This is a genomic window from Bradyrhizobium sp. 1 (assembly GCF_023073315.1).
Lineage (GTDB): Bacteria > Pseudomonadota > Alphaproteobacteria > Rhizobiales > Xanthobacteraceae > Bradyrhizobium.
Genome location: NZ_JADPJH010000002.1, coordinates 1 through 57671, shown reverse-complemented (window position 1 = coordinate 57671; position 57671 = coordinate 1). Strand labels below are relative to the sequence as shown.

56 protein-coding genes (1 of these 56 running past the window's edge) are annotated in these 57671 nt (G+C 63.4%); 46 read left to right on the top strand and 10 right to left on the bottom strand.

What is annotated here, in order from left to right:
• From IVB29_RS00285 to IVB29_RS00260, 6 genes are all read right to left on the bottom strand, one after another.
• A protein-coding gene (locus tag IVB29_RS00285; protein WP_247501382.1) for an ABC transporter permease crosses the window boundary here: on the bottom strand, positions 1–59 show its 5' end (the start). It extends 2158 nt beyond the left edge of the window; 59 of the gene's 2217 nt are visible here — the first part of the coding sequence; the start codon lies at positions 57–59; the stop codon falls past the left edge of the window.
• Positions 52–834, bottom strand: coding sequence for an ABC transporter ATP-binding protein (locus tag IVB29_RS00280; RefSeq protein ID WP_247501381.1), 783 nt, complete (start codon positions 832–834; stop codon positions 52–54). The genes IVB29_RS00285 and IVB29_RS00280 overlap by 8 nt, the downstream gene beginning before the upstream one ends.
• Entirely contained in the window at positions 827–1915 is a 1089-nt protein-coding gene (locus tag IVB29_RS00275; RefSeq protein ID WP_247501380.1) for a branched-chain amino acid ABC transporter permease, read from the bottom strand. Before IVB29_RS00275 ends, IVB29_RS00280 begins: the two co-directional genes overlap by 8 nt.
• Before the next feature lies 1 nt (position 1916).
• Complete coding sequence (locus IVB29_RS00270) at positions 1917–2927, bottom strand: branched-chain amino acid ABC transporter permease (protein ID WP_247501379.1); 1011 nt, start codon at positions 2925–2927, stop codon at positions 1917–1919.
• 199 nt (positions 2928–3126) lie between these two features.
• Positions 3127–3954, bottom strand: a complete 828-nt coding sequence (locus tag IVB29_RS00265; protein ID WP_247501378.1) for an AraC family transcriptional regulator — start codon at positions 3952–3954, stop codon at positions 3127–3129.
• Between the two features lie 130 nt (positions 3955–4084).
• Positions 4085–5335 carry an ABC transporter substrate-binding protein gene (locus tag IVB29_RS00260; protein WP_247501377.1) on the bottom strand — a complete coding sequence of 417 codons (1251 nt, stop codon included), beginning with the start codon at positions 5333–5335 and terminating at the stop codon, positions 4085–4087.
• 655 nt (positions 5336–5990) lie between these two features.
• Here IVB29_RS00260 and IVB29_RS00255 point away from each other — a divergent pair.
• The 12 genes from IVB29_RS00255 (at position 5991) to dhaK (ending at position 16036) form a co-directional block, all read left to right on the top strand.
• Positions 5991–7337, top strand: coding sequence for an extracellular solute-binding protein (locus IVB29_RS00255; protein ID WP_247501376.1), 1347 nt, complete (start codon positions 5991–5993; stop codon positions 7335–7337).
• Positions 7338–7441: 104 nt separating this feature from the next.
• Positions 7442–8401, top strand: a complete 960-nt coding sequence (locus IVB29_RS00250; RefSeq protein ID WP_247501375.1) for a sugar ABC transporter permease — start codon at positions 7442–7444, stop codon at positions 8399–8401.
• On the top strand, positions 8398–9351 hold the full coding sequence (locus IVB29_RS00245) for a carbohydrate ABC transporter permease (protein ID WP_247501374.1): 954 nt from the start codon (positions 8398–8400) through the stop codon (positions 9349–9351). The genes IVB29_RS00250 and IVB29_RS00245 overlap by 4 nt, the downstream gene beginning before the upstream one ends.
• A complete protein-coding gene (locus tag IVB29_RS00240) occupies positions 9348–9560 on the top strand; it encodes a hypothetical protein (RefSeq protein WP_247501373.1) in 213 nt (70 codons plus the stop codon). The genes IVB29_RS00245 and IVB29_RS00240 overlap by 4 nt, the downstream gene beginning before the upstream one ends.
• A gap of 6 nt (positions 9561–9566) precedes the next feature.
• Complete coding sequence (locus tag IVB29_RS00235; protein ID WP_247501372.1) at positions 9567–10664, top strand: ABC transporter ATP-binding protein; 1098 nt, start codon at positions 9567–9569, stop codon at positions 10662–10664.
• Positions 10657–11664, top strand: a complete 1008-nt coding sequence (locus tag IVB29_RS00230; RefSeq protein ID WP_247501371.1) for an ABC transporter ATP-binding protein — start codon at positions 10657–10659, stop codon at positions 11662–11664. The genes IVB29_RS00235 and IVB29_RS00230 overlap by 8 nt, the downstream gene beginning before the upstream one ends.
• Positions 11661–12275, top strand: coding sequence for a dihydroxyacetone kinase subunit DhaL (dhaL, locus tag IVB29_RS00225; protein WP_247501370.1), 615 nt, complete (start codon positions 11661–11663; stop codon positions 12273–12275). The genes IVB29_RS00230 and dhaL overlap by 4 nt, the downstream gene beginning before the upstream one ends.
• Positions 12272–12673 (top strand): dihydroxyacetone kinase phosphoryl donor subunit DhaM, encoded by a 402-nt coding sequence (gene dhaM / locus IVB29_RS00220; RefSeq protein ID WP_247501369.1) that lies wholly within the window; start codon positions 12272–12274, stop codon positions 12671–12673. The genes dhaL and dhaM overlap by 4 nt, the downstream gene beginning before the upstream one ends.
• Positions 12666–12980 carry an HPr family phosphocarrier protein gene (locus IVB29_RS00215; RefSeq protein ID WP_247501368.1) on the top strand — a complete coding sequence of 105 codons (315 nt, stop codon included), beginning with the start codon at positions 12666–12668 and terminating at the stop codon, positions 12978–12980. The genes dhaM and IVB29_RS00215 overlap by 8 nt, the downstream gene beginning before the upstream one ends.
• A gap of 4 nt (positions 12981–12984) precedes the next feature.
• Positions 12985–14580 carry a phosphoenolpyruvate--protein phosphotransferase gene (gene ptsP, locus IVB29_RS00210; RefSeq protein ID WP_247501367.1) on the top strand — a complete coding sequence of 532 codons (1596 nt, stop codon included), beginning with the start codon at positions 12985–12987 and terminating at the stop codon, positions 14578–14580.
• Entirely contained in the window at positions 14577–15008 is a 432-nt protein-coding gene (locus tag IVB29_RS00205; RefSeq protein ID WP_247501366.1) for a hypothetical protein, read from the top strand. Before ptsP ends, IVB29_RS00205 begins: the two co-directional genes overlap by 4 nt.
• A gap of 38 nt (positions 15009–15046) precedes the next feature.
• Positions 15047–16036: a dihydroxyacetone kinase subunit DhaK gene (dhaK, locus tag IVB29_RS00200; protein ID WP_247501365.1), complete on the top strand. Its 990-nt coding sequence runs from the start codon at positions 15047–15049 to the stop codon at positions 16034–16036.
• 142 nt (positions 16037–16178) lie between these two features.
• On the opposite strand, the gene IVB29_RS00195 is transcribed toward dhaK, so the two are convergent.
• A complete protein-coding gene (locus tag IVB29_RS00195) occupies positions 16179–16913 on the bottom strand; it encodes an SDR family oxidoreductase (RefSeq protein WP_247501364.1) in 735 nt (244 codons plus the stop codon).
• An 11-nt stretch (positions 16914–16924) separates the two neighbouring features.
• Positions 16925–17965, bottom strand: a complete 1041-nt coding sequence (locus IVB29_RS00190; protein ID WP_247501363.1) for a LacI family DNA-binding transcriptional regulator — start codon at positions 17963–17965, stop codon at positions 16925–16927.
• A gap of 191 nt (positions 17966–18156) precedes the next feature.
• Between IVB29_RS00190 and IVB29_RS00185 the strand changes: the two genes are divergently transcribed.
• The 8 genes from IVB29_RS00185 to IVB29_RS00150 are packed head-to-tail and all read left to right on the top strand — an operon-like array spanning position 18157 to position 26457.
• Positions 18157–19455, top strand: a complete 1299-nt coding sequence (locus IVB29_RS00185) for a sugar ABC transporter substrate-binding protein (protein ID WP_247501362.1) — start codon at positions 18157–18159, stop codon at positions 19453–19455.
• Positions 19456–19513: 58 nt separating this feature from the next.
• A complete protein-coding gene (locus IVB29_RS00180; protein WP_247501361.1) occupies positions 19514–20401 on the top strand; it encodes a sugar ABC transporter permease in 888 nt (295 codons plus the stop codon).
• A 4-nt stretch (positions 20402–20405) separates the two neighbouring features.
• The gene (locus tag IVB29_RS00175) at positions 20406–21233 is read left to right on the top strand and encodes a carbohydrate ABC transporter permease (protein WP_247501360.1); all 828 of its coding nucleotides are present in this window, start codon (positions 20406–20408) and stop codon (positions 21231–21233) included.
• Between the two features lie 7 nt (positions 21234–21240).
• Entirely contained in the window at positions 21241–22245 is a 1005-nt protein-coding gene (locus IVB29_RS00170; RefSeq protein ID WP_247501359.1) for a zinc-binding dehydrogenase, read from the top strand.
• Between the two features lie 5 nt (positions 22246–22250).
• Entirely contained in the window at positions 22251–23324 is a 1074-nt protein-coding gene (gene ugpC / locus IVB29_RS00165) for a sn-glycerol-3-phosphate ABC transporter ATP-binding protein UgpC (protein ID WP_247501358.1), read from the top strand.
• Positions 23321–24280 carry a sugar kinase gene (locus IVB29_RS00160; RefSeq protein WP_247501357.1) on the top strand — a complete coding sequence of 320 codons (960 nt, stop codon included), beginning with the start codon at positions 23321–23323 and terminating at the stop codon, positions 24278–24280. The genes ugpC and IVB29_RS00160 overlap by 4 nt, the downstream gene beginning before the upstream one ends.
• On the top strand, positions 24277–25314 hold the full coding sequence (locus IVB29_RS00155) for a tagatose 1,6-diphosphate aldolase (protein ID WP_247501356.1): 1038 nt from the start codon (positions 24277–24279) through the stop codon (positions 25312–25314). Before IVB29_RS00160 ends, IVB29_RS00155 begins: the two co-directional genes overlap by 4 nt.
• An 18-nt stretch (positions 25315–25332) precedes the next feature.
• On the top strand, positions 25333–26457 hold the full coding sequence (locus tag IVB29_RS00150; RefSeq protein ID WP_247501355.1) for a mandelate racemase/muconate lactonizing enzyme family protein: 1125 nt from the start codon (positions 25333–25335) through the stop codon (positions 26455–26457).
• Positions 26458–26601: 144 nt separating this feature from the next.
• Here the strand turns inward: IVB29_RS00150 and IVB29_RS00145 are convergent, their stop codons facing one another.
• Entirely contained in the window at positions 26602–27312 is a 711-nt protein-coding gene (locus IVB29_RS00145; RefSeq protein WP_247501354.1) for a GntR family transcriptional regulator, read from the bottom strand.
• A gap of 172 nt (positions 27313–27484) precedes the next feature.
• Here IVB29_RS00145 and IVB29_RS00140 point away from each other — a divergent pair, with 172 nt between their 5' ends.
• From IVB29_RS00140 to IVB29_RS00050, 19 genes are all read left to right on the top strand, one after another.
• Positions 27485–28756, top strand: coding sequence for an aminotransferase class III-fold pyridoxal phosphate-dependent enzyme (locus tag IVB29_RS00140; RefSeq protein ID WP_247501353.1), 1272 nt, complete (start codon positions 27485–27487; stop codon positions 28754–28756).
• Positions 28757–28840: 84 nt separating this feature from the next.
• On the top strand, positions 28841–30367 hold the full coding sequence (locus IVB29_RS00135; protein ID WP_346731262.1) for an ABC transporter substrate-binding protein: 1527 nt from the start codon (positions 28841–28843) through the stop codon (positions 30365–30367).
• 56 nt (positions 30368–30423) lie between these two features.
• Positions 30424–31371, top strand: coding sequence for an ABC transporter permease (locus tag IVB29_RS00130; RefSeq protein WP_247501351.1), 948 nt, complete (start codon positions 30424–30426; stop codon positions 31369–31371).
• A gap of 4 nt (positions 31372–31375) precedes the next feature.
• Entirely contained in the window at positions 31376–32251 is an 876-nt protein-coding gene (locus IVB29_RS00125; protein ID WP_247501773.1) for an ABC transporter permease, read from the top strand.
• The gene (locus IVB29_RS00120) at positions 32252–33241 is read left to right on the top strand and encodes an ABC transporter ATP-binding protein (protein ID WP_247501350.1); all 990 of its coding nucleotides are present in this window, start codon (positions 32252–32254) and stop codon (positions 33239–33241) included.
• Positions 33242–33243: 2 nt separating this feature from the next.
• A complete protein-coding gene (locus IVB29_RS00115) occupies positions 33244–34197 on the top strand; it encodes an ABC transporter ATP-binding protein (protein ID WP_247501772.1) in 954 nt (317 codons plus the stop codon).
• A gap of 34 nt (positions 34198–34231) precedes the next feature.
• Positions 34232–35629 (top strand): amidase, encoded by a 1398-nt coding sequence (locus IVB29_RS00110; protein WP_247501349.1) that lies wholly within the window; start codon positions 34232–34234, stop codon positions 35627–35629.
• Positions 35630–35681: 52 nt separating this feature from the next.
• Entirely contained in the window at positions 35682–37985 is a 2304-nt protein-coding gene (locus IVB29_RS00105) for a penicillin acylase family protein (protein WP_247501348.1), read from the top strand.
• Between the two features lie 142 nt (positions 37986–38127).
• Positions 38128–39174 (top strand): aromatic ring-hydroxylating dioxygenase subunit alpha, encoded by a 1047-nt coding sequence (locus IVB29_RS00100; RefSeq protein ID WP_247501347.1) that lies wholly within the window; start codon positions 38128–38130, stop codon positions 39172–39174.
• A gap of 271 nt (positions 39175–39445) precedes the next feature.
• Complete coding sequence (locus IVB29_RS00095) at positions 39446–40606, top strand: transporter substrate-binding domain-containing protein (RefSeq protein WP_247501346.1); 1161 nt, start codon at positions 39446–39448, stop codon at positions 40604–40606.
• Positions 40603–41268, top strand: coding sequence for an ANTAR domain-containing protein (locus IVB29_RS00090; protein WP_247501345.1), 666 nt, complete (start codon positions 40603–40605; stop codon positions 41266–41268). The genes IVB29_RS00095 and IVB29_RS00090 overlap by 4 nt, the downstream gene beginning before the upstream one ends.
• Positions 41269–41278: 10 nt before the next feature.
• Positions 41279–42532, top strand: coding sequence for an urea ABC transporter substrate-binding protein (locus tag IVB29_RS00085; protein WP_247501344.1), 1254 nt, complete (start codon positions 41279–41281; stop codon positions 42530–42532).
• An 89-nt stretch (positions 42533–42621) separates the two neighbouring features.
• Complete coding sequence (locus IVB29_RS00080) at positions 42622–43494, top strand: branched-chain amino acid ABC transporter permease (RefSeq protein ID WP_247501343.1); 873 nt, start codon at positions 42622–42624, stop codon at positions 43492–43494.
• Between the two features lie 15 nt (positions 43495–43509).
• Entirely contained in the window at positions 43510–44574 is a 1065-nt protein-coding gene (locus IVB29_RS00075) for a branched-chain amino acid ABC transporter permease (protein ID WP_247501342.1), read from the top strand.
• A complete protein-coding gene (locus IVB29_RS00070) occupies positions 44574–45290 on the top strand; it encodes an ABC transporter ATP-binding protein (protein WP_247501341.1) in 717 nt (238 codons plus the stop codon). The genes IVB29_RS00075 and IVB29_RS00070 overlap by 1 nt, the downstream gene beginning before the upstream one ends.
• A complete protein-coding gene (locus IVB29_RS00065; protein ID WP_247501340.1) occupies positions 45283–46011 on the top strand; it encodes an ABC transporter ATP-binding protein in 729 nt (242 codons plus the stop codon). The genes IVB29_RS00070 and IVB29_RS00065 overlap by 8 nt, the downstream gene beginning before the upstream one ends.
• A gap of 31 nt (positions 46012–46042) precedes the next feature.
• On the top strand, positions 46043–47032 hold the full coding sequence (locus tag IVB29_RS00060; protein WP_247501339.1) for an acetamidase/formamidase family protein: 990 nt from the start codon (positions 46043–46045) through the stop codon (positions 47030–47032).
• Between the two features lie 13 nt (positions 47033–47045).
• Positions 47046–48785, top strand: a complete 1740-nt coding sequence (locus IVB29_RS00055) for a nitrilase-related carbon-nitrogen hydrolase (RefSeq protein WP_247501338.1) — start codon at positions 47046–47048, stop codon at positions 48783–48785.
• A gap of 22 nt (positions 48786–48807) precedes the next feature.
• Positions 48808–49569 carry an SDR family NAD(P)-dependent oxidoreductase gene (locus tag IVB29_RS00050; protein WP_247501337.1) on the top strand — a complete coding sequence of 254 codons (762 nt, stop codon included), beginning with the start codon at positions 48808–48810 and terminating at the stop codon, positions 49567–49569.
• 116 nt (positions 49570–49685) lie between these two features.
• Here the strand turns inward: IVB29_RS00050 and IVB29_RS00045 are convergent, their stop codons facing one another.
• Positions 49686–50444, bottom strand: coding sequence for an SDR family NAD(P)-dependent oxidoreductase (locus IVB29_RS00045; RefSeq protein WP_247501336.1), 759 nt, complete (start codon positions 50442–50444; stop codon positions 49686–49688).
• 164 nt (positions 50445–50608) lie between these two features.
• Here IVB29_RS00045 and IVB29_RS00040 point away from each other — a divergent pair, with 164 nt between their 5' ends.
• The 7 genes from IVB29_RS00040 to IVB29_RS00010 form a co-directional block, all read left to right on the top strand.
• Positions 50609–51868, top strand: a complete 1260-nt coding sequence (locus tag IVB29_RS00040; RefSeq protein ID WP_247501335.1) for an extracellular solute-binding protein — start codon at positions 50609–50611, stop codon at positions 51866–51868.
• A 2-nt stretch (positions 51869–51870) separates the two neighbouring features.
• Complete coding sequence (locus tag IVB29_RS00035) at positions 51871–52812, top strand: sugar ABC transporter permease (protein ID WP_247501334.1); 942 nt, start codon at positions 51871–51873, stop codon at positions 52810–52812.
• On the top strand, positions 52805–53653 hold the full coding sequence (locus tag IVB29_RS00030; RefSeq protein ID WP_247501333.1) for a carbohydrate ABC transporter permease: 849 nt from the start codon (positions 52805–52807) through the stop codon (positions 53651–53653). The genes IVB29_RS00035 and IVB29_RS00030 overlap by 8 nt, the downstream gene beginning before the upstream one ends.
• A 22-nt stretch (positions 53654–53675) precedes the next feature.
• Entirely contained in the window at positions 53676–54773 is a 1098-nt protein-coding gene (locus IVB29_RS00025; protein WP_247501332.1) for a Gfo/Idh/MocA family oxidoreductase, read from the top strand.
• Between the two features lie 10 nt (positions 54774–54783).
• Positions 54784–55428, top strand: coding sequence for a ThuA domain-containing protein (locus tag IVB29_RS00020; RefSeq protein WP_247501331.1), 645 nt, complete (start codon positions 54784–54786; stop codon positions 55426–55428).
• Positions 55425–56474, top strand: a complete 1050-nt coding sequence (locus tag IVB29_RS00015) for a LacI family DNA-binding transcriptional regulator (RefSeq protein ID WP_247501330.1) — start codon at positions 55425–55427, stop codon at positions 56472–56474. Before IVB29_RS00020 ends, IVB29_RS00015 begins: the two co-directional genes overlap by 4 nt.
• Positions 56475–57073: 599 nt before the next feature.
• A partial coding sequence (locus IVB29_RS00010; protein ID WP_247501329.1) for a helix-turn-helix domain-containing protein occupies positions 57074–57671 on the top strand: 598 nt, incomplete at its 3' end.

Below are 57671 nucleotides of genomic sequence, written 5' to 3'. Positions count from 1 at the left end.
TAATAGACGTCGAGGCCGCGGACCTCGAGCGCGACGGGAGCGCGGCGGACCTCACTCATGGCCACCTCCGAGATAAAGTTCCTGCACCTCGGGGTCGGACTGGATCTCCTCCGGCAAGCCCTCCTTGAAGATGCGGCCGTTGTGCATCATCGTCACGCTCTCGACGACGCGCAAGGCCACGTCCATGTCGTGCTCGATGATGATGTAGCCGATATGCGCCGGCAGCGAGGTCAGGATCTCGACCAGTTCGGCGCGCTCGGTAGGCGAGAGGCCGGCCGCGGGCTCATCGAACAGCACGAAGCGTGGCGCGCCGGCAAGCGCCAGCGCGATCTCGAGCTGGCGCTGCTGGCCATGCGCAAGCTCGGCGACGCGCCGGTCCTTCACCGCAGTCAGATGTACCGCCTGCACGAGATTATCGGCGGCGTACATCAGCGCGTCGTTCCGTCCGGGGCGCAGGAACGAGAATCGGCCGCGGGAAACGCCGCGGCAGGCGAGATAGACATTGTCCTGCACGGTGAGACCGGGGAACAGCGCCGAGATCTGATAAGTTCGCCTGAGACCGCGGCGGATGCGTTCATAGGGCGGGAAGTGCGTAACATCCTCGCCGAAGAAGCGGATTGTGCCGGAGGAGGGCGGGAAGTCGCCGGTGATGCAGTTGAACAGCGTGGTCTTGCCGGCACCGTTGGAGCCGAGCACGGCGCGGCGTTCGCCGGGGCGGACGGTGATGGTGACGTCGGTCAGCGCCGCGAGCGCGCCGAACAGCCGCGTCACGCCGCGCAGCTCCAGCGCGGCACCGGCGCCGACGGCGGAGAGGCGTTGCGCGACGCTATCCATGGCCGCGCCCTCCGCCAGCGCCATCCGCCTGAGGACGCTGGCTCCGGCGCCAGCGCTGCCACAAGCCGATCACGCCGTCCGACGACCAGAACACGATGGCGAGGAAGCCGAGCCCGATCAGCAGGCGGAAGCGATTACCGTCGAGCCCGATCTTGACCAGAAAGTCGAGCGCGAAGGTGCGCAGGAGAACGAAAACCAGCGCGCCGATATAGGGGCCGACCGGACGGGTGATGCCGCCGACGATGGCGATGATCAGGATGTCGATGCAGGCGCCGACACTGACCGTGCCCGGGGAAATCTGCCGATAGTTCCAGACCTGAAGCACGCCGGCGAGGCCCGCGATGAAGGAGGCCACCGCATAGGCCGCGACGCGGTGCGCATTGACGTTGAAGCCGAGCGCGGCCATGCGGCGCGGATTGTCGCGCACGCCCTGAAGCGCCAGCCCAAACGGCGCCCGTGAGACGTAATCGACGGCGAAGTAGCAGATTGCTGCGACCGCAAGCACGACATAGTAGAAGGGAATATCCCAGCGCCAATTGACGCCCCAGAAATGCGGCGTGGCGACATTGTTGATGCCGGTGTGGCCGTTGAAGATCGCCCAGTTCTGGTTGGTGAAGTAGTAAAACGCTGCGCCGATCGCTAGCGTAATCATGATGGTGTAGATGCCCTCGGTGCGCACCGCGAGCGCGCCGCCGAGGGTGCCGAAGATCGTCGCCAGCGTTAGCGCCATCGGCACCGCCAGCCACCACGGCCAACCCAGGCTGATATTGGCGTTGCCGCTGGCGCCGAACACCGCGACCATGTAGGCGCAAAAGCCCGCGATGGTGAGCTGCATCAAGCTGACCATGCCGCCATAGCCGGCCAGGAACATCAGACTGAGCGCGATGGTGCCGAGGATCAGCGTCGTCGCAAAAATCTCGATCAGGAAGAAGCCGTTGGCGATCAGCGGCATGATCAAGAGAATGATCGCCACGATCCAGGCCGCGGGATTGTTGATGTCGGGCGAGCCGCGCGCGGCCGGACGCTCTGCCAGAGAGGCGGCTTTGCGAACCTGAATGCCGGCATCGTGGGTGACGGACATCTCAGCGCCTCGCCAGCAGGCCCTGGGGCCGCACGGCCAGTACCAGCACCATGATCAGGAACGTCACGACGATGGCGTAGGTCGGGATGTAGACCGAGCCGAGCTGCTCGGCGAGGCCGATGATCAGCGCGCCGAGCGCGGCACCGGGGATCGAGCCCATGCCGCCGACGATCACGACGACGAGGGATGCGAGCAGAAAGCGGATGTCCTCGCCAGGCGAGAGCGACTGGAAAGTGCCGCCGACCACGCCGGCGATGCCGGCGAGCCCGGCACCGAGCGCGAAGACGAGCACGAAGACGACCTGAATGCGGACGCCGGTGGCGGCGAGGATGTCGCGGTCATCGACGCCGGCGCGGATGATCATGCCGATCCGGGTGCGGTTGAGTGCCAGCCACATCGCGACGCCGATGATTACGGAGGCCAGGAAGATCACGAGCCGCACCAGCGGATAACGCAGATACACCGGCTCGCCCGAGGATTTGATCGCGGTGAGCAGCGGCAAGTCGATCGGCCCGATCAGCCAGCTCGGGGTCTGGATCTGGTAGAAATCGCCGCCGCAGGCCCACAGCATCAGATCGGCGAACACGATCGAGAGCCCGATCGTCACCATGGTCTGGCGCAGATCCTGCCCCTCCATGCGACGGAAAACGACAACCTGAAGCAGGACGCCAACCAGCGCTGTCAGGATGAAGGCGACGATGAATGAGAGAATCCAGGACCCGGTCGAGGCGCTGATGGCGTAGCCGACATAGCCACCGAACAGATAGAGCGAGCCGTGCGCGAGATTGACGTTGCGCATCAGGCCGAAGATCAGCGTAAAACCGCTGGCGACGAGGAAATAGAGACCGCCGAGTGTAATGCCGTTGAAGACGGCGTTGAGGAAGACGCGCTTGCGGCCGACGGCCTCTTCGAGACCGGGCGGCCACACTGCGAAGATCAGCCACAGCGCCACTGCGACCGCGATGATGACAATCAGCGCCCAGGCAGGATGACGCTCGACAAAGCGGATCATGATCGCCGCTCCGCCGTCACGTCGCTCCAACCCTCTCCCCGCGAGCGAGGTGAGAGGGCACGCAGACCGTTACCGGCCGCAAGCCCTGCCATGAACGTACGCTCCCTATCGCGCGGTCCTCTTGTCGGGACCGCGTTCCGCACATCCTAATGGGGCTGTAAGGGAGGCGTTTGATCGTGAGTATCTTTTCGCACGCCCGTCAGGCGCGCAAAACTTTGGCCGCGCGGCGATAATCGGTCGGTGCCATCCCGACATTGGCGGCGAAGAAGCGGGTGAAGCCGCTCTGCGAGGAGAAGCCGAGATCGAAGCCGATATCGGCGATCGGCGCCTCGCTCGCCACGAGTGCTTCCAGTGCGTGCTCCATCATCAGCGTGTTGACGTAGAGGTGTGGGGTGACACCGGTCTGGGTGCGGAACAGCCGGTAGAAATGTGGTCGGGATAGCCCGGATTCTCGCGCGATGGTGTCGAGTTCGATCTCGGCACCGGGGCTCTCCGACATCATCTTGATGCACTTGCGCACGCGAAAATCGGTGATGGAACCGCTTGCGCGCGGATCACGCGCGAGCGCGGCCTGCTGCCAGCTTTCGTCGTAACAGATATCGATCAGACCTCTCAGCTCGCCATCGAGGCTGTTGAGCGAGGGGGCGCCGCACACGAGGGCAGCTGCGTGCCTGATATGCTTGTCCAGCGCAGCCGACCGCGTGAACTGAGTGCGTCCAAAGCGCAGGCGGTCGGTGCCGGGCGCATCGGGGGCGAACCACTCCGCGTTGACATAGAGCACGAAGAATACGGCGCCGCCGTCGAGATCTGACGGCAGGAAATTATGCGGTTCCCATGGATTGATCGCGACCACGGAACCTTCGGTGAGCTCGTAACGTCCATCGTTGACATCGATGCATGCCGAGCGCCCCCCGACATGAAAGATCAAATGACCTTCGCGATGTGCGTGGATGTTGAAAGGGCGGTTCAACTGATAGACCGTCGCCCGGCCAAAACGGCCGTGGAAGACGGCGAGCGCCCGGCTCATGCCTTCCCTCCCAGAAGCTCTTGTCTTTTTTTGGTAGCGTTCAACAACCGGGGAGAGAATGCAAGGGCGCACGATGTCCGCCCCTCGCAAATCTCTCTCCAGTCAGGCATCGCTCGCGAACGATACTGCGTCAGTACTTCTTACATTCCGGTACTGTACGGCTTGGCAAACCAATCTTGGCGAACACCGCGGGGTCATAACCCAGCGTCTGGTTCACGTTCGGGATCACCTTCACGACCTTCGAGAACAGCGCGCCCTTGCCGTCGTCGACGACCTCGGTGACGAAGTTGGTGCCGATTGCTTGGCGATTGGAATCGAGCTTGATCTTGCCGTTGGGTGCGTCGAGCTCGATCTTTGCGAGCGCCTCCTTGTACTTGGCCTGGTTGTTGGAGAGGTCGCCATTGACCTGACGCAGCGCCAGGATCAGCGCCATGGTCGAGCCGTAATAGTTGGTCGCGAGCAGCGACGGGCTCGGGAAGCGCTTATTGGGCGGGAAGGCGTCCTGATAGTCCTTAACGAACTTCTGCCAACTCGGATTTTCCCAGGTGTCAGCCTGGCCGCTCGCGGCGAGCGTGCCGACCAGCGCGTTCTTGGCGTTGCCCTTCGACGACAGAATGGTCTGGTCGATCATGATCGAACCACCCATCAGATGCGCCTTACCACCGGCCTGCTGGTACTGGTTGAGGAAGTTGACGGCGTCGGCGCCGCCGAGGCCGAGATAGATCGCGTCGACATCATCGGGCAGGGCGGCGATGACCGAGGCAAAGTCCTTGGTGCCGAGCGGCACCCATTGCCGGTTGGTGACCTGTCCACCGGCGCCGCAGAACTCGAGCACGAGGCCGAACACCTGGGTGTAGATGAAGGAATAATCCTCGCCGACGGTCGCGATCTTGCGATACTTCTTTTCGTCATAGGCGTATTTGCCGAGGCCCACCTGCCACTGTGCGCCGTCCATGTTGTAGCGGAAGAAGTTCGGGGCCGGATCGACATAGGTCGTTTCCTGGGCGCCGGAGGCGGCGTTGATGAATGTCAGCTCCGGATGGGTCTTTGCAAAGTTCTTGACCGCGATGCCTTCGTCGCCGGACAGCGGTGACAGCAGGATCTGCACCTTGTCCTGCTCGATCAGCTTTCGCACGGCCCGGACTGCGGAGTCGGGGGTCGCATCGGTCGAGGCGATGATGAATTCGAGCTCCTTGTCGCCGACCTTCTTGCCGAGCACGTTGAGTGCGGTCTGGAAGCCGCGGATGCCGTCCTCACCGAGCACGGTGTAGGTGCCTTCGAGCGTCGCCGTAACGCCGACCTTGATCTTCTCCTGTGCGAAGGCGGTGCCCGAAAGTAACAGGCTGCTCAACGCGATCAGTCCTAAACTGCCCTTCAACATTGTTCTCCTCCCTGGGTGTCTTGTCGTTGCTTTTTCACCGCAACCTCACGCGTTCGCCGCGCAGTGCGGCGTTTTGATAAGGTCAGCGGTTCTTGCGATGGAGGCTAACCGAACTCGGATGCAGCGCGGACGTCGGGGCTATCTGCGGTTTAACGAACAGTCTCATTTTGAATGGTGCGTCGCAAATCGTTCCGCGGTGCAATAGACCTTTCTGCGCGGACGTTTAACTGTTTGCAGGAAGGAGCGACTGAGCGGGGCCGCGCGAATACTTGTTTCGACATCTGTGCGGTCGAGCGCTGCGACATTTCCAGAAACTCGGCACCTATGATTGCAGCGTCCGTTGCCGCTGACGATGGTCGGGCAGGCGATAGCTGCTATCGCGCGCTAGGCTTCGTTTCATCTCCGGGCTTAAGACGAAGTTCGAGCGCTGGCATCCGACCTTGCGTCGCAGAAAGCCAGCGTTGCTTGCAATGTTTAGTAAATCGTGCATTACTAAACAAATCGAGCCTGCCGGACCGCTAGAATCCGGGTGGCGCGAGGAAACGCCAGTTTAGCTATTCAGCTCGTCACGGACTGTGTCGCTCTGCTCGAAGCATTCGAGCCGGTAGGAAAGCCGCGCCATGTCGATGGCCGGCCCACTCGGAGGGAACGCGTAATGAAACGGACATTGAAGGCGCTTGTTGTTGCATGCGGGGCTGTGGTCTCCGCGCTCGGCGTCGGAGCGGGGACCACACCCGCACAGGCGCAAGGCAAAACCATCACGCTGTGCTGGGCCGCGTGGGATCCTGCCAACGCGCTGGTCGAATTATCGAAGGACTTCACCGCCAAGTCGGGCATTGGTATGAAGTTCGAATTCGTGCCGTGGACCAATTATGCCGATCGATTCCTGAACGAGCTCAATTCGCACGGGCAGCTATGCGATCTCATCATCGGCGATTCACAATGGATCGGTGGCGCCGCGGAGAATGGCCAGTACGTCAAGCTCAACGATTTCTTCAAGAAGGAAGGAATCAGCATGGACGACTACATGCCGGCAACGGTGGTCGGTTATTCCGAGTGGCCGAAGAACACGCCGAACTATTGGGCGCTGCCGGCGATGGGCGACGCGGTCGGCTGGACCTATCGCAAGGACTGGTTCGCGCGGCCGGACGTGCAGAAGGATTTCAAGGCCAAGTACGGCCGCGATATCGGCGTGCCGAAGACGCTCGATGAGCTCAAGGACATCGCGCAATTCTTCCAGGGCCGCGAGATCGACGGCAAGAAGGTCTATGGCGCCTCGATCTATACCGAGCGTGGCTCGGAAGGCATCACCATGGGCGTCTCGAGCTACCTCTACGACTACGGGTTCAAGTACGACGATCCGAAAAAGCCCTATGCGATGGACGGGTTCGTGAACTCAGCCAGCGCCGTGAAGGGGCTCGAGGCCTACAAGGATCTCTACAAGTGCTGCACGCCTCCCGGCGCCTCCAATTCTTACATGTCGGAGGGGCTTGACGCCTTCAAGTCCGGCCAGGTCGCACTGCAGATGAATTTCTTCGCCTTCTTGCCGGGCCTCTACAAGGACCCGAATGTCGGCGGCGACAAGATCGGCTTCTTCGTCAATCCGGCCGGTCCTGCCGCGCAGGCGACGCAGCTCGGCGGACAGGGAATCTCTGTTGTTTCCTACTCCAAGAACCAGGCCGAAGCGCTGCAGTACATCAAGTGGTTCGCCGGCGGCGACGTTCAGAAGAAGTGGTGGGCGCTCGGCGGCTATTCCTGCGCCAAGTCCGTGCTGAACGATCCGAGCTTCCCGAACAGCGCGCCGTTTGCGAAGGAGTTTTTGCAGTCGATGGGAATGGTCGTCGATTTCTGGGCCGAGCCTTCCTACGCCCAACTCCTGCAGGCGGAACAGAAGCGCGTGCATGACTATGTGGTGGCCGACAAGGGCACCGCGCAGGAAGCACTCGACGGTCTGGTGAAGGACTGGAAGGCCGTCTTCAAGGAAGAAGGCAAGAAGTTCTGAGGCAAGCCGCCCGGAGCGCGTGCGCTCGCGCTCCGGGCTTTCCTTCGAGACCACCGGAATTCGTCGGAGGGTCGATGATCCCGGTACCAGGATCGGTCCACGCAATGAATGAATTGAGTGCCTCTTCGCGGATTACCTATCGGGCCGTCAGGGTCCGGCCAGGCGTGGCGCGTCGCATCCGGGGCTTGTCGGACAAAACGCTCGCCTGGCTCTTCATCACGCCGACGATCGTGCTGCTGCTGGCAATCAATATCTTTCCGTTGCTCTGGACAATCTATCTGTCGTTCACGAACTACCGCGCCAACCGGGCCAACGTGCCGACGATCTGGTTGGGCGCTGATTGGTATCAGTCGATCCTCACCGATCCGGACATCTGGGCGGCGATGCAGGTGACGGCGCATTTCGTGATCTGGACCGTGGTGATCGAGACCGTCCTCGGATTTGGCCTTGCCTACCTCATCGACAAGAAGTTCCGCGGCCACGGCCTATGGACCACGATCATCCTGCTGCCGATGATGCTGTCGCCGGCCGTGGTCGGCAATTTCTGGACATTTCTCTACCAGCCCCAGATCGGATTGTTCAACTACGTGGTCGCCTTCTTTAGCGGTCGCGACGCCTCGTCATTCCAGATGCTGGGCGACGTCACGTTGAGCCCCTGGGCCATCGTCATCGTCGATGCCTGGATGTGGACCCCCTACGTGATGCTGATCTGCCTCGCCGGCCTGCGTTCGATTCCGGACTACATTTTTGAGGCGGCGGAGGTCGACCGCGCATCGAAATGGCGGCAGTTCTGGTCGATCACGTTGCCGATGGCGCTACCATTCATCATGCTGGCGGTGCTCTTCCGTGGCATCGAGAATTTCAAGATGTTCGACATGGTCAATCTGCTCACCGGGGGTGGGCCGGGATCGACCACGGAAGTTGCCTCGATCACGCTCAAGCGTGCGGCGTTCGAGAGTTGGCGCACCGGCTATTCCTCGGCCTTCGCGATCATCCTGTTCGTGACGGTCTTCGGCCTCGCCAACATCTACGTGAAGGCGCTGAACAAGGTGAAAAGCCGATGACCTCAGCCACTGCAGCCCATTCCGTCGTCGAGCCGACGACCGCTACGCGGCGTTTTGCCGGTTCGCTCGTCGTGCTCTATGCCATCATCACCATGATCCCGCTGGCCTGGATCATGCTCACCGCGTTCAAGTCGCCGGACGATGCGATTTCCTATCCGCCCAAGGTGATGTTCAAGCCATCGCTCGAAGGCTTCTGCAATCTCTTCACGACCCGCTCGCGCCAGACACCGGAGTTCATCCGTTCGCTGGGGCCGCCCCAAGGGCTTTGCGACAGCATCGCCCGCAGCCGAAACATGGTAGTCGCCGGTCCCTCGAACTATGTGCCGCGCTTCATCAATTCTCTGATCATTGCGTTCGGCTCGACCGTGCTCGCCGTCGCACTGGGCACCTTGTCGGCCTACGGCTTCTCGCGTTTCCGTGTGCCCCTGAAGGACGATTTGCTGTTCTTTATTCTATCGACCAGGATGATGCCGCCGATTGCGGTCGCGATCCCGATCTATTTGATGTACCGCACCATCGGATTGTCGGATACCCGGCTCGGGATGATCCTGCTCTACACCTCGGTCAACGTTTCGCTCGCCGTTTGGCTCCTCAAGGGCTTCATCGACGAAATCCCGCGCGAGTACGAGGAAGCGGCGATGATCGACGGGTATACCCGCTTCCAGGCGTTCGTGAAGGTGGTGCTGCCGCAGGCCACGACGGGAATCGCGGCGACGGCGATCTTCTGCCTGATTTTCGCCTGGAACGAATACGCCTTTGCGGTGCTTCTCACCTCTGGCAACGCGCAGACGGCGCCCCCTTTCATCCCGATCATCATCGGCGAGGGCGGACAGGACTGGCCCGCGGTGGCCGCCGGCACGACGCTGTTCCTGGTGCCGATCGTGGTCTTCACGGTCCTTCTTCGCAAGCATCTGCTGCGCGGCATCACTTTTGGAGCCGTCCGCAAATGATTGTCGATGCCAACCCATCCATCGCGCGTCGCGGTTTTTCGGACCGCGTTCTGCGACGCGGCCCGCTCGAAGCCTTGGCGACGACGATCATTGCAGCCGGCGTCGTGATGCTGATGCAACCGTTCTCCCTGACGCTATATTCGTGGTCGTTTGCGACGACGCTGTTCGGCACGGTGATGTTCACCATCGTGTCGAAAGTCCGGGAGTAGGGCGCGATGGCACAGATCAAAGTCGAGGCGCTGGACAAGTCCTTCGGGTCGTTTCATGCGGTCAAGTCTGCCAGCTTCGCGGTCGAAGACGGCCAGTTCCTTTGCCTGCTCGGACCGTCCGGCTGCGGCAAGACCACGACGCTCCGCATGATTGCAGGCCTGGAGCTACCGACATCAGGCACCATCCGGCTCGACGGCGAAGACGTGACGATGAACCGCGCATCGGCGCGCGACATTGCCTTCGTATTCCAGCTCTTTGCGCTCTATCCGCACATGAATGTCCGGCGCAACATCGGCTTTCCCTTGAAATGTGAGGGCATTAGTGCCGCCGAACGCGACCGTCGGGTCGTCGAGGCCGCGCGCATCCTGCGGATTTCCCATCTCCTCGACCGGTCGGTCTCGGGCCTTGCCGGCGGCGACCGGCAGCGCGTCGCGCTCGGACGAGCCATTGTGCGCAAGCCAAAATGTTTCCTGATGGACGAACCGCTCGGCGCGCTCGATACCGAGATGCGCGAGGCGATGATTCATGAGCTGCGGGCCCTGCATGACCGGCTGGGTGCGACGACGGTCTATGTCACGCATGACCAGCTCGAGGCCATGGCGATGGCCGACAGGATCGCGGTGATGAACAATGGTGTTGTCGAGCAGGTCGCGAGCCCGCGCGACATCTACGACCGGCCTGCTTCACTGTTCGTCGCGGATTTCATCGGTTCGCCGCCGATGAACTTTCTGCCGTTCCGTGGCGGGCTCGAGACCGGCACACAGGCAATCCGGATCGGCGAGCGCGACGTTGCAATTCCTGCTGCGCGTGAGGTAATGGCGGAGAGCGAGCTCGTGCTCGGGGTGCGGCCCGAGCACGTGCGGTTCACCGATCGCGGCATGGTGCGCGGCGAAGTTTATGGGACAGAGTATCTGGGCACGACGCAGATCGTGACCGTGACGACACACTACGGCACGCTCAAGGCCCGCTCATCCAGCAGCAAATCCTTTCGAACCGGAGAGAATGTCGGGCTCGACTTTCGGCCCGATACGCTATCGATCTTCGACAAGGCGTCGGGACGTGCGATCCGCACCGTGCTGCATGAGGGAGGCGCGCATGGCTGAGGTCGAGATCAACGCCGTCTCCAAGGCATTCGGCAAGACCCAAGCCGTGAGCGATCTGTCGCTGACAATCGGCGACGGCGAGTTCGTTGCATTGCTTGGACCGACTGGCGCCGGCAAGACCACGGCGCTGCGTTTGGTAGCGGGGTTGGAGCAGCCGGACACGGGTTCGATCCGCATCGACGGGCGCGACGTGACCGGCGATGCACCGGCCGATCGCGATGTGGCCTTTGTGTTCCAGCAATATTCGCTGTATCCGCACCTGACCGTGTTCGAGAACATGGCCTTCGCGTTGCGCGCGCCGACCCGCCGTGTGCCGGAAGCCGACATCCGCGCGAAGGTGCAGGAGGTTGCACGTCTTCTTCACATCGAAACCAAGTTGGACAACAAGGCGACGCAACTGTCGGGCGGGCAGATGCAGCGCGTCGCAATCGGCCGGGCTCTGGTCCGGTCGCCCTCGATCTATCTGATGGACGAGCCGCTCTCCTCGCTGGATGCCAAGCTGCGCGGCGAGTTGCGCATCGAGCTCAAACGGATCCAGGTCGATCTCGGCGCGACGATCCTCTACGTCACCCACGATCAGACCGAGGCGATGACCATGGCGTCGCGCATCGGCGTGATCGAAGGCGGACGGCTGATGCAGATTGGATCGCCGCGCGAAATCTACGAGAATCCGATCAACGCGCATGTCGCGGCCCGGCTGGGCCAGCCGACAATCAATTTGCTGCCGGCGACATTGTTCGGCGGCGCGCCGGCTGGCGCGGAGACAGTCGGCGCGCGGACCGAGCACCTGGCGATTGCGCGCGGCGGCGGCGACGTCTCGGCAACCGTCAAGCGGGTCGAGCATCTCGGCGACCAGAGCCATCTCCATCTCGACCTCGCCGGCCGGCCAGTCGTGACCCTGGCGGATCCCGAGGCGGGCTTCGGCGCCGGGGATGTGGTGTCGCTCCGTCTGAACAAACCGCTGTTTTTCGATGCGAGGGGCTGGAGGGTAGCGGCATGAGCCTTGATCGGGTAGCCAGGGAAAGACTGGTGCGAGCGCTGGCCGGGGCAGTGATCGAACACGCGGACGAGCTGACGAGTCTCGACCAGGCGATTGGCGATGGGGATCATGGGCTGAACATGAAGCGCGGTTTCGAGGCTGTGCTCGCGGCGTTGCCGGGCCTGGCCGACAAGCCGCTCCCTGACATGCTGAAGGCGATCGGAATGACCCTGGTCATGAAGGTCGGCGGTGCTTCTGGGCCGCTGGTCGGGACTTTCTTCATGGAACTGGGCAAGGCACTTCCGGAGCAGCCGAGCCGGGCCGATCTCGTCGTGGCGACGGAGAAGGCGATCCACGCCGTTAAGGCGCGCGGTCGTTCAGAAGCGGGGCAGAAAACGTTGCTGGATGTCCTGGTGCCGGTGCACGCCGTCCTGGCGGGAGGCGGCGACGCCAAGGCGATCGCGATCGAGGCGGCGCAAGCGGCCGATCGCACCACGCCCATGCTGGCGATCCGCGGCCGCGCCTCCTTTCTAGGCGAACGTTCGATCGGTCATATGGACCCCGGCTCGCGCTCGGCATCCCTTCTGATCGGCGCAGCAGTTGAGACACTGGAGTTCGAGGTCAATACATGAGCAGTTTACGTCCCGGCAATGTCGGAATTGTCATCGTGTCGCATTCGCCGAAGATAGCGGAAGGTGCGGCCGATATGGTGCGCCAGATGGTCGGAGACGCCGTGCCGCTGGCCTGGACCGGTGGCGATGTCGATGGCGGGCTCGGTACGAACGTTGCAGGCATCCTCGAGGCGATCGAGACAGCCTGGTCACCGGCAGGTGTCGCGATCCTTGTCGATCTCGGCGGTGCCGAGACCAATTCGGAGATGGCGGTGGAAATGCTCCCCGAAGACCGGCGCGGGCGCGTCCTGGTCTGCAATGCCCCGGTGGTCGAGGGTGCCGTGATCGCTGCGACCGAGTCTTCGGGCGGCTCGCCGCTTGCCGCCGTCAAACGCAGCGCGGAGGAATTCTATGCATGATGCCAACGCCAACCGGGCGGCTCAGACGTTTGCCCCGCTGACCGCCTCTGCGGTCCTGGTCAATCCGGTCGGCCTGCACGCGCGGCCATCGGTGAAGCTCACGCAATGCGCGAAGGGCTTTGCCGCGAAGATCGAAATCGCGCTTGCTGCCGACGGACCCTGGACGGACGCCAAGAGCCCGGTGAAGGTGATGCGCGTGAAGGCGCCGCAAGGCGCAACGCTGCATTTCCGCATCAGTGGTCCCGATGGCGAGGCGGCGCTCGCGGCCATGCTCGCTCTGGTGCATGATGGTTTCGGAGAGGCGTGAAATCGTGGGCGAGATCCATCTCATCGGCCATCCCGCCTCGCCAGGCCTCGCCGTCGGCCCGGTCGCGGTGCTGACGCATGCAGCGCCGCGCGGAGCGGCGAAGGGCGATCCCGTTCAGGAGGCGGCAGCTCTGAAGGCGGCGATCGAGAAAGCGGCAGCGGAGCTTGCCGAACTGATCGCGACGGTTCACGGCGAGGCCGCGGAAATCCTGGAATTCCAGGTCGCGATGCTGGGCGACGATGCGCTTGCGGAAGGAGCCTACGAAGCTGTTACAGCTGGTGCCGCCGCCGATGAGGCTTGGCGCGCGGCACTCGACGCGGAGATTGCCGGCTATCGCGCGGCGGAGGAGGAGTATTTCCGGGCGCGTGCCGCCGATCTGGTCGACATTCGCGACCGCGTGCTCGCTGGGTTGAATGGTGCTGATGCGACCGCAAGGATTTCCGGCGATTCCGTCGTCATGGGTGACGACATTTCGCCGTCGACGTTCCTGGCCGTTGACTGGGCTCGTGGCGGCGCCATTGCGCTCGCCGCTGGATCGCCGTCGTCGCATGTCGCGATGCTCGCGCGGGCGCGCGGGGCTCCGATGGTGGTTGGATTGGGTCCGTTGCCCTGGAACGGACAGCCGTCATTGGCGCTGGTTGACGGCGACGCCGGCACCGTGATCTTTGATCCCAAGCCCGAAACGCGCCGCCTGTTCGAGCACCGCATGGCGGCTGCGAATGCCGCACAGATCGCTGCTGACGCCAGCCGCCTCAAGCCGGCGCTGACGGCCAATGGCCGGCGCATCGCGGTGCTTCTCAATGTTGCCGCGCCCGAAGACCTCACTGGTCTCGATCCCGCGATCTGCGACGGCATCGGTCTTGTGCGAACTGAATTTCTGTTCGAAGGGTCGAGAGGGTTGCCGGGCGAGGATGCACAATACGCCGTCTATCGGCGCATGCTCGACTGGGCCGCGGGACGGCCGGTGACGATCCGCACCCTCGATGCCGGCGGCGACAAGCCGATCGCCGGCCTGACGATCGATGGCGAGCGCAATCCGTTCCTGGGCTTGCGCGGGATCCGGCTCTCGCTTGCGCGACCGGAGGTGTTTCGCGTGCAGTTGCGAGCGCTGTGCCGTGCGGCCGTCCATGGAACGCTGAAGGTGATGCTGCCGATGATTGCAGTCCCCTCGGAGCTCGAGCACGCCAACGTCATGCTGGACGCGGAGTTTGCGGCACTCAAGGCAGAGGGGATCGCCTGCGCGCGGCCGCCGCTTGGCATTATGGTCGAGGTTCCTGCGGCAGCGCTGTGCGCGGAGAACTTTGGCGCGGCGTTCTATTCCATCGGGTCGAACGACCTGACCCAATACACGATGGCTGCGGCGCGTGATATCGGCGCTGTCGCCGATCTCAACGATGCCGGTCATCCGGCGGTGCTGGCATTGATTGCGCGGACGGTCGAGGCCGGATGCAAGCGTGGTGTCGAGGTCTCGCTCTGCGGCGATGCCGCGGCCGATACTCGGTTGACGAATGCGTTGCTGGCGACAGGCCTGACGACGCTATCGGTCTCGCCGATTGCGGTGGCCCGCCTCAAGGCTGCCGTCGCCGCGGTGACCACATGACGGACGATACAGGTGAGGACACGAGCCGGACGGGCGATAGCAATGTCGCGGACTACAAGCTCATCCTGCGGCGGGTCCTCGACAACCGGCCGTCTGGGACGCGGCTGAAGCTCGCGGCGGCGCTCGGCAAGAACCGCTCCTTTGTCAGCCAGATCACCAATCCGGCGTATTTGGTGCCGATCCCGGCGAAGCATGTCGCGATCATCTTCGAGGTCTGCCATCTCTCCGGTGCCGAGCGTGCGGCTTTCCTCGAAGCTTATGGTCGCGCGCACCCCGGGCGGCTGCGCGGAGCCCACCGCGAGGCGCACACGCGCACTGTTACGGTGACGGTGCCCGATCTCGGTGACGACAAGAAGAACCGCGCGCTCGAGCAGCTCATCGTCGATTTTGCCGCGCAGCTCGCGCGCTACGCCGAAAGCATCGGGTAACGGATCCGGCCTGCAGAAAAGACAATCGGGAGAACGCCATGAAGAAGCTGATCAACAGCACCGATACGGTGCTCGAAGAGAGTCTCGACGGGCTGGCAGCTGCACATGCCGATATCCTGCTTCTAGGCGCCGAGCGGAAGTTCGTGCGTCGCCGTTCCCTGAAGCCGGGCAAGGTCGCGCTCATCTCAGGCGGCGGCTCGGGTCATGAACCGCTCCATGCGGGCTATGTCGGCCTCGGTATGCTCGATGCCGCATGTCCAGGCCAGATCTTCACGTCGCCGACGCCAGATCAGATGATCGAGGCGGCGGAGGCTGTCGACACTGGGGCAGGCGTGCTCTTCATCGTCAAGAATTACGAAGGCGATGTGATGAATTTCACCATGGCCGCGGAGATGGCCGGCCGTGAAATCGCGAGCGTGGTGACCAATGACGACGTCGCGGTCGAGAAATCGACCTATACGACCGGCCGTCGCGGAGTCGCGGGAACGCTGATCGTGGAAAAGATGGTCGGCGCCGCGGCCGAAAAGGGAATGCCGCTAGCTGCTCTCAAAGCGCTCGGCGATGATGTCAATCGGCGCACCCGCTCGATGGGCGTGGCGCTCCTGCCGTGCACCGTTCCGGCCGCAGGTCGACCGAATTTCACCCTGGCTGACGACGAAATGGAAATGGGTGTCGGCATTCACGGCGAGCCGGGTCGTCGCAGGGTGCCGCTGGCATCTGCCGATGCGATTGCCGCCGAGATGCTTAATGCGATCCTGAGTGATCTCGCACCGAGCAAGGGCAGCGAAGTCCTGCTTCTGGTCAACGGGTTTGGCGCAACGCCTCTGATCGAACTCTATCTCATGGTCAATAGCGCCAAACAGATTTTGGACGGGGCGGGGATTGCGGCGGTGCGTTTCCTGACCGGTTCTTATGTGACGTCGCTCGACATGGCCGGTGCCTCGATCACCGTCTCCGTGCTCGACGGCCCGTCAAAAGAATTGTGGGATGCCCCAGTGCATACCGCAGCGCTGCGCTGGGGTGCCTGATAAGGATTGAGCCTCTCGAAAAGCGAAAGTCGACCTGGGCTCAAGCTTGGTCATTTGCAGGTCGGCACAGACGAGACATCGACTAAATCCGGCCCGCTTATGTCACGATGACACCGTCATGATACAACAAGCGCCAAGTGTCTCACCCCGCTAGAAATCCTCCATCTACTGCGACAACCGCGCCAGTCGCGTATTGCGAGGCCGGCATGCAGAGGAAGGCGACCGCGCCGGCAATATCCTCCGGCCGTCCCCAGCGCTTGAAGGCAGTGCGGTCGGCGATGCGCTGATAATGCGCAAGGTCAGTGCGGCCGGCAGCGTTGATTGCCGTTTCGATATAGCCGGGCGCGACCGCGTTGACGCGGATGCCTTCCTCGGCCCACTTCAAGGCCAGCGCCTTGGTCAGCATCACGACGCCGCCCTTGCTGGCGCAATAGGCGGGAATCCGCGGCAGCGCCAGCGTCGCATTCATCGAGGCGATATTGATGATCGAGCCTTTCTTCTCGGCGAGAAGAGCGTGGAACGCCATGCAGGTCCGGAACGTGCCGGTGAGATTGACGTCGAGCACCTTCACAAAAGTCTCGATCTCGAATTCCTTGTCGCGCGCGAGAATGCCGGCGCAGTTGACCAGCGCGTCGACGCGCTTGTGTTGCCGGGCAAAGGACGTGACGGCCGCATCATCGGTGACGTCGAGCGTCGCGAGCGAGAGGCCCGCGCGCGGCTTGAGGAGGGTGCGGGCGAGATCGGCCTCGTTCGCGCCCGTTGCAGTCACCGTCGCGCCGAGATCGCAAAGCTGGTTGCTGATCGCAGCGCCAATGTCGCCGGCGCCGCCGATCACGACGGCATGAAAGCCGGGGGCGAGAGAGAAATTCGAGCTCATCGTTAGGGGTCTCACTTCAGGGATTTCGGCGGCGGAGCGGTCGACTCGCGGACCACCAGCGAGAAGTCGATCTCGCGATGCATAATGGTCTGTTCGCCGGCAAGGCTGCGCACCAAATATTCGCCGGCGCGCTGCCAGGTCTCTCCGGTCGGAACGTGGATCGTGGTCAGGCTCGGCCGCAAATGGCGGCTCCAGTCGAGGTCGTCGAAACCGACCACCGAGAGATCGCGCGGCACGGAGAAGCCGTCGCGCTCCGCCTCAAGCAGCACGCCATAGGCGATGACGTCGTTGCCGCACACCACGGCCGTGGGGCGGTCCTTCAGGCTCAGGAGATAGCGCGCCGCCTCGCGCGCGTCGTCCAGCGTATAGGGCACCTCGACATGCCATTGCGGGGGAATCTCGAGCCCGTTCTCGCTGAGCGCGCGGCGAAACCCAGCGACGCGGGCGCTGGCGCGGTCGTTGTTGCGCTGGAGCGCCGAGACGATCCCGATGCGGCGGTGGCCGAGCTCGATGACATGTGCGGCGGCGCGATGGGCCGCGGCTTCGTTGTCGGTACCGACGCAAGGGTAGGGCCGGTCAGGCTGGTAGATGCCGACATTGATGAACGGCACCGCATTGTCGGCGAGCAGTTTTCGCAAGCCGTCGTGGTGGCAATCGCCGCGTAGCACGAGACCGTCGACACCGCGGCTGATCAGATTGCGCGCCTGCTGCAACTCGGCGTCGAGATCGTAGCCGCTGGTGGTGAGGAACAGCATGTATCCGACCGACGACAGATATTGTTGCAGCGAGGCGATGCCGCGCGCGAACATCGTGTTGTCGATCGTCGGCACGATCGCGCCGAGTGTGCGTGAACGCCGTGACGAAAGGATGCGCGCCGGCGCATGCGGGATGTAGCCGAGCGCGTCGATGGCCTGTTCAATGCGTGCACGCAGGGAAGGGCTCACCGCATCGGGATTGTTGAGGGCGCGCGAGACCGATGCGGTCGAAGCGCCGGCGCGGGCTGCCACGGCGCGGATGCCCTGCTTCACAGACTTGGCGTTGGTCAGTCTCATGAATGTAACGTTACATCTTGCGTCGCGAGCCGCCCGGTAGCGGTGATTTCGTAAATCTGCCGTAGATTGTGTTGCTTGTCCATCGCTTGACACGGCGGACGTGTTGTCTATTTTGTAACCGTTTTCAAGTGGTGCTCAAACGTGTTCAAATGGTCCGTCAGCTTAAGGCGGCCAGCCGGGAGGAGAGTTCGATGAAGGCCAGGATGCTCGCGACGCATGTCGCGTTGCCCGTTCTCGCGATTGCCGTCAGCGCGCAGGCGCAAGCCGCCGATTTCGACTGGATGAAGTTCAAGGGCAAGACCGTCACCTTTCTCGCCAACAACAATCCGGTCTCGCAGGCGCTGCTGACCTACAAGGCGGATTTCGAAAAGCTGACCGGCATGACCCTGAAAGTCGACGGCTATCAGGAACAGCAGATGCGCCAGCGTCTAGTCACCGTCATGAATGCGAACAGCGACGAGGTCGATGTGTTCATGACGCTGCCCTCGCGCGAGGGCGAGCAGTTCTCCGCCGCCGGCTGGTACGGTGATCTCACCGCGATGGCCAAAAACGACGTCGCCAAGGATTACGATCCCGCCGGCCTGAGCCAGGCGCTACTGAAGGCCGCCACCTTCAGCGGCAAGCTCACCAGCATGCCGATGAATCTTGAAGGGCCGATCTTCTATTACCGTACCGACATCTTCAGGAAGTGCGGCATCGAGGCGCCGAAAACCATCAAGGATGTCGAGGCCGCGGCCGAGAAGATCAAGGCCTGCGACAGCACGGTGACGCCGTTCGTCTCGCGCGGTCTGAAGCCCGCGATCGCCTACACGTTCAGCAACATGCTGCACAATGTCGGCGGCAGCTATATCGCAGGCGGCAAGTCAAATCTCTGCTCGGCCAAGGGCAAGGAAGCGCTCGACACCTATAGCCGGCTGCTGCGCGATTTCGGGCCGCCCGGCGTCGTCAATTACAGCTTCCAGCAGATTTCGGCCCTCTACCGCAGCGGCCGTGCCGCGATGGCGTTCGAATCCTCCAACGAGCTGCGCACGGTGATGGAAGGCGGCGCCCGCTTGAAGGATACCGGCCTGTTGCCGTTCCCGGCGGGTGATGCCGGCCAGGTGCCGACCACGATCGGCTGGGGCATGGCGGTGTCATCGCACAGCAAGCAGCCGGATGCGGCTTGGTACTTCGTGCAGTGGGCGACCAGCCCCGAAGTGCAGAAGAAGATGGCGCTCCAGGGCATTGCGCCGCCGCGTCCGTCCGTCGCCAACGATCCCGAATATCGCAAGTGGATCGACGAGGAGCCGGTCCGCAAGGAATGGCAGGCTGCGCTCGACGTATTCGCGACCAAGGGCTCGTCCGAAGTCGGCTATCCCATCGTCGCAAATCCGCAATCGCGCGAGTTCATCGGACAGGCGGTACAGGATCTGATCCTGAAGCAGAAAACCGTCGATCAGGCTTGCGCTGATGCCGACAAGGCGCTGGACGCACTGATCGCGCTGAACTAACCGCCGACGCCGGCTGGCTTCGCGCCGGCCGGCACCCAACTCGATCGAGAACACGAACATGTCTGATGCGGCTGCGACACTCACGCAGGATCGGCAGAAGCTGGAAATGGCGGCGCTTTCGGCGCCAGCCGTGATCTTCACGGTCGCGATGATCGCGTTTCCGGTCGTCTATACGATCTGGCTCGGGTTCCAGACGTTTTCCTCGACCGGCAAGCAGTCCTTCGCTGGTCTCGCCAATTATGCGAAGCTGATCTCCGATTACGAATTCTGGAACGGGCTGTGGATCACCATTGCGCTGTTCGTGCTGTCGCTGGCGCTCCAACTTGTGTTCGGCGTCTGGCTGGCGCTGGTGCTGTTTCACGCCAAGCGCCTGCCGGGCATCGTACGCTCGCTGTTCATCTCGCCCTTCATGATGCCGCCTGTCGTCGCCGGTATGATGTGGCTGGTGATCCTCGATCCCTCGCTGGGTGCGGCCAATTATATCCTGCAGTCGTTCGGCCTGCCGCCATCGGACTGGCTGGCTTCGCCAACATGGGTCATTCCGACGGTCGCGCTGATCGACAGCTGGCAGTGGACGCCCTACGTGGCGCTGATCGTGCTGGGCGGATTGCAATCGCTGCCGCCGAGCGTCTATGAAGCCGCGCAGATCGACGGCGCGTCCCCGTTCAAGACCTTCCAGCGCATCACATTGCCGCTGCTGCTGCCGACCATCGTCACCGCGGCGATCCTGCGCAGCGTCGATCTCCTGCGCTTCTTCGACATCATCTACATCACCACCCAGGGCGGGCCGGGCAATGCCTCGAACACGCTCAACATCTACGGCTTCCGCGTCGGCTTCGAATTCTTCAACATTGGTTACGCCAGCGCCCTGATGCTGACGCTGACGGCGATCGTGTTCGGCGCGGTGCTTGCCTTCAACCGCCTGCGCGGCGCAGTGGCGTGGTGATGTCATGAACGATGCCGTCAATACCGACCGCTGGATCCGTTGGCTCAACACGGTGCAACTCGTGATCGCCGGCGTGCTCATCATGGCGCCGACGATCTGGATGGTGTTGTCCTCGTTCAAGCCGTCCTTTGAGGTCACGGCCTATCCGCCGACGTTGATGTTCTCGCCGACGCTGGAAAATTACGCTGAACTGACCAGGACCACGCCGTTCCTGAGTTATGCACTCAACAGCCTGATCGTCACCGTCGGTTCGACCGCGCTGGGGCTGCTGTTCGGGATTCCTGCCGCGTTCGCCGTCTCCTGGACGCGAATTACGTGGCCCGCGATCCTGACGCTGGCGGCGCGCATGGCGCCGGGCACGCTTTTCCTGCTGCCATGGTACGTCATGTTCCGGCAAATCGGCATGATCGGCTCCTACACCGCGCTGATCCTGAGCCACGCCGTGATCACGCTGCCGATCGTGATCTGGGTGCTGCTGCCGTCGTTCGACGCTATTCCGCGCAGCGTCTTCGAAGCCGCACAGGTGGATGGATGCAGCGTCACGCGCATCCTCTGGCGCATAGCGATACCGCTGGTGGCATCCGGCGTCGCCGTATCGGCGATCCTCGCCTTCGTTTTCTCGTGGAACTACTTCCTGTTTGCGCTGGTGCTCTCCAACGGCGACACCAAGACGCTGATCGCGGCGGCCTTCAACTTCATCGGCGAAGGCTCGACGCAATGGGGCGCCCTCATGGCCGCGGCAACGCTGATCGCATTGCCGCCGCTGGTGCTGGCGGCCCTGGTTCAGCGTTGGCTGGTGTCGGGACTGACGCTCGGCGCGGTGAAAGGCTAGGTATTTGATGAATATGTCTCCCCGCCCGAACTCGATCATGCAGGCCGCGGTCTTCCACGGCAACGATCGCATCACCATCGAGCGTGTCGCGATGCCTGAACTCGGCACGGGCGAGGTGCTGGTCCGCGTCTCGCGCACGGCGCTGTGTGGCTCGGATTTCAAGCTCTGGCACAAGGGCGCCGAATTCACCGCGGGCCATGAAATCTTTGGCGTCGTCGAGCAGCCCGGTCATCGCCTGCATGGCCGCCGTTGCGCCGTCTATATCCCTTTGCATTGCGACCACTGCGCCGCCTGCAAGCGCGGCGATACCCAGATGTGCCTGGAAGTCTCCAGCCTGATCGGCTGGAACAGGCCCGGAGGCTATGCCGAATACGTCCCGGTGCCGGAAAACTGCCTGCTGCCGGTGCCCGATGATATCGAGGACAGCCTGGCGCCGCTGCTGCTCGACACCATCGGCACCTCGGGCCACGCCGTCCGCTTCGTCAGCCGTGTGGTACCGCCGAACGAGGCCGGACCTGTCCTTGTGATGGGCGCGGGGCCGGTCGGCCTCGGTGTCGTGCTGGCGCTCCGCGCGCTCGGCTACAACGACATCTACGTCGCCGATCCCAACGCGGCCCGGTTGAAGATCGCGCAATCCTTCGGCGCAAAGCCGCATCCCGTCGGGGATACCTCGAAGCGCTTCGCGCTCATCATGGAATGCTCCGGCGCACATGCGGCGCGCAATCTCGGCATCGAGCTGGTCCTGCCGCGCGGCGCGCTGGTGCTTGTCGGCGAGAACGCCGCGCCCTGGACCATCGAGGAAGGCAAGGTGTTCCGCCGCAAGGATTTCTACATGATCCGGACCTTCTACTTCCCGTTCCAGGATTTCGAGCCGAATGTCGAGCTGCTGCGCAAGTACAAGGACGAATACCGCGTTCTCGTCGACGGCGAGTTCGGCCTGCAGGCGTTGCCCGAAAGTTTCGCCCGCTTCGCCAAGGGCGAGCTGATCAAGCCCGTGCTGGCGCTGGATTAGCAATCATGGCCTCGATCTCGATCCGCAACCTCACCAAACGCTACGGCAATTTCACCGTGATCCCCGATCTCAATCTGGAGATCGCGGACCATGAGTTCGTCGTCTTCGTCGGCCCGTCCGGCTGCGGCAAGTCGACCTTGCTACGCATCATCGCGGGCCTCGAGCCGATTTCGGGGGGAGACCTCTATATCGGCGACAAGCGCGTCAACGGCGTGCAGGCCGCGCAGCGCGACATCGCGATGGTGTTCCAGGACTACGCGCTCTATCCGCACATGCGCGTCTACGACAACATGTCGTTTGCGCTGGAGCTGCGAGGCACGCCGAAGGCGGAGATCGACGCGCGGGTGAAGCGCGCCGCAGCCCTGCTGCACATCGAGCCTTATCTGGACCGCAAGCCGAAGGAGCTCTCGGGCGGCCAGCGCCAGCGCGTCGCGATGGGCCGCGCCATCGTGCGCAATCCCAAAGCGTTCCTGTTCGATGAGCCACTTTCCAATCTTGACGCCAAACTGCGCGGGCAGGTGCGCGCCGAGATCAAGGCGCTGTCGCAGCAGCTGAAGACCACCATGGTCTTCGTCACCCACGACCAGATCGAGGCCATGACCATGGCCGACCGAATCGTCGTGCTTCAGAGTGGCACGATCCAGCAATACGACACGCCGGAGACGGTCTACGAGCGGCCCGCCAACCAGTTCGTTGCCGGCTTCATCGGTTCGCCCGCCATGAACTTCTTTGCGGTCGAATGGCGCGAGGAGCGTGCGATCCTCTCGCAGGGTGGCAATGCCGTGCCGCTGGACGGCGAGACCGCGGGCCGCCTGCGTCAGGCCGGTAACGCCGTGATCGGTATTCGCCCCGAACATTTCGCCGTTGCCGCGGATGCTGCCGACGGCATCGCCATCAACGTCAAGCTGGTCGAGCCGCTCGGCTCCGATACGCTGATCCATTTCGATCTTGCCGGCGCGTCCTCGATTGCGCGGGTCGATCCGGCACTGCGGCCGAAGGTCGGCGATCGCCTCACGCTGCGTCCGCAGCCCGGCAAGACGCATCTCTTCGATTCTACCAACGGACAGGTCCTGCGGTGAGCGCGTCAGCCGACATCGGCGATCTCTCGGCACTGGCGGACATCGCGTCCGGCGCAAAGCCCGTGCACGTGATCTGCCTCGGGCTATCAGCGCTCGACCAGGTCTGGCGCGTTGATCGGCCGTTCGCGGGGGGAAGCGAGAAGATCAAGGCCATCGAGTACGGCACGCTCGGTGGCGGCATGGCCGCCAATGCGAGCGTCGCAGTGGCAAAGCTCGGCGCGTCCGTTGCGTTCTGGGGGCGGGCAGGGAACGACGCTGCAGGGCATGAGATGAAGTCGGCCTTCACGGCTGAAGGCGTCGACGTCGAACATTTCCTGCTGTTTCCGGATGGCCGCTCGTCGGTTTCAGGCGTCATTGTCGACAGCAGCGGCGAGCGGCAAATCGTCAACTTCCGCGGGCTTTTCCCTGAAGCCGCGGACTGGCTCGCGCTCGAAGCCGTTGCGCGCGCATCATCTGTGCTCGCCGATCCGCGCTGGGTCGAAGGCGCTGCGACTCTGTTCCGGGAAGCGCGCGCGCGGCGCATTCCGACGGTGCTCGACGGCGACATGGCTGATGCCGAGGTGTTCGAGCGGCTGCTGCCGCTGACCGACCACGCGATCTTCTCCGAGCCCGCGCTTACGTCGTTTGCTGGCTCGGCCAATGATGAATCCCTCGCAGCACTCGCGCGCTTCGGCTGCCGCGTCATCGCCGTCACGCGTGGTGAGGTCGGCGTGAGCTGGTACGAGAATGGCGAACTGCACCGACAGGCTGCCTACGCAGTCGACGTCGTCGACACCACAGGCGCGGGCGACGTCTTCCACGGCGCCTATGCGTTGGCGATCGGTGCCGGCCTGGAGGTGCGCGCCGCCATGGCGTTTTCGGCGGCGACGGCGGCGATGAAATGCCGCCACGCCGGCGGTCGCAACGGAATCCCCGATATCAACGAGTGTCTTGTATTCATGAGGACGAAGCCATGAGAACGATTGGAAAGAACCGCGGCCTGTCACGGCTTGCTGACGCGGATGGCCACTTTCGCATGGTCGCGCTGGACCAGCGGCCGCCACTGTTCGATGCCATCGCGAAAGCAAAAGGCATCACGCGGGATCAGGTCGAATATTCCGACGTCACGGCGGCCAAGCGGCTCCTGGTCGAGAACCTCGCGCCGCATTGCAGCTCGATGCTGTTCGATCCGAACTTTGCGGTGCCAGCCGCGATCGATCTGCTGCCGCCGCGCTGTGGCTTGATCATGACGCTGGAAGAGCATCGCGTCGAGGAAACCGCGGGTGGCCGCAGGTCGCGCGCGATCACCAATTGGAGCGTGGAGAAGATCCGCGCCATGGGCGGCGATGCTGTCAAGGTGCTGGCCTGGTACCGGCCGGACGCCGATGCCGCCGTCAACGAGCACCAGAAGCGGTTTGTCCGTGAGATCGGCGAAGACTGCGCCCGACATGATATCCCGTACGTGCTCGAGCTGCTGGTCTATCCGTTCCTCGGCAGCGCCAATCATACTGCCGATTATGTGGAATCGCCCGGCAAGCTCCCCGGCCTCGTCATCGACAGCGTGCGTGAGTTTGCCAAGCCGGAATATTGCGTCGACCTGCTTAAGCTGGAGAGCCCGCTTGCCGCCAACAGCCTGCCGGCCCGCGACGGCAGCGCAGGAGCGAAGGCCGCGCAGAAGGAGTTCGATGCGATCGGCGATATCTGCCGCGAACGGAACATCCCCTGGGTGCTGCTCTCTGGCGGCGCCGCGCCGGAAAAGTTCGAGCTGGTGCTCGATTACTCCTATGCCGCAGGCGCAAGCGGCTTCCTCGCCGGCCGTACGATCTGGCTCGACGCCGTCCTGAAGAATTTCCCGGATCGCGCGGCGGTTTCGGCCAGCCTGCGCAAGGATGGCCTCAACGTGCTCGAACGGCTCAGCGAACTGACGACGGCCAAGGGCACCGCATGGAAAGCGCGCTATCCGGTCTTCACGGATATTAAGCAGGAAGGTGACTTCGCGCGCGCCTACTGAGATGGTAGAGGCTGCAACATGACTGACAGCTTCACCATCCGTTCGATCGAGGCGATCTGCTATCGCTACCCGCTGGCGACGCCGGTGGTGACATCGTTCGGCAAGATGCTCAATCGTCCCGCCGTCTTCGTTCGCGTTGTCGACGAAGACGGCGTCGAGGGTTGGGGTGAAGCCTGGTCCAACTTTCCCGCCCCAGGCGCGGAGCATCGCGCCCGGCTTGTCAATGAAGTGCTTGCGCCGGGTCTTGTCGGGCGCAGGTTCGACGGCCCAGCGCAGGCTTTCGAGGCCCTGACTGAGGGTACCGAGGTCCTTGCACTTCAATGCGGCGAGCCCGGTCCGTTCGCGCAAGGAATTTCGGGCATCGATCTTGCGCTGTGGGATCTCACCGCAAGGCGGCAGCGCTTGCCGCTGTGGCGGTTGCTCGGCGGCCAGTCGGGCACGATCAAGGTCTATGCCAGCGGCATCAATCCCGGCGGCGCCACACGGACAGCCGAAGCCGCGCTCAAGCGCGGCCATCGCGCGTTGAAGCTGAAGGTCGGGTTCGGTGCGGAGACGGACCTCGCTAACCTTTCTGCGCTGCGCGCCGTCGTCGGCACGGGCATGCTCGCCACGGATGCCAATCAGGGCTGGTCGGTAGATCAGGCATTGGAGATGCTGCCGCGCTTGGCCGCGTTCGATCTGCGCTGGCTCGAGGAGCCGATCCGCGCCGACCGGCCGCGCGAGGAATGGCGCAAGCTGCGGGCGAGCGCGACGATGCCGATTGCCGCGGGCGAGAACATCTCCAGCGTTGCGGGCTTCAAGGAGGTTCTGGCAGAAGACGTGCTCGGCGTGGTTCAGCCCGACATCGCGAAATGGGGCGGGCTGAGCGCCTGCGCCGGCCTCGCGCGAGACGTTCTGAAGTCCGGCAAAACGTTCTGCCCGCATTATCTCGGTGGCGGCATCGGACTGCTTGCCTCGGCCCATCTCCTCGCGGGCACTGGAGGCGACGGATGGCTCGAGGTCGACGCCAACGACAATCCGCTGCGGGATCTGTTCTGCGGTCCAGTCGAGACCGTGCGCGAAGGCACCGTTTTGCTGAGCGAAGAGCCCGGGCTCGGAATTGCGCCAGATCTTTCAGCTATCGCTTGTTATCGCAGCATATAGGTCCGAGGGCACGGTTCGTCAGGCGCGGCGGGCTACCAAGGTGCGATCGCTTGCGCCGGCATCGATGGGCCGGATCTGCCAAGTAGGCGGGAGAGGACGTCGAGCGGGTGATGACGTTGGCCGAGGTACAACGGCAGCCCTCGACTATTTCGCAGCGACATCGATGGTGGTCGGCGCGGTGCCGGCCTCGATGTCCCGAAGAAGCTGCAGCAATCTCGCGCCACCCTCCAGCAGGTCGGCCTGGATCGATTTTTTGACGGCTTCGGGATCTTTCGCCACCAGACCGTCGATCACGTTCAGATGCTGGTGACGCCCTGGATAGGTCGGGGCCGCATGCGGGTAGAGCATGTTGAGCATGGGGCCGTTGCGCAGCCAGATCGTTTCGATCATTTCGAGCAGTTCCGGCGCGTCGGCGGCCTTGTAGAGCGTGTGGTGGAATTGCCAGTTCACCTCCACGGCTTCGCGCCAGCGCTCGCCGCGTTCTGCGGACACCAGCGCCTGATGATATTTCTTGAGGTTGGCGATATCGGCCTTGGAGATCCGGCTGGTCGCGCGCTCGGCGGCCAGTCCCTCGAGCAGGATCCGGATGCTTCGCAATTCCTGATACTGCGATGCGCTGAGGTGTGCGACCTCGATCCAGCGGCTCGCCTGCATGCTGAGCACGCGCGCGCGCACCAGCTGCATCAACGCTTCGCGAATGGGCGTTTCCGAGACGCCCATCGTTTCGGCGAGCTCGCGGATCTTGAAGCGATGGCCCGGACGAAAGCGTCCCTCCATCAGCGCAAGCCGCAGTTCCTGAAACACGCGGGCCGTCAGATTATCGCGGCTGACCAGACCGACAGCGTCGTTGGGCATCGAGGGGGCTGCTTCCAGTTGAATTAGAGCGACCGGTATCTATGCACGCCATGCACGTCCGCAGGCTGTCGTTGCAAGACTAAAAGTCGTGAGACGCTTCCATGGCTGTGATATATCATATATTGAAATGCTGGCGCAACGGCGCGGCCCATCCGAAACGAGGGGACATGCGATGGCACCTCACGCGATACCTGGCTCGCTTGCTCCGGACGAGGCGCTGCGGGCGCGGGCCCGCAAGGTCATTCCCGGCGGCATGTGGGGACACATGAATGTAGCCCGGCTGCCGCCCGGCTATCCGCAATTCTTTCGCAGCGCGCGCGGTTGCCGGCTCTGGGATGTCCAGGGCACCGAATATATCGACCTGATGTGCGGCTACGGGCCCATGGTGCTTGGTTATGGCGATCCTGATGTAGAGGCCGCCGCTGCGGAGCAGCGCGGCCGCGGCGACCTCATGACGGGACCGGCTGAATGCCAGGTTGAACTCGCGGAGCTCGTGGTCGAGACCATTCCGCACGCTGACTGGGTGCTGTTCGCCAAGAACGGCAGCGACGCGATGACGGCTTGCGTGACCATCGCGCGTGCGGGGACGCAGCGGCGCAAGGTGCTGGTGGCGAGGGGCTCCTATCACGGCGCCGCGCCGTGGTGCACGCCCTCGCTGGCCGGCGTCACTGCGGAGGATCGCGCCCACATCCTGCACTATGACTACAATGACGTTGCAAGTCTTGAGCGCGCCGCCGATGAGGCCGGCCGCGACCTCGCGGCTGTGCTGGTGACTGCATTTCGTCACGACGTGAAGCGCCAGCAGGAGGCGCCGACACTCGCATTTGCGCAAGCGGTGCGGCGGATTTGCGATGCGGCCGGTGCGGCGCTGGTTCTCGACGACGTCAGGGCGGGGTTTCGTCTCAATATAGGCGGCAGTTGGGAGCCCCACGGCGTGCGGCCGGATCTGTGCGGCTGGAGCAAGGCGATCGCCAACGGTCATCCGCTCGCGGCGGTGACCGGCAACGATCGCTTTCGTGAAGCCGCGCAGCAGGTCTACGTCACCGGCTCGTTCTGGTGTGCAGCAGTGCCGATGGCGGCCGCGATCGCCACCATCACGAAGCTGCGTGCGACCGGCGCGATCGCAACCATGGAAGCCATGGGCCGCCGGCTCCGCGAGGGATTGGAGCAACAGGCGCGCGCGCTTGATCTGCCGTTGCGGCAGACCGGGCCGGTGCAGATGCCGATGATCATGTTCGACGACGACCCGGATTTCACGCTCGGCCATCGCTTCGTGTTGGAGGCGCTGCAGCGCGGCGTCTATATGCATCCCTGGCACAACATGTTTCTATCGGCGGCGCATCAGGTCGCAGACATCGACCGCGTCCTCGAGGCGACGGACGGCGCTCTCAAGCAGGTCGCCGCGTCCGTCGATCGGCGTCAACCCGCGAAGGTAATCCAGTGAAGCCGTGAACAACGGGTAATGCAGGAGCCCAACAGGAAGGCAGTTGTGATGACAAGCGTTGCTTCCATATTTCGTTCGATCGCCATGATCGGCTCGGTAATCGCCTTCCTCGTTGTGCTTGCGAACCCGCTCCATGCCGCAGAACCACGCCGCGGCGGCAGCCTTGTCTATGCCTACCTGTCCGGACCCGGTACGCTCGACCCCCATGTCGCATCGAGCCTCGTCGAGCTCGAGGTCATCCATCACATCTTCGAGCCGCTGGTGGCGATCGACGGCAACTACAATGCGAGGCCCGTTCTGGCCTCGAAGATCGACACCAATGCGGATGCCACGGTCTTCACTTTCACGCTGCGCAAGGGCGTCAAGTTTCACAACGGCAAGGAGATGAATTCGGCCGACGTGCTGGCGTCGTTCGAGCGATACCGCAAGGTCAGCCCCAATGCGTCCGTGCTCGCCGATGTCGAGGGCTTCGAGGCGCCGGATCCGCTAACTTTCGTGATCCGCCTGAAGAAGCCGAATGCGGTGTTCGTCGACGTGTTGAAGTCGCCGGTCTATCCGTTCGAAATCCTGCCGGCCGAGCAGAAGGACAAGGCGGCGCGCGAGATCGACATCATCGGGACTGGTCCGTTCATGCTGGGCGAATGGGTCAAGGACAGTCACCTCGTCATCAAGCGCTTCGACGCCTATGTGCCCGACGATAGCGCGCCGGGGCCGGATGGGCTGGCCGGACGCCGCACTGCCTATCTCGACCAGGTTCGCTACAATTTCGTGCCTGAAGCGAATGCCCGCGTTGCCGCATTGCAGACCGGCAACGCCGATGTCATCGGCGATGTCCCCCGCGATCTCGCCAAGCGATTTGAAGCCCAGGCGAACATCAAGACGCAGCAGATTTTTCCCTATTGCATGCAGGTGTTCGTCGTGAACACGCAGGCTGCGTTGACCAACAATCCGCTCATTCGCCAGGCAATCGAGGCGGTGGTCAATGTCGAGGACATTACCGGGGCAATGGGGCAGATCTCGCGGCCGGGTCATTCGCTGGTCTACGCGTCGAGCCCCTATTATCAGGGCGATGCCATGAAGCCCTATTACGACCAGCGCAATCCGGCCAAGGCCAAGGCGTTGCTGAAGCAGGCCGGATACAATGGCGAGAAGATCGTACTCCAGACCAACTCCAATTATCCAAATTTCCGCGACGCCATCCTCGTTCTGTCCGAACAGATGAAGGATGCCGGCATGAACGTCGCGGTCGACATCGTCGACTGGACCACCAACGCCAGCAACATGCAGCGCGGCACCGGCGTCTGGAATGTCTCCACCACGGGTTATTGCTCGAATCCGCTGCTCGGGCCGCAGCAATGGAAGGTGATGATCTACACCTTCCCGCATGTGAAGGACGATCAGGTTCTCGATACGGCCTATGACAAATTCTATGCCTCGCTCGATCCGAAACAGCGCATCGCGGCCTGGGCCGACATCGAGAAGCGCGTGCTGGATCAGGCCTACATGATCAAGATCGCCGACATGGGCACGATGCGAAGCTTCAACGCCGCCAAGGTCGCGAACTTCGAGCCCTATTACATCGTTCATTTCTGGGATGTGTGGCTGAAATAGCGTCGTTGGCAAGCCAGCGGCAGGGCAGGGACTGAAAGCGTCATATCGGGTATCCCATGTTTCGCGCGATCATCGTCCGTCTCATGCAATCCATACCGGTCCTGCTGCTGGTCGCGGTGCTGTCTTTCATCCTGATGCATCTGTTGCCGGGAGATCCGGCGGTGGTGATCGCGGGTGCGGACGCCACCCCTGCGGCGGTGGAACGGATCCGCCGCGAGCTCGGCCTTGACCAGCCGATATGGGAGCAATTGCTGTCCTGGTTTCTCGGTCTTGCCCAAGGCAAGTTCGGGAGTTCGCTGGTGCTGAACCAGACCGTGCTGTCGGCAGTCGCCGAGCGCCTGCCGGTGACGCTGTCGCTGGCTGCGCTGTCGCTCACCATCACGCTGCCGATCGGTATCACCCTCGGCATCCTCGCCGCTTATTTCCGTAGCAGCTGGATCGACGCCGGTGTGATGATGATCGCCTTGATCGGGGTGTCAGTCCCGAGCTTCTGGATCGCAATCCTGTCGGTCATCCTGTTCAGCGTGACGCTCGGCTGGGTGCCGTCGTCCGGCTATGCGCCGTTGCTGACGGCGGGTCCCGGCCCCTGGTTCGCCTCGCTGATCCAACCGGCCATGGTGCTCAGCCTGTTCCAGATCGGCTTTCTGGCGCGGATGACGCGCTCGGCAATGCTCGACGTGCTCGATCAGGATTTCATTCGTACCGCGCGCGCCAAGGGTGTCAGCGAGTGGCGGACGGTCGGTAAGCACGGCTTCCGCAACGCGCTGGTCGCGGTCGTGACCGTCAGCGGCATCATCCTGAGCCTGTTGATCGGCGGCTCGGTCGTGGTCGAGCAGGTGTTTGCCTTGCCGGGCATCGGCCGGCTGGTGGTGCAGGGGATCATGGCGCGCGACTACCCGCTGATCCAGGGCACCATGCTGCTGTTCGGCTTCGCTTTCGTGCTGATCAACGTTGCCGTCGATATCATCTACACCCTGGTTGACCCGCGGGTGCGCTATGACTGATGTCATGCTCGCCGTAACGCCGCCCCAGATGCTGGCCAAGCGCCGGCGATTTCGCGTTCTGCGCAAGCTTGCCGCGCATCGCTCGTTCAAGATCGGGCTGGTGCTCGTGACCATCCTCGTGCTGTGCGCGATCATCGGACCGATGCTGACCGGCATCGATCCCACGGCGATGAGCATCCGCTCGCGCTTCAAGCCGCCGTCCGTGCGTTTCCCGTTCGGCTCGGACCAGTACGGGCGGGACATCCTCACGCGCGTGCTCCATGGCGGTCGGCTGTCGCTGTCGCTCGGGCTTTCGGTGGCGCTGATTTCGGGCGTCTTCGGCGCGCTGATCGGGGTAACGGCCGGGTATTTCCGTGCGATCGATCCCTACGTCATGCGGTTGATGGACGCGCTGATGGCGTTCCCGGCGATCCTGCTCGCCATCGGTATCGGCGCCGCGCTCGGCGCGCAGGCCAGCAGCATCGTGGTGGCGCTGTCGGTTGCCTATGTGCCGCGCACGGCGCGCATCGTGCGCGCTTCCGTTCTGGTCATTCGCGAGATGGAATATTTGCAGGCCGCGCGGGTGAGCGGCGCCGGTGACCTGCACATTATCGTCAAGCACGTGCTGCCCAATTGCCTCGGGCCGCTGATCGTCCAGCTGACCTTCATCTTCGCCTACGCCATTCTTGCCGAAGCGGCGCTCAGCTTTCTCGGCATCGGACCGCCGCCGCCGACCCCAAGCTGGGGCAACATCATCGCGGAAGGGCGCGACTATTCGGTCGAGGCGTGGTGGGTGATGCTGTTTCCCGGCCTCGCGGTCAGTCTTGCCGCGCTTGGCATGAACCTCCTGGGTGACGGTTTGCGCGATGTGCTCGATCCGCGACTGAAGATCGAGACCTGAATGGCGGAGAAACCCCTTCTCAGCGTCGAAAATCTCACGGTCCAGTTCCGCGGCGATGCAGGCTGGGTGAAGGCGGTCGAAGGCGTGGACTTTGCGGTCGGCGCCGGCGAGTGTCTCGGCATCGTCGGGGAATCCGGCAGTGGCAAGAGCGTCAGCGCACTCTCGATCCTCAAGCTGCACAACCAGTCCAACACGCGTTATGCATCGGGCGCGATCCGCTATGGCGATCGCGACCTGCTGACGCTGCCACAGCGCCGGCTTCGCCAGGTTCGCGGCGGCGAGATCGCGATGATCTTCCAGGATCCGATGTCGTCGCTCAATCCGGTCCTGACCATCGCCGACCAGATTATGGAGCCGTTGCGCCAGCATCAGGGGCTTTCCGTCCAGGCCGCCCGGCGAAAGGCCATCGAGCTCCTGGAGATGGTGCGGATTTCCGACGCGTCGCGCCGCATCGACGACTACCCGCATCGGCTTTCGGGCGGCATGCGCCAGCGCGTCATGATCGCCATCGCGGTGGCATGCCGCCCCAAGCTTCTGATCGCGGATGAGCCGACCACTGCGCTCGACGTGACCATCCAGTCGCAGATCCTCGAACTGCTGCGCGAGCTCCAGCGCGAGATCGGCATGTCGGTGATTCTGATCACCCATGATCTCGGCGTGGTCGCGCAGTTCGCCCAGCGCGTCGTCGTCATGTACGCGGGGCGGGTCGTCGAAACCGCGTCCGTCCCGGCATTGTTCGAACGGCCGATGCATCCCTACACGGAGGGCCTGATCCGGGCGGTGCCGAATCTCGATGAAGATGTGCACCGGCTGACTACGATTCCCGGCAACATCCCCGATCCGTCGATGTCGATTGCGGGATGCCGGTTCAGTCCGCGCTGTCGTGAGGCCGTCAAGTCCTGCCTGTCGGAGCCGCCGGCTCTGGTCGACGCCGGTGCGGGCCATTTTGCGCGTTGTCCACCGCGCATCGCAGCGGGAGGGATCTCGTGAGCGTGGCCCCCATCGTCGTCGTGCGTGACCTGGTGAAGACTTTTGCGGCACGGGGCGCTCTGTTGCGTGCGGTCGATGGCGTTAGCTTTGATGTCAGGCAGGGCGAAACGCTCGGCCTCGTCGGCGAGTCCGGTTCGGGAAAATCCACAACAGGACGGATCCTGGTGGGGCTCGAAGCGGCGACCAGCGGGTCGATCAATCTGTTCGGGCAGGAGATTTCGTCGACGCGCGGCAGGGTGACGCCAGGCGCGGTGCGCCGGCGCCTGCAATTCGTGTTTCAGGATCCGCAGAATTCGCTCAATCCCCGCATGCGCGCGCAGGATGCCATCGCCGAGCCGCTCGATGTCGCAGGCGGATGGTCGCGCAGCGGCCGCAACGATCGCGTCCGCGAGCTACTGGAGATGGTTGGCCTGCCGCGATCCTGCGGTGATCGGTTTCCCCATGAGTTCTCCGGTGGCCAGCGCCAGCGCATTGGTATCGCGCGCGCCCTGGCGTTGAAGCCGGACTTCGTCATCTGCGACGAACCGGTTTCTTCGCTCGACGTGTCGATGCAGGCGCAAATCGTCAATCTGCTGCTCGATCTTCAGGAGCGGCTCGGCCTCAGCTATCTCTTTATCGCCCATGACCTCGCGGTCGTACGCAGCATTTCGGCGCGCGTGGCGGTGATGTATGCCGGCGGCATCGTCGAGATCGCGCCCAAGCGCGAGCTCTACACCTCGCCCCGGCATCCCTACACGCAAGCGCTGCTGGCGGCCGTCCCCCGAATTACATCGAACCGGGCGCATACCGCGGTCATCACCGGCGAACTGCCGAGCCAGATCGACACCGTCGCTGGTTGCACGTTTCATCCCCGTTGTCCGCTCGCGTTCGAACGCTGTCGAGCGGAGAAGCCGAAGCTGCGCGAGATCGCGCCCGGGCATCTCGCCGCCTGCCACCTTCAAAACACACCTGCCTGATGGCTGACGCCGCCTCAATTGATGGAGTTCTGGGATGACTGATCGCGATCTTCTCTTCATGCCGGCCGCGGCGGCCGCGCACCTGATCCGCAAGCGCGCTTTGTCTCCGGTCGAGTATGTGGATGCTGTGTTGGCTGCGCTCGAGAAGACGCAGCGGACGATTAACGCCTATGCGACGGTGACAGCCGATGCCGCGCGGGCGGAGGCGCGTGTTGCCGAACAGGCCGTCATGTCAGGCAAGGAACTCGGGCCGCTGCACGGCATCCCGGTCAATATCAAGGATCTCTTTTCCACCAAAGGGGTACGCACCGCACATGGATCGGCGATCCTTGCCGACAACATTCCCTCGCAGGACGACATCCTGGTGACGCGCCTGAAGCACGCTGGCGCGATCATGGTCGGCAAATCCACGACGCCCGAATTCGGCCACAAGGGCCACACCGATAGCCCGAGTTTCGGTGTCACGCGCAATCCCTGGAATCTCGAACGCACCGCCGGCGGATCGAGCGGTGGCGCCGCCGCCGCAGTCGCGGCCGGGCTAGGGCCGCTGGGCCTTGGCACCGACGGCGCGGGATCAATCCGCATTCCCGCCGCCGCTTGCGGCGTGGTCGGACTGAAGCCGACCACGGGTGCCGTGCCCTACGAGCAGACTTCGGACTCGTTTTTTAATTATGCCGCGGCCGGTCCGCTGACGCGCACCGTCGCCGATGCCGCGTTGATGATGGGCAGCCTTGCCGGTCCATCGTCGCTCGATCCGTGGTCGCTCGGTGCACCCGGTCACGGAGCGCTGCCGCCGAGCCTGATCTCCGAGGATCTGTCCGGTGTGCGGATCGGATATTTGTCTGGCATGAGCGACTACGGCGCCGATGTCGCGGCCAATGCCAAGGCCTCGCTTGCGGCGCTTGCTGCGCTTGGTGCCGAGGTGGAGGAGGCGGGCGCCGAAATGGACTGGATCGCTGGCGCCGCGCGGGTGATGTATCTCGCCAATCTGAACGTCTATTTCGGCCACCATCTCGAGAAATGGCGCGACCGCATGGATCCGGTGCTGGTGGAATGGATCGCAGCCGGCAGCCGCGCCAATCTGGTCGATTTTCGCAAGGCTCAGGTCGCGCGCTCGCGGCTTTATCGTGGCGTGCAGAAACTGCTGGAAACCTATGATTTCCTGGTAACGCCGACCTTGCCCACCACCGCGATTCCTGCAGAGGCCGGCAAGACAGTCGATGCGCTGTTCAACCGCGGCTGGAACGCCTTCGTCTACCCCTTCAATCAAAGCGGCAATCCGGCGCTGTCGATACCCAACGGCTTCGGCGCAGATGGATTGCCGACCGGGCTGCAGATCGTCGGCCGCTGGTGGAAGGACAGCGATGTCTTGCGGCTCGGCGCCATCCTGGAACGGAGTCAGCCCTGGGCGGATCGCCGGCCGTCGCTCTGAAACAGATCGGATGACGAAGTCTCGCGTACCAACCTGAGAATGGAGAAAGAGCGTGCCAAACGCTGCCGAAGATCATCAATCACGCCTGCCTCAAACCAGCGGTGTCGTCACGCTGCGCGGCCTCAATGCTGGCGTCGACGTCCACAGGGATGCCTGGGGCATTCCACATGTCCGTGCGCGCGGAACGACGGATGCTTTCTTCGCACAGGGCTATGTCCACGCCCAGGACCGGCTCTGGCAGATGGATGCTGCGCGCCGACGCATGCTCGGTCGCTGGGCGGAATGGGAGGGCCGCGCGGGCATCGCAGCCGATACATTGGCGCGCCGGCTCGATGTCGCGGGCGCGTCGCAACGCGATTACGCCGGTTTGTCCGGCGAAGCGCGTGCGATGCTCGAGGCCTATGCCAGCGGTGTGAATGCATTCCTGGCGCAGGGCGCGCCGCTGCCGTTCGAATACGGCCTGGTCGGCGGCGAAGTCGAACGATGGGAGCCATGGCACTGCATCCTCGTGATGCGGCAGCGCGGTTATCTGATGGGTTCGGTCTGGTTCAAGCTGTGGCGTGCGGCGGCACTGCGTGCCATCGGGCCGCACCACGTCGCCAAGCTGCGTTACGATGACGGCGGCCAGGATTTGCTGGCAACGCCGGCAGGCGCGGAAGGCAAACGATGGATCGCCGCGCTGGAAGATCTGGCGCCGGCTGTCGAAGCGCTGGCGGCGCTCGCCGGGCCGGAGGCGACTGATGGCGGCAGCAACAATTGGGCAGTTGGGCCGTCGCGGACGGCCTCCGGCCGGCCTTTGCTGGCCGGCGACCCGCACCGTGCCTTCGAGATGCCGAGCCTGTACTCGCAATTCCATCTGGCCTGCGACGGCTTCGATGCCATCGGTCTTTCCGTGCCCGGCGTGCCTGCCTTCCCGCACTTTGCCCACAACGGCCATGTCGCGTTCTGCGTGACCCATGCCTTTGTCGATATCCACGACGTCTATGTCGAGAAATTCAAACTCGGCGACGCCTCTCGTTACCTGTTCCGGGACGAATGGCGCGAGGTGAATATCCGTCATGAACGCATCGCGGTGCGCGGTGGTCCCGACGTCGACATCGAGGTCGTCGCCACCCACCACGGGCCCGTGATCGCCGGGGATCCGCGCAAGGGAGCGGCATTGACGTTGCGGTCGGTGCAGTTCGCAGAGCTCGATCTGTCGTTCGATTGCCTGCTGCCGATGCTGCGTGCCACCAACGTCGATACGCTCTATGATGCCACGCGGGGCTGGGGCCTGATCGATCATAATCTGGTTGCGGCTGATACCGCGGGGAAGATTGGAAATCTCGTGCGCGCCGTCGTGCCGCGCCGCCCCCGCCTGAATGGCTGGCTGCCGGTGCCCGGCTGGACGGGAGACTATGAATGGCAGGGTGCCATTCCCTGGGAAGACATGCCGCGCGCCTTCGATCCGCCTGATGGCATCCTGGTCACCGCGAACAATCGCGTCGCCGCCGACGATCGCCCGGACTACCTCTGCACCGATTGTCATCCGCCGTACCGCGCAAAGCGCATCGCCGAGCGGCTCGCCGAGCTTTCGGCCGCGTCCGTCGACGACATGAGCAGCATTCATGCCGATACGCACAGCTTCACGGCGCGCGAATTCATCGCCCGCCTCAGCCGCCTCCCGGCGATCGAGGGGCCGACCGCCGCGCTGCGCGATCTCATCACTGGATGGGACACGCGTATGGCGGCGGATTCAAAGGCAGCCGCGGCCTATGCGCGGACGCGCCGCGAGCTGGCGCGCATAGTTCTCGAACGATCCGGCTTGAGCGCGGTGACGCGCGATCCAGTCAGCCAGGTTGCCCCGGGCGTGGTGCCGCTCAATCAGATCTGGTGGGCGCTGCCGTCATTGCTGCGCAATGACGATACCGCGTTTCTCGGTGGCTGGGATTGGGATCGCGCGCTGGCAACGGCGCTCGCGCGCGCAGCGGAGATCGACGACGGTAAGGCATGGTCGGAACTGCATCATGTCCGCATGGCGCATCCGCTGTCGGCGTCCTTCCCGCAGGCGGTCGCGCAGCTCGAACCGCCGGGGCTTCCGGTCGGTGGCGACAACGACACCGTCATGGCGAATGGATGCTATTGGGCGTCGTCCGGTCTGACTGCGGCCTATGGCGCGGTCGCACGCTACGTCTTCGACGTCGGCAACTGGGACAATTGCGCTTGGGTCGTGTTTCACGGCGCTTCGGGACACCCCGCGAGCCCGCATTATGCCGATCAGCACGCTGCATGGGCCGCCGCCGAAATGGTCCCGATGCTGTATGACTGGAGCGTCATCGCGAAGACGAGCGATAGGCTCGTTCTGCAGCCGGCGTAGGCTGAATGTCCGGCCATCGTGCCGACGCCGGACTTCGTATCCTCCAAATCTCACGTGAAGTCGTGCAATCCGGACAATCCGATTGACGTTTAAGCATCCAAAGGTTGTACTGGGTCACTCCAGTGGCGAGTGAGGTGAGGTCATGGTGATCGCGTCAACCTGGGATACCGAGAGAGCCGATTATCGCGCCATCGTCAACGAATGGCACGTGGTCCGCCGGAGCGAGGAGGTCGCGGAGGACGCCATCGTGCCGGCGCGCTTGCTTGGCGAGGATATCATCCTGTGGCGCCATGACGGCGAGGTTCACGCGTGGAAGGATTATTGCCGTCATCGCGGCGCGCGCTTGTCGCTCGGTTGGGTGAAGGATGGTTGCGTCGTCTGCCCCTACCACGGCTGGGAATACGGCACTGATGGTGCGTGCCGCCGCTACCCGGCCCATCCGACGACCCGGCCGACGAGCCGAGCCGCGGCATTCCGCCATCACGCAGTCGAGCGGTATGGATACGTTTGGGTCTGTATGGGCAATCCAGTCTCCGCTGTTCCTCCGTTTCCTGTCTGGGAGGATGCGACCTATCGCAAGGTTCAGGCGGGACCGTACCACTATAACGCAAACGCCCTTCGTGCCGTGGAGAACTTTCTCGATCCGGCGCATTTTCCGTTCGTGCACGCCAACCTCAATGGCAACCCCGATGATCCCGACGAGCTCGTGGATTACGATGTCGTGTTGACGGATGAGGGCTTGCGTACCAGCGAGATCACCTTGTTTCAGCCTCACGGCGATCATCGCGGCATTCCCATTACCGCGCGTTATCATTACTACTGCTTCCGCCCCACGACGGCCTATTTCAACAAGAAGACCGGGGAGGTTGAGCGCTTCTGCACGTTCATGGCCGTCACGCCGGTCGATCTCGAATACTGCGTGCTGCATCTGACCGCCGCCGTCAATTTCGGCCTGGACATCGCCGTCGAGCAGATCGTGGCGCGCATGGACAAGGTGTACGAGCAGGACCGCGTGATCGTCGAGTCGCAACGCCCGAAGACTCTACCGCTTCATCCCAAGGACGAGATCCACCTGAGAAGCGATCTTCTCGGCGTCGAGTATCGCCGCTGGATTCGTGCATTGGCGGGTGACGGACCGATGCCGGATCGCGCGCAAGATCCGGCGGCCGAGGACGTGATCGCAAACTGAGTGACCGCGGCGCTTGCGAAACTGAGCACGCCGCGTGCCCTGCACATATTTGCTACAGGCCGATATGAATTGCGGCAATTTCCGCTGCAACAACGCGCTTGACATCGCATTCGATCTCAACGACCGTAACACGCAAGCGTCGGGCAAGGCAGCCCGTCAACGCGAACAAGTTCAAACCATTTCCAACGCCACGCTCAAGCGTGTTTGGTTGGCGGCGAAAGCGCCCTCGGCTTGACAGCCGGCGGGTGCTTTTTTGTTTTTGGATCGAGTGATGACGCGGAAGCATTATCGGATCGGCGTGATGTTCTCGACGACGGGCTCCTACAGCGTCGTCGCGCGCTCGATCCTCAATGGCGCGCTGCTGGCTTTTCAGGAGGTCAATGCGGGCGATCTCGATATCGAGCTCGAGCCTGTCGTGGTCAATCCGTCGGGTGACCTTGCGCGCTATCGTTCGCTCAGTCTCGAGTTGCTCGGTTCCGGCATTCGCCAGGTGGTCGGCTGCTACACTTCGTCCAGCCGCAAGGAGGTGATCCCGTGCTTCGAGAAGTTCGACGGGTTGCTTTGGTATCCCTCCCACTACGAAGGCTTCGAGAGCTCCGATAACGTCATCTACACCGGTGCGGCGCCAAACCAGCACGTACTGCCGCTGGTCGATTATCTGGCATCCCGCGTCGGCTCGCGCGCCTTCTGCGTCGGCTCCAACTACATCTGGGCCTGGGAGAACAACCGCATCTTCCGCGAGGCGCTGATTGCGCGCGGTGGCACCGTGCTCGCCGAGCGCTATCTCCCGGTCGGGGATACCGAGGTCGACCAGGTCATTGCGGCGATCATCGACCAGCGGCCGGACTTCGTCTTCAACAATCTGATCGGCACCAGCGCCTACGCCTTCTTCCGAGCGTTCCGTGCCGCCTGCCAGGCGCGCGGGATCGATCAGGCCGCCGAAATTCCCGTTGCGAGCTGCACATTGTCGGAACCGGAATTGCCAGAGATCGGGCCGGACGCCGTCGACGGGCATCTGTCCTCAAGCGTCTATTTCTCGTCCTTGAATTCGCCGGAGAATGCCGCCTTCATCGATGCCTACACGCAATCATTTCCGGAGGGACCGGTCTCGTCGGCCGACGCCGAGTCCTCCTACATCGCCGTCAAGCTGCTCGCCGCAGCGTTGTCGCAGGCCGGCACGGACGACGCGCGAAAAGTGCGCGCCGCCGTGGCGGATCAGCGGCTGCGCGCGCCGCAAGGGGAGGTCCGCATCGACCGGCAGACCTTTCACGCCTGGCTCACGCCGCGGATCGGCCGCTCGTCTGCCAACGGACAGTTTGAAGTGCTGCTGGAATCCCGCGAGCCGATCGCGCCGGACCCTTATCTCATCCAGTCGTCGCCGCGCTTTGCCAGCGCAATGCGCTCTCCGCTTTTGAAAGTGGTGCAATCATGAGCTCTCGACTGCTTCAGAATTTCAAGGGCGGCCGTGCCATCGTCGTCACCAAGCGGGGCGGCTGGGAGAGCACGCTCGAAACGACGCTCGCCAAGCTCGGCGTCTCCACCGAATATCCTGAGATCATCGACGGCCGCGCGCAGATCGACATTGCGAACCTCCAGGCCGACCGCGACATCCTCTTCATCGATGGCGATCTCGAAGGCGCCGTCGCGATCGAGCTCAATCCGGCCTCGCATCTGCCGCCGGTGCCGGTGATCGGCCTCGTCGGCGTCGAGGCGCCGAGCCGGCTGAAGGCGCTCGTCAATCTCGGCGCGACCTCGTTCCTGCGCAAGCCGGTACATGGCGGCGCGGTCTACACATCTCTCTTCATGGGCATCAACCAGTTCCTGCTGCGCGCCGAAATGAGCGACCGCCTGCAGGACCTCGAGGAGCGCCGCCGCGGCCGTCGCGCGGTGATCCGGGCCGTGGTCCTGCTGATGCAGCAGGGCGGCCTCGACGAGGAGGGTGCCTATTCCCAGCTCCGTCGCGAAAGCATGCGCGCGCGGCAGAACATGGAACTCTACTGCGAGGAGTTTCTGAGCAAGCGGGCGAGGCCGCCCGACCCGACCGGCCGCACGACCGGCATCACGCTGCAAGGCGGCAACAAGCAAGCCATCTAGGAGAAGCAAAATGAGCAAGTCTGTATTGCGGGGGCTGCGTGCCGCAGCCCTCACGGGGACGCTTGTCCTCGGATCATCGATCGGATCACAAATTGCACTGGCGGCGGAAAACCCGATCAAGATGGGCGTGCTGGAGGATCAGTCCGGCGATTTCGCCGCGGCCACGATCGGCAAGGTCCACGCCATCCAGCTCGCCGCCGAGGAGATCAACAAGGCCGGCGGCATCATGGGCCGGCCGCTCGAACTGGTTCCTTACGACACGCAGTCCGACAACACCCGCTACCAGGAGTTCATGCGCCGCGTACTCCAGCGCGACAAGGTCGACGTCGTGTTCGCGGGCTTCTCCTCGGCCTCGCGCGAGGCGTATCGGCCGATCGTCGACCAGTTCAACGGCTTTGCTTTCTACAACAACCAGTATGAAGGCGGCGTCTGCGACGGCCACATGATCGTGACCGGCGCGGTGCCGGAACAGCAGTTCTCCACGCTCATTCCCTACATGATGGAGAAGTACGGCAAGAACGTCTACACGCTCGCCGCCGACTACAATTTCGGCCAGATCTCGGCGGAATGGGTGCGCAAGATCGTCAAGGAGAACGGCGGCAAGATGGCCGGCGAGGAATTCATCCCGCTCGGCGTGTCGCAATTCTCGCAGAGCATCCAGAACATCCAGAAGGCCAAGCCCGACTTCGTGGTCACGCTGCTGGTCGGCACCGCACAAGCCTCCTATTACGAGCAGGCGGCCTCCGCCAACGTCAACCTGCCGATGGCCTCCTCGGTCAACGTCGGCCAGGGCTACGAGCACAAGCGCTTCAAGCCGCCGAGCCTGAAGGACATGTACGTCACCACCAACTACATCGAGGAGATCGACTCGCCGAAGAGCAAGGAGTTCTACGCCAAGTTCAAGGCGAAATTCCCGAGCGAGCCCTATGTGAACCAAGAAGCGGAAAACTCCTATCTCGCCGTTTATCTCTACAAACAGATGGTGGAGCGGGCGAAGTCGACCAAGCGCGAGGACATCCGCAAGGTGATCGCGATGGGCGACGTCTGCATGGATGCGCCGGAGGGCAAGGTCTGCATTGACCCGAAGAGCCAGCACATGTCGCACACGATCTATCTCGCCAAGGTCGGCGCCGATCATTCGATCTCCTTCCCGAAGACCTGGGAGGACATCAAGCCGTACTGGCTGGGTGAAGCCGGCTGCGACCTCACCAAGAAAGATCCGATGGCGCAGTACACGCCGTCGAATCCTCCGCCGAAACCCTGACCCGGGGCTGATCGTCTCGGCGCTCGCGGCGCGCCGGGGCGATCACGGACATCTGCGACGGCAGTTTCTTCCCTCACACTGGTTGATTCATGGACATCGCGACCCATTTGTTTTCGGCGCTCTATCAATTCGGCGACGCCTTTGCGTTCCTGGTGCTCTCGGCCTGCGGGCTCGCGGTGATCTTCGGCATGATGGGCGTGATCAATCTCGCCCATGGCGAGTTCATCATGTGCGGGGCCTATGTCACCGCGGCGACCGTGCACGCGGGCCTGCCGTTGCCGCTGGGCATTTTGGCGGGCACCCTCGTGTCGGCGCTGGTCGGTGTGCTGGTGGAGCTCGCGGTCATCCGCCATCTCTATGACCGGCCGCTCGACACCATCGTCGCGACCTGGGGTCTCAGCCTGATCGCCACGCAGGGCACGCTGATCATGGTCGGCTCGACCATGGCAGGCGTCGGCACGCCGTTCGGCAGCTTTCAGGTCGGTGACTACTCCTATTCGATCTATCGTATCGTGCTGTTCTGTTCGGCACTCGGCGTGCTCGCCGCGCTTTATGCGTTGTTCAACTGGACGCGCTTCGGCGTGCTGGCGCGCGCCACCATCCAGGTGCCGCACATGGCGGCGGCCCTCGGTGTCGATACGCGCCTGATCTACAGTCTCACATTTGCTTGCGGCGCGGGGCTCGCCGGACTTGCCGGCGGGCTCTACGCGCCGACCATGACCCTCGTGCCGACCATGGGCGCAACCTTCATCATGGAGGCCTTTGTCACGGTCGTGATCGGCGGCGCCGACGTCTTCCTCGGCACGGCGCCCGCCGGCGGCCTGCTGGCGATCGTGAAGTCCGGGATGACATCCTGGCAGGGGCAGCTGTTCGGCCAGATCGGCCTGCTGGTCGCCGTCATCATCGTGGTCCGGGTCCTGCCGAAAGGCATCTCCGGCTTCGTGCTGCGCGAGCGCACCTGACGGAGTGATGGCGTCGTGACCGGTTTCCTTTCCTTGTTGCGCCGTCTCGAAGGCCCGCAGACCGTCGGTCGCGGTCGGGGCTTCTGGGGCCTGTTTGCCGTCGTGCTAGCCGTGGCACTCGCGTACCCGCTGTTCAGCGACGGCTACACCGTCGGCAACACCGTCTACTTCTTCGTCTGGGTGTTCATCGCCCTCAGCCTTTGCGTGATTTGGGGCTATGGCGGTTCGCTGTCGTTCGGGCAGACCGCGTTCTTCGGGATCGCCGGTTATGGCTACGGCGTTCTCACCCTCAATTTCGGCTCGGCCTATGGCTTCACGCTGGTGGCGTTAGTGCTTGCGGTAGGGATCGCTGCGCTGTTCGCGGTCTTGCTCGGCTATTTCATGTTCTTCGGCCGTATCGCCGGCGTCTTCCTCGGCATCGTCACGCTCGCCGTGACCTTGATGCTGGAGCGCTTCATGGCGCAGACCGCGGGGCCGGAGTGGCATATCGGCAGCGCTCGGCTCAACGGCTTCAACGGCATGAGTGCGATGCCGCCTTTGACCATCCCCTGGCCGGGCGAGTCGATTGTGCTGTTTGCTGATGTTGGGCTCTATTACTTCGTGCTTGGCCTCCTGGTCTTCGTCTATCTCGCCTTGCGCATCCTGATGAACTCGTCGTTTGGCAACGTCATCGTCGCGATCCGCGAGAACCCGGAGCGGGCGGAGATGCTGGGCTACGACATCCGCAAGTACCAGCTCATCACCTTCGTCATCGGCGCCGCGCTGGCTGGAGTCTCCGGCGTGCTCTACACGGCGTGGGGCCAATACATCACGCCGTCGAGCATGGGCATGACGGCGGCGGCGTTGCCGCTGATCTGGGTCGCGGTCGGTGGCCGCAGCGATCTGACCTCGACCGTGGTCGGCACGCTGGTGGTGCTGGCCGCGTTCCAGGCGCTGACGATCTACGGCAGCCAATATGCGCTGGTCTTCATGGGCGTGCTGCTGGTGCTCACGGTGTTGATCGCCCCGAACGGGCTCGTGCTCGGGTTCATGAATTGGCTCGGCCGCCTCGCGGCTCGTTTCACGCAGAGGGCCGGCTGATGTCGCTGCTCGAGCTGCGCGAGCTAAACAAGCATTTTGGCGGACTTCACGTCACCAACGCCGTGAACCTTACGCTCGAACCCGGCGAGATCCATTGCCTGATCGGGCCCAACGGCGCCGGCAAGAGCACGTTGTTCCGCCTGATCCTTGGCGAGCATCATCCCGGCAGCGGCGAAATCCTCTTCGCCGGCGAGAACATCACGGCGCTGAAATCCTTCGCGCGCATTCACCGCGGTCTCTCGGTCAAGTTCCAGGTGCCTGGTGTTTTCAAGGGCCTGTCCGTCCGCCAGAACCTCGAGATCGCCCTGCAAAGCCGGCATCGCGGCGCCGAGCTCGAATCCGAGATCGACCGGCTGCTGACATTTCTCGGCCTCGAATCCGAACAGAAGCAGACGGCGGGCAATCTTAGCCACGGTCAGAAGCAATGGCTGGAGATCGGCATGGCGATCAGCCTGAAGCCACGCCTCCTGCTGCTGGACGAGCCGACCGCCGGGATGTCGCCCGAGGAAACCCATATGACCGGCGAGATGGTGCAGCGGCTCAATGCCGACGGCATGACTGTGCTGGCGATCGAGCACGACATGGCGTTCGTGCGCCAGGTCGCCCAGCGCGTCACCGTGCTGCATCTTGGCCAGGTGTTTGCCCAAGGCTCGATCCAGGAGATCGTGGCCGACGAGCGCGTGGCTGCGATCTATCTGGGGCAGGCCCATGCTTGATGTTCCGCGCAAGGAAGTGATCCTCTCGACGCTGGCTCTGCGCGCCGGCTATGGCGGCAAGCCAGTGCTTCAGGGCCTCGAGATCGAGGTGCGGGAAGGCGAAATCGTTGCGGTCATCGGGCGCAACGGCGTCGGCAAGTCGACGCTGATGAAAAGTCTGATCGGGCTCGTGCCGGCGATGAGCGGCTCGATCGTCTATCGCGGCGAGGCTGTGGACTCGCTGCCGGCGCACAAGCGGGCACGCCTCGGCATGGGCTATGTGCCGCAAGGGCGCGACGTGTTTCCGCGCCTGACCGTCGGCGAGAACGTCGCGGTCGGCGCGGCGATCAAGGGCGGCGGCATTCCGGAGGCCGGCCGGCGCAGGATCGTCGAGGCCTTTCCAATCCTTGAAGAGCGCTGGCATCAGCGCGCCGGCACCATGTCAGGCGGCCAGCAGCAGCAGCTCGCGATCGGACGGGTCCTGATCGCCGATCCCAGCCTCATCCTGCTCGACGAGCCCTCGGAGGGCATCCAGCCTAACATCGTCCAGGACATCGCACGCAACATGGTCGAGCTCAACCGCAGGACCGGCGTGACCATCATCCTGGTCGAGCAGAATCTCGACATGATCCGCGCCATGGCGCAGCGATGCTACGTCATGGACAAGGGGCGCATCGTTGCAAGTCTCGACCGCTCCGCGCTCGACGACGAGGCGGAGATGCGCCGCCATCTGGCAGTCTAGAAAAAACGACGCCCAACCAAGGAGAACGGCAATGGCCTGGCAAAACGATTCCATCATGGCACGCAAAGGTGTCGCCAAGGGCGAACGGGGCAAGCAGTACACGATCACGGAGGCCGAGCAGGGCAAGTACCATTATGTCTACGGTCCCTATGTGGGTCCGGTGCTGACCGTCGACCCCGGCGCGGTCGTCGCCGCCGAGACGCATGACGCGTTCGAAGGCGCTATCAAGCATGAGACCGACAGTCCGTCGAAGATCCTCAACTTCCCGTTCCTCAATCCGCAGAACGGGCCGATCCACGTCAACGGTGCGGAGAAGGGTGATACGCTCGCGGTCTATATCGAGAGCATCGTGCCGCGCGGGCCGCAGCCGTGCGGCACCACCGTGGTCATGCCTGACTTCGGCGGCCTGGTCTCGACCGGCCAGACCGCGCTGCTCAATCCGGCGTTGCCGGAGCGTGTCAAGAAGCTCGTAATCGACGCCAAGACCGGCACGAAGTGGAACGACAAGATCACGATTCCCTATGAGCCGTTCATCGGCACCATCGGCACTTCGCCGGAGATCGAGGCGATCTCGTCGCTGGTCCCCGACTATTACGGCGGCAACATGGACTTGCCGGATGTCGGCGTCGGCGCCGTCATCTACCTGCCGGTCAACACCAAGGGCGCGCTGCTTTATCTCGGCGATTGTCACGCGGCGCAGGGGGATGGCGAGCTCTGCGGCGTCGCCATCGAGCATCCGACCGTGACCACGGTGCAGATCGATCTCATCAAGAACTGGACCATCGCCTGGCCGCGGCTCGAGACCAGGGATTTCATCATGACCATAGGCTCGGCGCGGCCGATGGAGGATGCGGCCCGCATCGCCTATCGCGAGCTCTGCCGCTGGATGGCGGCCGATTACGGTTTTGACGAGATCGACGCCTATATGCTCCTGACCCAGGTCGGACGCGTCCGCGTCGGCAACATGGTCGATCCCAAATACACGCTCGGCGCCTCCATCAAGAAATCCTATCTGGTTTGAGGCCGGCCTGATCATGTCCACCACCCACAAGGTCGCCGCCGTCCAGTTCGAGCCCACCATGTTCGAGAAGGAGCGCAACATCGCGCGCCTGCTCGAACTCTGCGAGCAGGCGGCGGCGGCCGGTGCAAGGCTGATCGTCACGCCCGAAATGGGAACCACCGGCTATTGCTGGTTCGATCGTGCCGAGGTCGCGCCCTTTGTCGAGACAATCCCGGGGCCGAGCACGAACCGCTTTGCGGCACTGGCGCGCAAACATGATTGCTACATCGTCGTCGGCATGCCGGAGGTCGACGAGGACGCCATCTATTTCAACACGGCCGTCCTGATCGGGCCCGGCGGCATCGTCGGCCGTCACCGCAAGACGCATCCGTATATCTCCGAGCCGAAATGGGCCGCGGCGGGCGATTTGCACAATCAGGTGTTCGAGACGCCGATCGGGCGGATCGCGCTGCTGATCTGCATGGATATCCATTTCGTGGAGACCGCGCGGCTGATGGCGCTGGGCGGCGCTGACGTCATCTGCCACATCTCGAACTGGCTGGCGGAGCGCACGCCGGCGCCATACTGGATCAGCCGTGCCTTCGAGAACGGCTGCTATGTCATCGAGAGCAATCGGTGGGGGCTGGAGCGCACGGTGCAGTTCAGCGGCGGCAGTTGCGTCATTGCGCCGGACGGGCAGGTGACGGCCGTGCTCGACAAGGGCGATGGCGTGCTGATGTCCGAGATCGATCTCGATGCCGCGCGCGCGCGTCGCGTGCTCGGCGAGACGGTGTTCGCGCAGCGGCGGCCGGAGCTCTATCCGGACCTGCTCACCGACACCTTCAGCTGGAATCCGCGCGACTTCTTCAGCCTCTACGGCCACGAGCCCTGGCCAACCGGAAAGGTGTCGCGGGTCAGTGTCGCACAATTTGCGCCCGGCGATGACGTCGGCCTGAATCTCGGAGAGATCGCGGCACTCGCGGGCAAGGCCAAAGCCGAGGCTGCGGAGCTCGTCGTCTTTCCGGAGCTTGCACTGACGGGACTTGCCGATCCCGCGACATCCGCGCAACCGATACCGGGAGCGGCGACCGACAGCCTTGCCATGCTGGCGAGGGAACTGGACCTTTACCTTGTCTGCGGCCTTGCCGAGCGCGACGGCGATCTGGTCTACAACAGCGCCTGCCTCGTCGCGCCCGATGGAACCATCTCGGTCTATCGCAAGACGCATCTTTCCGCCGACGAGCGAAGCTGGGCGACGGCCGGTGACGGTTGGACCGTCGTCGACACACCGATCGGCCGCATCGGGCTGTTGATCGGTCACGACGCGTCGTTCCCGGAGGCGGGAAGAGTGCTGGCGCTGCGCGGCTGCGATCTCATCGCGTGTCCCGCCGCGATCAAGGGGCGCTTCAGTTCGTCGCATGCCGGCACGGAGGTCGGGCAGCCAAAGCCGATTCCGACCGGCCCGGATCCGCATCACTGGCATCATTTCCGCGTTCGCGCGGGCGAAAACAACCTGTTCTTCGCCTTCGCCAATGTGGTCGATCCCGAGCGCGGTTATCCCGGGCTGAGCGGCGTGTTCGGCCCTGACACGTTCGAATTTCCGCGGCGGGAGGCTATCGTGGCCGGCGGCACAGGCCTTGCTAGCGCGCTCGTCGACACCACAAATCTCGACAGTGTCTATCCGACCAACGTGGTGCGGCGCAAAGATTTGGTGTCGATGCGGATGTCGCACAGCTATCGTGGGTTGGTCAGGGCGAGCGCGACTAACTACTGAACCAAGAAAAGGAAACAGGGCCATGGATCTGGGACTCAAGGGCGCGAAAGTTCTCGTCACGGGAAGCACCAAGGGCATCGGTCGTGCGATCGCCGAGACGTTTGCGGCCGAAGGCGCCGATGTCGGCGTCTGCTCCCGCAATCTGGCCGAGGTCGAGAGCACGGTCGCAGCAATCAAAGCCAAGGGCGTCGCGGCTTATGGCGGCCCAGTCGACGTTGCCGACGCGGTTGTGCTGAAGGCCTGGGTCGGTGATATGGCGACAAAGCTCGGCGGCATCGACGTCGTCGTCGCCAATGTCAGCGCGCTCGCGATCGGACAGGACGACGAGAGCTGGGAGAAGGAATTCTCGACCGACATGATGGGCACGGTTCGGCTCGTGAACGCGGCCATGCCCTATCTGGAGAAGAGCGCCGCCGGCGCGATCGTCACCATATCAAGCGTCTCCGGGCGCGAGGTCGATTTTGCCGCCGGTCCCTACGGCACGTTCAAGGCAGCGATCATTCACTACACCCAGGGGCTCGCCAATCAGCTCGCGGCGAAGGGCATTCGCGCTAACTCGGTCTCTCCGGGCAACACCTATTTCGACGGCGGAGTCTGGAACATGATCAAGGACAACAACCCCGAGCTCTACAAGACCGCGCTGGCGCTCAATCCAACCGGGCGGATGGGCACACCGCAGGAAATGGCCAATGCGGCGGTGTTTCTTGCGAGCCGCGCGGCGAGCTTCATCACGGGCACGAACCTCGTCGTCGATGGGGCGTTGACGCGCGGCGTGCAGTTCTAGCCGTGGTCAAAGGGCGCGTTAGGCATGCAGGATTTGCCGGAACGCGACGTGCGCTCCAAACCGGTGTCTCGTCGACGCGCCGAGCCAGCTAGGGCCGGGGGCGGGCGGCTCTCATCTCAGACCCAGCCGCCGTCGACGATGTAGTGCTGAGAGGTGCAGGCGGAGGCCTCGTCGGACGCGAGAAAGACGGTGAACTTCGCGACTTCGTCCGGCACCAGCCTGCGCTTCAAGCACTGTCGCTGCTGCAGCTCGATTTCGCCCGCCGGCGTCATCCATTTCTCGAGCTGCCGCTCGGTCATGATCCAGCCCGGCGCGATCGCGTTCACGCGGATATTGTAGGGACCGTAATCGCGCGCCAGAGAGCGCGTCAGGCCGATTACGCCTGATTTGCTGGCGGTGTAGGCGGCCATGCCGCCTTGTCCGGCGATCCACGATACCGAGCCGAAATTGATGATGGCGCCGGCATTCGCGGCCTTCATGTCCGGCAGCACGGCCTGCGACGCAAAGAACTGGTGCTTCAGGTTCACCGCGATGCGGTCGTCCCAATTTTCCGGCGTCATATCCTCGGTCTTGTGCCGTTCATCATGCGCGGCGTTGTTGATCAGGATGTTGATCGCGCCGTGCGCCTTGCGTGCCTCGACTACGGCGGCGCGCAGCGCGGGGATGTCGGTCAGGTCGACGCGCTGGAAATGCGCAGCCAGTCCCTGATCGGACAGCTCACGTGCCAGGCGTTGGCCTTCGTCGACCTTGATGTCGAAGAAAACGACCTTGGATTTCTGCTCCGCGAAGCGCCGCACGATCGCAGCGCCAATTCCCGCTGCACCTCCGGTAACGAGCACGACTTTGCCGGCGAGGTCGGAATAGATGGCAGCCATGGGCACCTCTCAGTCTGTTGCGGGCGACGCGACGGACCGCCCAACTCTTCTCCAAACCTTAGCCACTCTTCCCGTGAGGTGCACAGATCAGAATTTTAGTTGCGCACCTCAAAAATGAAGGGCAGGATTGCAGCCAAAGAATAAAAGCCGGTTGGGAGGATGTGATGAGACTGCTCGGGAAGCTGGGACTCGCCGCTGCCGCATGCCTGCTTTGGACCAACGCCGCCGCGGCCGACACGACAGTAAAGTGGCTCCACATCGAGGCCAATCCGGTCCAGGTGAAGATCTGGGAGGAGGTCGCGCGCGCCTATGAGGTGTCGCATCCGGGCATCAGGGTCGAGATGCAGTTCCTCGAGAACGAGGCCTACAAGGCCAAGCTGCCGACCATCCTGCAATCCAGGGACCGGCCAAACATCATCTACAGCTGGGCCGGCGGCGTCCTGAAAACGCAGATCGAGGCCGGTGTGCTCGAAGACATCACCGATCAGGTGAAGGGCTATAGCGACAGCCTCACGCCGGCGGCGCTTGCCGCGTTCACCGGCAACGGCCGCGTTTATGGTCTGCCGACCGCGCTGTCGCAGGTCGGCTTCCTCTGCAACAAGGAGCTGATGGCCAAGGCGAAGGTCGATCCTGCCGGAATCAAGAGCTGGGACGATCTGCTCGCTGCCGTGAAAACGTTGAAAGCTGCCGGCGTGACCCCGATCGTGGTCGGCGGCGCCGATAAATGGCCGCTGCACTTTTACTGGACGCACCTTGCGGTGCGCATCGGCGGCAAGGCGGCATTCGATGCGGCGCTGCGCGGCGAGAATGGCGGCTTCGCCGGCGAGACCTTCCAGAAATCCGGCGAACTGTTCAAGCAGCTCGTTGATCTCCAGCCGTTCCAGAACGGCTTCCTTGGTTTCAAGAATCCGCAGGCCGTCGGCTATTTCGGCGACGGCAAGGCGGCGATGACGCTCGCGATCAGCACGGTCTATCATTTGCAGCGTGCGCTCGCCGCCGACAAGGTCGGATTGAGCGAAGACAAGATCTGCTGGTTCGACTTCCCGATCGTACCAGGCGGAAAGGGCGCGCCGACCGATACGCTCGGCGGCATCACCGGCTGGCTGATCACCAAGGGCTCGCCGAAGGAGGCTGTCGATTTCCTGAAATACTTCGTCTCGAACGACGTGCAGACGCGGCTCGCGGCGGGCAACTTCATCATCCCGGTGGTGCAGGGCGCGGACGCCGGCCTCAACAACTCCTTCATGAAGCTGATCGCGGCTAATCTCGCGAAGTCGAATTACCACCAGAACTTCTATGACCAGAGCCTCGGTCCCTCGGTCGGTCGCGTCGTCAACGACGTCACCGCCGAGATCGCCGGCGGCAGCATGAGCCCGCAGGACGCTGCGAAAGCGATCGAAGCGGCGTGGAAGCAGGGTAACTGACGGTGGCGCGGCGGATCGCGATCGTGTCGGCGATGGACGTTGCCGGCGAGTCGGTCCCGCAGGTCGCGGTCCGCGGCCCGAGCTGGGATGGCCGCTTCACCGTCCTGATCCTGTTCCTGCCGCCGGCGCTGCTGTTGTTCACGCTATTCGTGGTGCTGCCGATCGGCGAGGCCGCCTGGTACTCGGGCTTCAACTGGAACGGCTTTGGCAAGCCGACCAACTGGATCGGCTTCGACAATTACCGCTTCGTGCTGGGGACACGCGCCTTCTGGCTCGCGTTGCGCAACAACGGGCTCATCATCGCGGTCTCGCTCGCGATCCAGCTGCCGCTTGCGCTCGCGCTGGCCTTGACACTCGCGGAACGCTTTCGCGGCGCGGTGGCGCTGCGCATGCTGTTTTTCATGCCCTATATCCTGGCCGAGATCGCGACCGGGCTGATCTTCAGTTTCGTCTATGACGGCGACTATGGCCTCGTCGCCTCGATCTGGCGCAGCTTCGGCGCCGAGCCGCCGCATCTGCTGGCCTCGACCGACACGGCGATGCTGGCGGTGCTGATCGTGATCGTCTGGAAGTACTTCGGCTTCCACATGATGCTGTTCATCGCGGCGCTCCAGAGTCTCGACAAGACCTTGGTCGAGGCGGCGCGGATCGACGGCGCAACGCGCTCGCAAGCCCTGCGCCATGTCGTCATCCCTTTGCTCTATCCGACGATCCGGCTCTCCGTGTTCTTCGCCATCATCGGCTCGTTGCAGCTGTTCGATCTCGTGATGCCGCTGACGCGCGGGGGACCTGCGGATTCCTCCAACACGATGGTGAGCTTCCTTTACAACAACGGCATCTCGCGTATGCGGGTCGGCTACGGCAGCGCTATCGGCGTCATTCTGTTCGTGATCTGCGTGACTTTTGCCTTCACCTACAAGCGATGGTTCATGCGCGATGAGTAGTGCCGAGACCACCCGCACGCCATTCGATTTCGCAGTGCCGGTCAAGGCGGTGTTCCTCGCGGTCGTTGCCATCTTCGTGCTGGTGCCGCTGCTCGCGACCTTGCTCGGCGGCTTCAAATCGCTCGGCGAATTGCGTGTCAATCCGTTCGGCTGGCCCGCCCATTGGGAGTGGCAGAATTATGCCGACATCCTGTTCTCAGGGCGTTACTGGCAGCTCCTGCGCAACTCGCTGATCATCTCGACGCTTACGGTGATATTGACCCTGATCACAGCGTCGATGGCGGCGTTCACCTTCGCCCATGTCAGGTTCTACGGTTCATCGATGCTGCTGAGCTATTTGACGCTCGGCCTGCTGTTTCCAGCCGCGACCGCCGTGCTGCCGCTCTTCATCAAGGTGCGCGATCTCGGACTGCTCGATACCTATTTCGGCGTCGCGCTGCCGCAGGTGGCCTTCAGCCTTGCCATGAGCGTGTTGCTGCTGCGACGTTTCTTCAAGGACATTCCCCATGAACTGCTCGAAGCGGCACTGGTCGACGGCTGCAGCTATATCAAATTCTTCCGCTACGTGACGCTGCCGCTGTCCCGGCCGATCCTGGCGACCGTCGGCACCATCACCTTCGTCAACAGCTGGAACGCCTATCTGCTGCCGCTGGTGATGCTCAACACCGATGCGCTCTATCCCTGGCCGCTCGGCATCATGATTTACCAGGGCGAGTATTCGTCCGAGTGGCACCTGATCCTGGCCTTCATCACGCTGACCATCCTGCCGACGATCATTCTCTTCCTGCTGGCACAGAAGCACATCGTCGCCGGTCTCACCGCGGGAGCGGTCAAGGGATGAGCGGCACCTCGCGGAGATCACAATGAGAAAAGTCGGCATCGGAATCATCGGCTGCGGTGTGATCAGCACCGCCTATCTGAAAGCTGCTCAGCGCTTCCCCGTCATGGAGGTCAAGGCGTTGGCTGACATGCGTAGCGATGTCGCCGAGCGCCAGGGCGCCGCCTTCGGGCTGCCGGCCATGCGGGTCGACCAGCTGCTCAAGCGCGACGACGTCGAGATCGTCATTAATCTCACCGTGCCGCTCGCCCACACCGATGTCAGCCTCGCGGTGCTGAACGCCGGCAAGCACGTTCACTCCGAGAAGCCGCTTGGCATCAACGTCGCGGAAGCCCGCAAGGTGATGGAGCTCGCCGCGCAGAAGAACCTGCGCGTCGGCTGCGCGCCCGACACGTTTCTGGGTGGTGGGCACCAGACCGCGCGCAAGCTGATCGACGACGGAGCGATCGGAACGCCGGTGGCGGGCAGCGCCTTCTTCGGTTGTCCCGGCCACGAGCGCTGGCACCCGGCGCCGGGCTTCTATTATCTGCGCGGTGGCGGGCCGATGCTGGACATGGGGCCGTATTACATCACCGATCTCGTGCAGCTGCTGGGCCCGGTCGCGAGCGTGATGGGCTCGACCTCGCGCCCGAAATCCGAACGCCTGGTCACCAGCCAGCCGATGAACGGCGCCTTGATTCCGGTCGAGGTTTCGACCCATGTCGCTGGCACGCTCGAATTCGAGAGCGGGGCGGTCGTCTCGATCGCCATGAGCTTTGATGTCCCGAAGCACCGGCACGCGCCGATCGAGATCTATGGCGACAAGGGCAGCATGCTGGTGCCGGACCCGAACCGCTTCGGCGGCGAGGTGCAGGTCGCCAAGACCGGCGGCGAATGGGAGACGGTGCCGCTGACGCACGGCCATGTCGACGGTGAGTTCCGCTCGATCGGTGTCGCCGACATGGCCGCCGCGATCCTGAACAACCGGCCGCATCGCGCCAGCGGCGCGCTCGCTTTCCATGTGCTGGAAGTGATGGAGGCGTTCCAGACCTCCGCCGACGAAGGCCGGCGCGTCAAGATCGAGAGCCGCGTCGAGCGGCCGGCGATGCTGCCCGCCGGACGCGACACCGGACAGATCGACTGAGGACAGAAACATGCGCAAGGCAATGATAGTTTGGGGCGGTTGGCCGGGACACGATCCCGATCTCTGTGCCTCGATGATCCGCGGTTGGCTGAAGGCGGAAGGTTTTGAGGTGCGGATCGAGACGACGACAGAGGCATTCGGCGATCCGGCGATCCGCGATCTGTCGCTGATCATTCCGATCTACACCATGGCGAAGATCGAGAAGGCAGACGCGCTCAATCTCTGCGCGGCGGTGCGTAGCGGTGTTGGGCTCGCCGGCCATCATGGCGGCATGGGCGATGCGTTCCGCGATTCCGTCGACTACCAGTTCCTGTGCGGTGGGCAGTGGGTAGCCCATCCCGGCAACATCATCGATTACAAGGTCGACTTGACGAAGCCGGATGACCCCATCATGAAGGGTCTGAAGAGTTTCGAGCATCGTTCCGAGCAATACTACATGCATGTTGACCCCGCCAACGAGGTGTTGGCGACGACGACCTTTACCGGCGAGCACGCATTCTGGATCGATGGCGTGGTGATGCCGGTGGTCTGGAAGAAGCGATACGGCGCGGGCAGGGTGTTCTATTCCTCGCTCGGTCACCGCGCCTACGAGCTCGACGTACCGGAGATCCGGACGTTGATGACCCGCGGCATGCTGTGGGCGGCGCGCGAATGACAGCTGGTGCGGCGCTGCCGGCGGTTCGCGCCACGCTCGAGGACGTCGCGCGCGCGGCGGGCGTTTCGCTCGCCACCGTCGATCGTGTTGTCAATCGGCGCGAGGGCGTGCGGGCCAAGACCGTCGCGCGTGTCGAGGCCGCCGTCGCCAAGCTCGGCTACGTCGCGGACGTGGCGGCCGCCCGGCTCGCGCGCGGGCAGAGTTTTCGCTTCGCCTTCGTGCTGCCGACCGGCAGCAACAGTTTCATGACCAACCTGACCGAGCAGGTCCAGCGTACCGCGGAGTGGCTGGCCGGCCAGCGCGGCTTCATCGATATCCTCCATGTCGACGTGTTCGATCCGGATGTGCTGGCCCGCGCGCTGGAAAACCTGTCGCCGGCCTATCAGGGCGCGGCCGTCATCGCGCTCGACCATCCCAGGGTCCGGGCCGCAATCGACGAACTTGCCGCGCGCGGGGTCGCCGTGGTGACCCTTGTGTCGGACGCGCCGAGTTCGCGCCGCTTGCACTATGTCGGTATCGACAACCCGGCCGCGGGTCGAACTGCGGCAACGCTGATGGGACGTTTCCTCGCCGGCCGCGAGGGGATGGTTGCCGTCATTGCGGGATCGTTGTCGCTGCGCGATCACAGCGAACGGCAGTTCGGCTTCAACCAGATCCTGTCCAGCGAGTATCCGAACCTGCGCGCGCTGCCGGTGATCGAGGGCCGCGACGACAGCGAGCGCACGCGGGAGCTCACGGCCGCGCTGCTGGCGCGCTATGCCGACCTCCGCGGTATATACTGCTGCGGCGCCGGAAACCGCGGCATCGCCGATGCGCTTGAAGCCTCGGGCCGCGCCCGCGAGGTCGTCTGGATCACCCATGAGCTGACCCAGCACACGCGGCGTTTTCTCGTCCGCGGCACGCTCGATGCGATCATCAACCAGGATCCCGGCCACGAGGCACGATCTGCTGCGCGCGTGCTGCTCGCGCATTGTTCAGGCGAGCCAATCAGCCCCGACCAGGAGCGCATCCGCATCGACATTTTTCTGCGGGACAATCTGCCGTAACTTCGAGTTCGTAGTCGATGCGCACCTTGCTCGGGTAGACGATAACGAGCGCGTCGTGCACCGGACGATCGAGAAAAAATACGACGAAGCCAGTTTGGGTCGGCCATCTGAGACGGGCCGGGGCCCGGTCACGGAGGTCTTGGCGATCATGCGCGCCCGGCGGCTATACTATTTTCGCGAAACCAGTATAACGAGGGCGGACGAGAAGAGGACTCGGTAACAGATTGAAATCGCAAGCCTATCGCTTTTCCGTGGCGCCCATGATGGACTGGACCGAGAGTTCAAGCTTTTCAGCTGGTTAGAAGGCGGCGTGTGCGCGACGTGTGCATGGGGAGATCAAGAAAAATCCATTGAGGACCTGCGTTGGCCATCGAGATAGAAGTGGGTTGCTGTCCCGAAAAGCGTAGAGGGCCTGAGAGCTAGGTGACGGCGAAAGGGTTTTCACCATCCCTTCGTGCCAGGAGAGGGCGTGGAGATCGACCGAATCCAAGAGCGTCCCGTCTACGTCGAAAATTGCAGCTTTGGTCAATTCAGGATCCTCCCGAGCGTGAGCGACCGATCTTCGCGTAACATTCAGCGTAGGTTGTGTTTTTGGCCATGTGCCGGTTGAGATCAGGCGAGCCGTCTTTCCACCAGACGGGGCCTCTCAAGCGCCTTACGATTTCCTGCATTTCTATATTCCGGTTGAAGATTTTCCTCGGCGTGAATCTGACTTCCGACCGGAGCTGATTGACCAGCTAAATGATTTGATCTTGCTGCGTGATCCGTTTGCCGAGCAACTTGCAAAGATGCTCGTCGAAGAACGGAAAATAGCCGATGGGATGTTCTTACCTTGCATCGGCCAGACGCTGGCAATGCACGTCGCTTACCTCGAAGTTCACAAGCCCAAAGTGAATGCGCTCCCTAAATGGCGGCTTAGATTGGTGGAAGATCACATCAAGTTGCACTTCGACCGCAACATGCGCCTATCCGACTTGGCCAAAATTGCCGGATTATCCCGGATGCACTTCGCAGCTCAGTTTCGCGCAGCCACAGGATATAGGCCACGAGAATACATACTTTACCAACGCGTTGAACGCGCGAAGGCGAAGTTGTCGGATACGGACATGCCCATAGCCGGCGTGAGGCGCGCGGGGCATCTCAAGTCGCAAGGCGGAATGAGCGCCGAAAGCGAGAAGAGTTTGAACCGAAACCCGT

Coding starts and splice junctions, on each gene's coding strand:
- IVB29_RS00055 (WP_247501338.1), top strand. CDS start 47,046: ATGTCCACCACCCACAAGGTCGCCGCCGTCCAGTTCGAGCCCACCATG.
- IVB29_RS00130 (WP_247501351.1), top strand. CDS start 30,424: ATGTTTCGCGCGATCATCGTCCGTCTCATGCAATCCATACCGGTCCTG.
- IVB29_RS00040 (WP_247501335.1), top strand. CDS start 50,609: ATGAGACTGCTCGGGAAGCTGGGACTCGCCGCTGCCGCATGCCTGCTT.
- IVB29_RS00235 (WP_247501372.1), top strand. CDS start 9,567: ATGGCACAGATCAAAGTCGAGGCGCTGGACAAGTCCTTCGGGTCGTTT.
- dhaK (WP_247501365.1), top strand. CDS start 15,047: ATGAAGAAGCTGATCAACAGCACCGATACGGTGCTCGAAGAGAGTCTC.
- IVB29_RS00175 (WP_247501360.1), top strand. CDS start 20,406: ATGAACGATGCCGTCAATACCGACCGCTGGATCCGTTGGCTCAACACG.
- IVB29_RS00205 (WP_247501366.1), top strand. CDS start 14,577: ATGACGGACGATACAGGTGAGGACACGAGCCGGACGGGCGATAGCAAT.
- IVB29_RS00090 (WP_247501345.1), top strand. CDS start 40,603: ATGAGCTCTCGACTGCTTCAGAATTTCAAGGGCGGCCGTGCCATCGTC.
- IVB29_RS00085 (WP_247501344.1), top strand. CDS start 41,279: ATGAGCAAGTCTGTATTGCGGGGGCTGCGTGCCGCAGCCCTCACGGGG.
- IVB29_RS00170 (WP_247501359.1), top strand. CDS start 21,241: ATGAATATGTCTCCCCGCCCGAACTCGATCATGCAGGCCGCGGTCTTC.
- IVB29_RS00145 (WP_247501354.1), bottom strand. CDS start 27,312: ATGCCCAACGACGCTGTCGGTCTGGTCAGCCGCGATAATCTGACGGCC.
- IVB29_RS00275 (WP_247501380.1), bottom strand. CDS start 1,915: ATGTCCGTCACCCACGATGCCGGCATTCAGGTTCGCAAAGCCGCCTCT.
- IVB29_RS00280 (WP_247501381.1), bottom strand. CDS start 834: ATGGATAGCGTCGCGCAACGCCTCTCCGCCGTCGGCGCCGGTGCCGCG.
- IVB29_RS00155 (WP_247501356.1), top strand. CDS start 24,277: ATGAGAACGATTGGAAAGAACCGCGGCCTGTCACGGCTTGCTGACGCG.
- IVB29_RS00250 (WP_247501375.1), top strand. CDS start 7,442: ATGAATGAATTGAGTGCCTCTTCGCGGATTACCTATCGGGCCGTCAGG.
- IVB29_RS00150 (WP_247501355.1), top strand. CDS start 25,333: ATGACTGACAGCTTCACCATCCGTTCGATCGAGGCGATCTGCTATCGC.
- IVB29_RS00125 (WP_247501773.1), top strand. CDS start 31,376: ATGCTCGCCGTAACGCCGCCCCAGATGCTGGCCAAGCGCCGGCGATTT.
- IVB29_RS00265 (WP_247501378.1), bottom strand. CDS start 3,954: ATGAGCCGGGCGCTCGCCGTCTTCCACGGCCGTTTTGGCCGGGCGACG.
- IVB29_RS00255 (WP_247501376.1), top strand. CDS start 5,991: ATGAAACGGACATTGAAGGCGCTTGTTGTTGCATGCGGGGCTGTGGTC.
- IVB29_RS00270 (WP_247501379.1), bottom strand. CDS start 2,927: ATGATCCGCTTTGTCGAGCGTCATCCTGCCTGGGCGCTGATTGTCATC.
- IVB29_RS00180 (WP_247501361.1), top strand. CDS start 19,514: ATGTCTGATGCGGCTGCGACACTCACGCAGGATCGGCAGAAGCTGGAA.
- IVB29_RS00240 (WP_247501373.1), top strand. CDS start 9,348: ATGATTGTCGATGCCAACCCATCCATCGCGCGTCGCGGTTTTTCGGAC.
- IVB29_RS00015 (WP_247501330.1), top strand. CDS start 55,425: ATGACAGCTGGTGCGGCGCTGCCGGCGGTTCGCGCCACGCTCGAGGAC.
- dhaL (WP_247501370.1), top strand. CDS start 11,661: ATGAGCCTTGATCGGGTAGCCAGGGAAAGACTGGTGCGAGCGCTGGCC.
- IVB29_RS00050 (WP_247501337.1), top strand. CDS start 48,808: ATGGATCTGGGACTCAAGGGCGCGAAAGTTCTCGTCACGGGAAGCACC.
- IVB29_RS00185 (WP_247501362.1), top strand. CDS start 18,157: ATGAAGGCCAGGATGCTCGCGACGCATGTCGCGTTGCCCGTTCTCGCG.
- IVB29_RS00245 (WP_247501374.1), top strand. CDS start 8,398: ATGACCTCAGCCACTGCAGCCCATTCCGTCGTCGAGCCGACGACCGCT.
- IVB29_RS00230 (WP_247501371.1), top strand. CDS start 10,657: ATGGCTGAGGTCGAGATCAACGCCGTCTCCAAGGCATTCGGCAAGACC.
- IVB29_RS00045 (WP_247501336.1), bottom strand. CDS start 50,444: ATGGCTGCCATCTATTCCGACCTCGCCGGCAAAGTCGTGCTCGTTACC.
- IVB29_RS00140 (WP_247501353.1), top strand. CDS start 27,485: ATGGCACCTCACGCGATACCTGGCTCGCTTGCTCCGGACGAGGCGCTG.
- IVB29_RS00135 (WP_346731262.1), top strand. CDS start 28,841: ATGATCGGCTCGGTAATCGCCTTCCTCGTTGTGCTTGCGAACCCGCTC.
- IVB29_RS00095 (WP_247501346.1), top strand. CDS start 39,446: ATGACGCGGAAGCATTATCGGATCGGCGTGATGTTCTCGACGACGGGC.
- IVB29_RS00080 (WP_247501343.1), top strand. CDS start 42,622: ATGGACATCGCGACCCATTTGTTTTCGGCGCTCTATCAATTCGGCGAC.
- IVB29_RS00070 (WP_247501341.1), top strand. CDS start 44,574: ATGTCGCTGCTCGAGCTGCGCGAGCTAAACAAGCATTTTGGCGGACTT.
- IVB29_RS00215 (WP_247501368.1), top strand. CDS start 12,666: ATGCATGATGCCAACGCCAACCGGGCGGCTCAGACGTTTGCCCCGCTG.
- IVB29_RS00260 (WP_247501377.1), bottom strand. CDS start 5,335: ATGTTGAAGGGCAGTTTAGGACTGATCGCGTTGAGCAGCCTGTTACTT.
- IVB29_RS00110 (WP_247501349.1), top strand. CDS start 34,232: ATGACTGATCGCGATCTTCTCTTCATGCCGGCCGCGGCGGCCGCGCAC.
- IVB29_RS00020 (WP_247501331.1), top strand. CDS start 54,784: ATGCGCAAGGCAATGATAGTTTGGGGCGGTTGGCCGGGACACGATCCC.
- IVB29_RS00025 (WP_247501332.1), top strand. CDS start 53,676: ATGAGAAAAGTCGGCATCGGAATCATCGGCTGCGGTGTGATCAGCACC.
- IVB29_RS00190 (WP_247501363.1), bottom strand. CDS start 17,965: ATGAGACTGACCAACGCCAAGTCTGTGAAGCAGGGCATCCGCGCCGTG.
- IVB29_RS00120 (WP_247501350.1), top strand. CDS start 32,252: ATGGCGGAGAAACCCCTTCTCAGCGTCGAAAATCTCACGGTCCAGTTC.
- ugpC (WP_247501358.1), top strand. CDS start 22,251: ATGGCCTCGATCTCGATCCGCAACCTCACCAAACGCTACGGCAATTTC.
- IVB29_RS00100 (WP_247501347.1), top strand. CDS start 38,128: ATGGTGATCGCGTCAACCTGGGATACCGAGAGAGCCGATTATCGCGCC.
- IVB29_RS00060 (WP_247501339.1), top strand. CDS start 46,043: ATGGCCTGGCAAAACGATTCCATCATGGCACGCAAAGGTGTCGCCAAG.
- dhaM (WP_247501369.1), top strand. CDS start 12,272: ATGAGCAGTTTACGTCCCGGCAATGTCGGAATTGTCATCGTGTCGCAT.
- IVB29_RS00065 (WP_247501340.1), top strand. CDS start 45,283: ATGCTTGATGTTCCGCGCAAGGAAGTGATCCTCTCGACGCTGGCTCTG.
- IVB29_RS00030 (WP_247501333.1), top strand. CDS start 52,805: ATGAGTAGTGCCGAGACCACCCGCACGCCATTCGATTTCGCAGTGCCG.
- IVB29_RS00195 (WP_247501364.1), bottom strand. CDS start 16,913: ATGAGCTCGAATTTCTCTCTCGCCCCCGGCTTTCATGCCGTCGTGATC.